This window comes from Streptomyces sp. NPDC097595, from assembly GCF_044761525.1.
Lineage (GTDB): Bacteria > Actinomycetota > Actinomycetes > Streptomycetales > Streptomycetaceae > Streptomyces > Streptomyces drozdowiczii_A.
The window spans coordinates 167991-225661 of record NZ_JBIWCN010000002.1; the positions used below are offsets into that span (position 1 = coordinate 167991).

Sequence of the window (57671 nt, forward strand, 5' to 3'; positions counted from 1 at the left end):
CAGGGCGGCCCCGCGGCCGTCCCCGCGTCCTCCCTCGTGATCGACGTCAACGAGGCGGGCTTCGAGAGCGACGTCCTCCAGCGCTCCGCCGAAGTGCCCGTCGTCATCGACTTCTGGGCCGAGTGGTGCGAGCCGTGCAAGCAGCTGGGCCCGCTCCTGGAGCGCCTGGCCCATGAGTACAACGGCCGCTTCCTGCTGGCCAAGGTCGACGTCGACGCCAACCAGATGCTGATGCAGCAGTTCGGCATCCAGGGCATTCCGGCGGTCTTCGCGGTCGTCGCCGGACAGGCGCTGCCGCTCTTCCAGGGCGCCGCCCCCGAGGCCCAGATCCGGCAGACCCTGGACCAGCTGATCCAGGTCGGCGAGGAGCGCTTCGGCCTCACCGGTATCGCGGTGGACCCGTCGGCGGCCGGTGAGCCGGCCCAGGCGGCGGCCCCGGTCCCGCCCGGCCCGTACGACTCCCTTCTCGAGGCGGCCGCCCGGGCGCTGGACGCCAACGACTTCGCGGGCGCCGTGCAGGCGTACCAGAACGTGCTGTCCGACGACCCGGTGAACACCGAGGCGAAGCTGGGCCTCGCCCAGGCCGAGCTGCTGTCCCGGGTCCAGGCGACGGACCCGCAGAAGGTGCGCACCGAGGCGGCGGAGAAGCCGGCCGACGCGGACGCGCAGATGGCGGCGGCCGACCTCGACCTCGTCGGCGGCCATGTCGAGGACGCCTTCGGGCGGCTGGTCGAGACCGTGCGCCGGACGTTCGGCGACGACCGCGACCGGGTCCGGCTGCGGCTGCTCGACCTCTTCGAGGTGATCGGCCCGGAGGACCCGCGGGTCGGTGCCGCGCGCACCGCGCTCGCGCGCGTCCTGTTCTGATCCGGTCTGTCCGATCCGATTGTTCTGAACTGACAACACGGCCGCGGCCGCCTTCGGGCGCCGCGGCCGTTTTCGCGATCAGGCGATAAGAGTGGGCCCTGCTTTACCAAATCTTGATAAAAGCGCGGCCTGTTACTCGCAGTAAATCGATCTTTGGGATCTGTCCCGTTTCGCTCGTGCTTCCTCCTTTTCGTCCGTTGGTCCGGGGCCACCCTGTGTGGCCGCTCGGTGTCAGCAGGTCGTCGCCCGGTTATGCGGGCGTTACCAGCGAGTAACGAACCCCCTTGTGTCCCGGCCGGGAATGGACCACGATCGGCCACGCTCGGTCCAATAACGCCAGTCCGGCTGCCAGTCGGGAGCGGCGGCTCCGTTGGGTCCCCACCGGGCGGGTCGGCGGCAGTGGGCGCCGGCTCCGGACAGGGGGGTTCCTGCCGGCCGGCAGGGCCTGTCCGATCAGGTCGCGCACACGCGTGACCAGTGGTTGTCGCTCGGGGGTGATCGCCGGTGATGCGGGCGCGGTACAGCCTCCGTATCCGGGCGCTCTCCTTTCCGAGGACGTAGCACTTCTCCCATCCCAGGTCGGGCAGGATGCCTGACCGGAGATGTACGTCCGAGAAGGAGGAAAAGTATGAGTTCCCAGGTTCGCGGTGGCACGAGATGGAAGCGTTTCGCTGTCGTCATGGTGCCGAGCGTCATAGCCACCGCCGCCGTCGGCGTCGGTCTGGCCCAGGGCGCGCTCGCCGCGTCCTTCAGCGTGTCGGGCCAGGAGTTCAAGGTCACGGCCGACGAGCTGAACGGTCAGGGCTTCGTCCAGTACGGCAGCATCGCGACCGAGGACGGCGCGGACCCCACGAAGTCGGGCAAGGCGCACGCCGTGGCCGTCTCCGGGTTCCGTCACGCCACCATCACCAAGATGTGCCAGTCGGTTGTCACGCCCAACCTGCCGTTCGGGCTGGGCAGCATCACGATGAAGCTCACCGCCGGTGACCCGGGCAATGCCACGGGCAAGGACCGAGAGAAGAAGCTGGTCGACGCCACCGGCCTCTACCTCGACATCTCGGACCTCAACGGTGACGCCGAGTTCGGCAACATCGACATCGGTGTGGGCGCGGGCCAGCTGCACGACCCGGGCATCCAGCCCAACGCCGACAAGTACGTCAACCCGAACGGCTTCGCGCAGCGCGCCGAGACCGCCAAGCTGACGGGCGTCAAGCAGAGGGCGTGGGCCACCACGGCAGGAACGTTCAAGCTGCCGGGTCTGCACCTTGGGCTGTCCAAGGGCGTCGACGAGTGCTACTAGGGCACTAGCCCGGGCGGCCGGGGGAGCACCACAGGTCCCCGGCCGCCCACCCTTCTCTTTCTCACAGCAGTACCGGTTCCCAGGGAGCTGTTTTCCATGAGCCCCGAATCCCAAGGGCAGAACGAGCACTACCTCTCCGTCGCCCGGCGAGGCTTCCGCACCTGGCGGGGTGACCGGCCGTTCTGGGCCGGACTGTTCACCATGCTGGGCGGCGTGCCCATCATGTACTTCCCGTACGCGAACATGCACCTCGGCAACGTGACGCTGGCGATGTCCACCACGGCCGGCGCCGGTTCGCTGATCATCGGGGTCCTGCTCGTCACGCTGGGCCTGACGATGTGGTTCCACAGCATCGTCCGCGTGTTCGCCGGTGTCGCGGCGATTCTGCTGGCCCTCATCTCCATACCCGTCGCCAACATCGGCGGCTTCCTGATCGGCTTCATCTTCGCCCTGCTCGGCGGCGCGCTCTCCGTGTCCTGGGCCCCGGGCGAACCGCCGGCGGCCGTGGAGCCCGTTCCCGCCGAGGAGGCCCCGGAGACCGTCTCGTTCGCGAAGGACGAGCCGTTCCCCGAGGGCGCGCTCCACGGCGCCGGTGTTCCCGAGCAGCCACAGGCCCCGTACGACACCACGGTCGAGGGCGGGAGGCACCGTGCGGGGTGACGACGAGCAGATGAACGGTGCGGACGAGAGCGGGACCCGGGAACGCAGGGGTCCCCGCCACGCCGCCCCCAGGAAGTCGCTGCTGACGAAGCTCCACATGCCCGCGGGCAAGAAGGCGTTCGCGCTCGCCGCGATGCCGACGGCGGTCTTCGTCGGGATGGGCCTCACGCCCCGGCTGGCGATGGCCGACGACTCCACGGACATCCCCTACGCGCCCGGCCCCTGCGTCACGCGCTCCGACGAGCCGAGCGAGTCGGCGGACCCGACGCCCTCCGCGTCGAAGACGCCGTCCCCCTCCACGAGCGAGAGTGCGAAGCCGACGCCGGGGACGACGGACAAGGCGACCCCGAAGCCCACGGCCACGGGCTCCGCGGACGACACCGCGAAGAGCACCGACACCGCGAAGAAGAGCACGGACGCCGCCCCGGCCGAGACCCCGGCCGCCACGCCGTCGCCCACCAAGACGACGAACCCGCTCGACCCGCTGGGCCTCGGCGACGCGCTCAAGGACCTCTTCGACGGCGACAAGGACAAGGAGACGGCGAGCCCGTCCCCGAGCCCCACCACGGCGTCCCCGAAGCCGTCCGCGACCGCGGACACCGAGGACTCCAAGGACGCGACCGCGGACAAGGCCACCGACGCGGCGAAGGACGCGGTGAAGGACACCGCCGACAAGACCACCGAGGCCATCCGCGACGCGGCCGGCAAGGCGGGCCGCACGGTCGAGGAGCTGGACGAGGACGTCAAGGGCACCGACGCCAAGAAGGACGAGGACATCCCGGACGGCGCCAAGGAGCCGTTCCCGTGTCCGACCGCGGACCCGGAGGCGCTCGCCAACGCCAAGCTGGAGCCGGGCATCCCGAACCTGCCCACCGACCCGTGGATCCTGGAGAGCTCGCTGCTCACCCTGAACGGGCTCGACTACAAGGGCATCGTGGAGGTACGGGCGGGCAACACCACCAAGAAGGTGCTGAAGTTCACCGCGTCCTCGATCGACATCAAGGACCTGCACCAGCTGACGACCGGCCCGCAGGCGGGCACCACGGGTCATGTGCAGGCGCGCAAGGGCTCCACCTCCACCATCCGCAACGGCACGGTGACGATGTACACGGAGGAGCTGAAGGGCAACCTCTTCGGCCTCATCCCGATCACCTTCAGCCCGGAGACCCCGCCCCCGCTGAACGTCCCCTTCGCCTTCTTCACCAAGGTGAAGGTCACCCAGGCCGGCCAGTTCGGCGGCACGCTGACGGTCCCGGGACTGCACAACTACTTCACCCGGGACGGCGCCTGACGCGTCTCGGTAGCATGACGACGGCCCGCCGCCCCACGGGGTGCGGGCCGTTGCCATGCTCATCGAAGACTGCGGGGGACACGTGAGTCCGATGTACGCCACACAGCCGGGGGAAGCCCGGATCGAGGCCGGGGGTGTCGGGGTGTACCTGCCTCGGTTCTTCGCGCCCGAGGACGGGTACTTCGGGCGGATTCGGGCCGAGCACGCCTTTCAGTCGCTGACGGAGTCCACCAAGGCCGGTGCGGCCCATCGCACCGGGATCTACCTCACGCCCGTCACGCGTGAAGCCGACGCGCTGCACTTCCGGCTGCTCCGGTGCTCCACGAACCTCTCCGGGCCGACCGAGAACTTCCGGGCGGTCGACACGGAGATCGTCGGCGCCCTGAACCGGGAGGCGGCCACCGTCTTCCGGGGCCACGCGCCGCTGAACCACGTGCTGGCGCAGACGTATCACAACACCCGGGCCACCGTGGAGCGCAAGCAGACCAAGGCACGGATCTCGTCGCACGCCGACAAGACGAAGGACATGCCCCGCAACGGCATCATGGCCTTCTGCACCTTCTACGACCGGCTCGACGGGCTGAGCCCCATGGCCGACGACCCCTACGACTACGGCGTGGGACGCGCCAGCGCGCTCACCCGGCTCCGCTTCCGGCTCAAGGACCCGGCCGCCGAACGCGACGACCGGCCCGAGCAGTTCACGCTGACGCTCCACCCCGGGTCCGTCTTCTTCATGCCGCTGTCCACCAACCGCCTGTACACGCACGAGGTCCGGCCCTCCACGCTGAACGCCGAGTACCTGCCGACCCGCCTGGGATACGTGGTGCGCTGTTCGAGCACCGAGGCCGTGCACCGGGACGGCCGTACGTACATCAAGGGCGCCGCCGGACCGGTGGAGCTGGAGCAGCCCACCGAGGCCGGCATGGCGGAGCTGCGCGGGCTGTACGCCGAGGAGAACCGGTCCACGTCGTTCATCGACTACGGCGACCGGTTCCGGTTCAGCATGAACGCGGGGGACTACCGTGCTCCCCGGATCTGAGGACATCGTCCGGTGCGCGCTGCCGGCGGAGGCGGACCGCTTCGCGGAGCTGTGTGCGGCGACGCCCATGGAGGACGTCGGCAAGGGCCGCAAGGGCGCCGTACTCACCAGACCGGACGCGGACGGCGGGGTGCCGCTCGTACGGACGACCACGCGGTACGCGCGTCCCGCGCTGCGCTTCCGGGACGTACACGAGCGGCTGGCCCGGGAGGTACGGGAGCGCGCGGGGCTCCCGGCCGCCTTCGACAACGCGCTGGCCGAGCGATACACGAGCGCGTACACGACGATGGGCCGCCACTGCGACCAGGCGCTCGACCTGGCCGATGGCTCGTACATCGCCGTCTTCACCTGCTACCGGGACCCGGAGGCGGACCCGCGCCGGAAGCTGGTCTTCGAGTCGAAGGAGGAGCCAGGCGCCGGGACGCTGGAGATCCCGCTCGAACACAACGGCGTCGTCGCCTTCTCCGTGGCGGCGAACCGCCGCCTGAGGCACCGGATCATCGCGGACCCGGCCGGCCGGTCCGGGGACAACGAGTGGCTGGGGATCACGTTCCGGACGTCGAAGACCGTCCTCCGCTTCCGTGCCGCCGTCCCGTACCTCCCGCAGGGCGTACCGCTCACGCTCGCGGACGAGGAGCGGGCGCGCGCGTTCTACGGGCTGCGGCGCCGCGAGAACGACGAGACGGACTTCGCGTACCCCGAACTGAACTGCACCGTCAGCGCGAGCGATCTGCTGCCGCCGGTCTGAAAAGGGCGGTGCCCCCGGTCCCGGAGAGTTCCGGAACCGGGGGCACCGCCCGCGCGAAGGGCGTCAGCCCTGGTCCTGGCCGCCCACGTGGTGGACGCGGACCATGTTGGTGGTGCCGGGGACACCGGGGGGCGAGCCGGCCGTGATGACCATCGTGTCGCCCTCGTTGTAGCGGCCGAGCTTCAGCAGCTCCGAGTCGACCAGGTCGACCATCTCGTCCGTGGTGTCCACGTGCGGGACCACGTGGGCCTCGACGCCCCAGCTGAGCGCCAGCTGGTTGCGGGTGGACTCGTCCGTGGTGAAGGCCAGGATCGGCTGCGCCGCGCGATAGCGGGACAGCCGGCGGGCGGTGTCACCGGACTTGGTGAAGGCGACCAGCGCCTCGCCGCCCAGGAAGTCCGCGATCTCGCAGGCCGCGCGGGCCACCGAACCGCCCTGGGTACGGGGCTTCTTGCCCGGCACCAGCGGCTGGAGGCCCTTGGAGAGCAGCTCCTGCTCGGCGGCGACGACGATCTTCGACATGGTCTTGACCGTCTCGATCGGGTACGCGCCGACCGAGGACTCCGCGGAGAGCATGACCGCGTCCGCGCCGTCCAGGATCGCGTTGGCGACGTCGGACGCCTCGGCGCGGGTCGGACGGGAGTTGGTGATCATCGACTCCATCATCTGGGTCGCCACGATCACCGGCTTGGCGTTGCGCCGGCACAGCTCCACCAGGCGCTTCTGCACCATCGGGACGCGCTCCAGCGGGTATTCGACGGCGAGGTCGCCACGGGCGACCATCACACCGTCGAACGCCATGACGACGCCCTCCATGTGCTCGACGGCCTGCGGCTTCTCCACCTTGGCGATGACGGGGACCCGGCGGCCCTCCTCGTCCATCACCTTGTGGACGTCCTTGACGTCGTCGGCGTCGCGGACGAAGGAGAGCGCGACCATGTCGGCGCCCATCCGGAGCGCGAAGCGCAGGTCCTCGACGTCCTTCTCGGACAGGGCCGGGACGTTGACGGCGGCACCCGGCAGGTTGATCCCCTTGTGGTCGGAGATCACCCCGCCCTCGATGACGATGGTGTGGACCCGGGGGCCCTCGACGGAGACGACCTTCAGCTCGACGTTGCCGTCGTTGATCAGGATCGGGTCGCCCTTGGCGACGTCACCGGGCAGACCCTTGTAGGTCGTGCCGCAGATCGACTTGTCCCCGGGGACGTCCTCGGCGGTGATGACGAACTCGTCCCCGCGGACCAGCTCGACCGGACCCTCGGCGAACTTCGCCAGGCGGATCTTCGGGCCCTGGAGGTCGGCGAGCACGCCGACCGCCCGCCCGGTCTCGGCGGCGGCCTTGCGGACCCGGTCGTAACGACCCTGGTGTTCCGCGTGGGAGCCGTGACTGAAGTTGAAACGGGCCACGCTCATGCCGGCCTCGATCAGAGCGACGAGCTGCTCGTGGGAGTCGACGGCGGGGCCGAGGGTGCAGACGATTTTGGAACGGCGCATGAGGCGGATCCTATCGGTTTGTTTCGCTGCGGAATATTCCGGCTGGTGGAAGATACAAAAGGGCGGAGGCCCGCTCAGTTGTCGACCAGTGCGAAGGTCTGGGTGGCGATCTCCAGCTCCTCGTCGGTCGGCACCACGGCGACCGCGACCCGTGCGTAATCCGGCGAGATCAGCCGCGGTACGCCGGACCGTACGGCGTTGAGATCCGCGTCCACCGCGAGGCCCATTTCCTCCAGACCGGCGATGGCGGCCTCGCGCACCGGGGCCGAGTTCTCGCCCACCCCCGCCGTGAAGACCACGGCGTCCACCCGGCCGAGGACCGCCGCATAGGCGCCGATGTACTTCTTCAGCCGGTGGACGTAGATGTCGAAGGCGAGCGCGGCCCGCTCGTCGCCCTCGTCCACCCGGCGCCGGATCTCCCGCATGTCGTTGTCACCGCACAGCCCCACCAGGCCGCTCTTCTTGTTGAGCAGGACGTCGATCTCGTCCGCCGACATCCCCGCCACCCGCTTCAGATGGAAGGTGACGGCCGGATCGATGTCCCCGGACCGGGTACCCATCACCAGCCCCTCCAAGGGGGTCAGGCCCATCGACGTCTCCACGCACCGCCCGCCCGCGACCGCCGAGGCGGACGCCCCGTTGCCCAGGTGCAGCACGATGACGTTGACGTCCGCCGGCTCCTTGCCCAGCAGCTCGGCCGCCTTGCGGGAGACGTACGCGTGCGAGGTGCCGTGGAAGCCGTAGCGGCGGATGCGGTGGGCGTCGGCCGTCTCCACGTCGATCGCGTACCGCGCCGCGTACTCCGGCATCGTCGTGTGGAACGCCGTGTCGAACACCGCCACCTGCGGCAGGTCCGGGCGGAGCGCCTGGGCGGTGCGGATGCCCGTGATGTTGGCCGGGTTGTGCAGCGGCGCCACCGGGACCAGCCGCTCGATCTCCTTGAGCACGTCGTCGGTGATCACGGTCGGCTCGGTGAACCGCAGCCCGCCGTGCACCACCCGGTGCCCGATCGCCGCGAGATCGGGGGAGTCCAGGCCGAGCCCGTCGGCCGCCAGCTCCTCGGCCGCCGCCTTCAGCGCCTCGTCGTGGTCGGCGATCCGGCCCCCGCGCTCCCGGGGCTCGCCGCCCCCGGCCAGCGGGGTGTGGACGAGCCGGGAGGTCTCCTCGCCGATCCGCTCGACCAGACCGGACGCCAGCCGGGAGCGGTCGGCCATGTCGAGCAGCTGGTACTTCACGGAGGACGAGCCGGAGTTGAGCACGAGCACCCGGCTCGGCTTCCCGGCCGCCGCCGCGTCTTCGGTGTTCGGGGTGGTCATGCGGGTCACTCCTCGCCCTGGGCCTGGATCGCGGTGATGGCCACGGTATTCACGATGTCCTGCACGAGCGCGCCCCGGGACAGGTCGTTGACCGGCTTGCGCAGCCCCTGGAGGACCGGCCCCACCGCCACCGCGCCCGCCGAGCGCTGCACGGCCTTGTACGTGTTGTTGCCGGTGTTGAGGTCCGGGAAGATCAGGACCGTCGCCTGCCCGGCCACCTCCGACTCCGGCAGCTTCGTCGCGGCCACGCTCGGCTCGACCGCCGCGTCGTACTGGATGGGCCCCTCGATCCTCAGGTCCGGGCGGCTCCCGCGCACCCGGTCCGTCGCCTCGCGCACCTTGTCCACGTCGGCGCCGGTGCCCGAGGTCCCCGTCGAGTACGACAGCATCGCGATCCGGGGGTCGACGCCGAACCGGGCGGCCGTGGCCGCGGCCTGCACCGCGATGTCCGCGAGCTGCTCGGCGTCCGGGTCCGGGTTGACCGCGCAGTCGCCGTACACCAGCACCTTGTCGGCGAGGCACATGAAGAAGACCGAGGAGACGATCGAGGCGTCGGGCTTGGTCTTGATGATCTCGAAGGCGGGCCGGATCGTCGCCGCCGTGGAGTGCACCGCCCCGGAGACCATCCCGTCGGCCAGGCCCTCCTGGACCATCAGGGTGCCGAAGTAGTTGACGTCCGAGACCACGTCGTACGCCAGCTCGACCGTCACCCCGCGGTGCGCCCGCAGCTGTGCGTACCGCTCGGCGAACGACTGGCGCAGCTCCGAGGTCTGCGGGTCGATGAGCTGGGTCTCGGCCAGGTCGATGCCGAGGTCGGCGGCCTTCTTGCGGATGGTGTCCGGGTCGCCGAGCAGCGTGAGGTCGCAGACGTCCCGGCGCATCAGCACGTCCGCCGCCCGCAGCACCCGCTCCTCGGTGCCCTCCGGCAGCACCACCCGGCGCCGGTCCGCGCGCGCCTGCTCCAGCAGCTCGTGCTCGAACATCATCGGCGTGACCCGGCCGCTGCGGGCGACCGAGACCCGGTCGAGGAGGGCGGCGGTGTCGACATGGCGCTCGAAGAGGCCGAGCGCGGTCTCCGCCTTGCGCGGGGTCGCCGCGTTGAGCCTGCCCTCCAGGGCGAAGAGCTCCGCGGCGGTCGGGAAGGAGCCGCCGGCCACCGAGACGACCGGGGTGCCCGGTGCGAGCCGCGCGGCCAGCGTGAGTATCTCCTCGCCGGGCCGCTCGTCCAGGGTGAGCAGCACCCCGGCGATCGGCGGCGTCCCGGCGCTGTGCGCGGCGAGCGAGCCGATCACCAGGTCGGCGCGGTCCCCGGGCGTGACCACCATGCACCCCGGGGTCAGCGCCTTCAGCAGGTTCGGCAGCATCGCGCCGCCGAAGACGAAGTCCAGCGCGTCCCGGGCGAGCCCGGAGTCGTCGCCGAGGAGCACCGTGCCGCCCAGGGCCGCGGTGATCTGGGCGACCGTCGGCGCCGAGAGGGCCGGCTCGTCCGGCAGCACCGAGCAGGGGACCGGCAGGGTCGCGGCGAGGCGTTCCGCGACGACGTCCCGGTCGGCGGGGGCCACCCGGTTCACGATCATCGCGAGCACATCGCAGCCCAGGCCGGAGTAGGCCCGGTACGCGTTGCGGGTCTCGGCGCGCACCGACTCCGCGTTCTGGTCCTGGCCGCCGACCACCGCGATCACCGAGGCGCCGAACTCGTTGGCCAGGCGGGCGTTGAGCGCCAGCTCGTCGGGGAGCTGGGTGCCGGCGTAATCGGTGCCGAGGACGAGCACCACCTCGTAGTCGACGGCCACCCGGTGGAAGCGCTCGACGAGCAGGGAGACGAGTTCGTCGGTGCCCTGCTCGGCCTGGATGGCGGACGCCTCGTGGTAATCCATCCCGTAGACCGTGCCCGGGTCCTGGGAGAGCCGGTAGCGGGCCCGCAGCAGCTCGAACAGCCGGTCGGGGTCGTCGTGCACCAGGGGGCGGAACACCCCGACCCGGTCCACCTGGCGGGTCAGCAGCTCCATGACGCCCAGGTCCACGACCTGGCGGCCGTCTCCCCGGTCGATCCCGGTCACGTACACGCTGCGCGTCACGCGTGCTCTCCCGTCGTCTCTGGTCCGGTATGGTGCCCGGTTCGAGTGGCAATCGCCCGTTTGACGATACCCGTGGGGGCCGAGGGGCCGCCCGCCGGACGACTGCCCCGCGCAGGCGCGCGCAGGCGGCACCGGAGCGGCCGGGAGCGCGAGCCGCGCGCCCGGCGTGGGACACTCGTCGTGACTCACGGTACGGGGCAAGCCGTAGAAGCCCCCGTTCCGGACGCCAAAACGGACGGGCCCAGCGAGCAGGAGACGGAACAGGATGCGCATCGGAGTTCTCACCGCAGGCGGCGACTGCCCCGGCCTGAACGCAGTGATCCGTTCGGTCGTCCACCGGGCCGTCGTCGGCCACGGCGACGAGGTCATCGGCTTCGAGGACGGCTTCAAGGGCCTCCTCGACGGGCACTTCAGGCCCCTCGACCTGAACGCGGTCAGCGGCATCCTCGCCCGCGGCGGCACCATCCTCGGCTCGGCCCGCCTGGAGCGCGCCCGGCTGCGTGAGGCCGCCGAGAACTGCGCCGAGCTGAGCCGCCGTTACGGCATGGACGCGCTGATCCCGATCGGCGGCGAGGGCACGCTGACCGCCGCCCGGATGCTCGCGGACGCCGGGATGCCCGTCGTCGGCGTCCCGAAGACCATCGACAACGACATCTCCTCCACCGACCGCACGTTCGGCTTCGACACCGCCGTGGGCGTCGCGACGGAGGCCATAGACCGTCTGAAGACGACCGCCGAGTCCCACCAGCGCGTGATGGTGGTCGAGGTGATGGGCCGCCACGCGGGCTGGATCGCCCTGGAGTCCGGCATGGCCGGCGGCGCCCACGGCATCTGCCTCCCCGAGCGCAAGTTCGAGGTGGCCGACCTGGTCAAGATGGTCGAGGAGCGCTTCGCGCGCGGCAAGAAGTTCGCCGTCATCTGCGTCGCCGAGGGCGCGCACCCGGCCGAGGGCTCGATGCCGTACGCCAAGGGCGAGATCGACCAGTTCGGACACGAGCGGTTCCAGGGCATCGGCAACCGCCTGGCCGTCGAGCTGGAGAAGCGGCTCGGCAAGGAGGCCCGCCCGGTCATCCTCGGCCACGTCCAGCGCGGCGGCACCCCGACCGCGTACGACCGCGTCCTCGCCACCCGCTTCGGCTGGCACGCGGTCGAGGCCGCGCACCGGGGCGACTTCGGCCGGATGACCGCGCTGCGCGGCAACGACATCGTGATGGTCCCGCTCGCCGAGGCGGTCACCCAGCTCAAGACGGTCCCGCTGGACCGGATGCACGAGGCCGAGTCGGTCTTCTGAGTCCGTTGCGCCGGAGGGCCGGCCGCCGTTACGCCGGAGGGCCGGCCGCCTCCCAGAAGCGGGGCACGATCCCGGCGAGGAAGGCCCGGCCCTCCTCGCCGGTGTTGCCCGGCCGGTCCGTGCCCGCGCTGCTCCAGCTCAGCGTGGAGACCATCAGCGCCTGGTAGTCGCCGTGCAGCCGCTCCAGCACCTCCTGGATCCGGCGCCGGTCCACCGGCACCAGCTTGGCCACCGGCCGGCTGTACGCCTGCCACCGCGTCGTCACCGCGCTGCGCAGCAGCTCCGCCAGCTCCTCCTCGCGCCCGGTCGCCGTCACGAAGTCCGCGGGCGTCAGGCCCAGCGCCTCGCTCAGCGCGGCGGACTGGCGCTCGTTGCCCCGCCACCGCCCCGACTCCTCCATCCGCAGATACGCGGAGGCGGCCATCCCCAGCCGGGCGGCCAGCTCGTCCGGCGACAGCTCCCGGGAGACCCGGTGCTCGCGCAGGCTGCGCGCGGCCGTCAGCAGCTCGCCCGGGGCGCACCACAGCACCCCGGCCAGTGCGGTGAGTTCGTATTCCGAGGGGAGCGCGAGCCCGCGCTCCCAGGCGGCCACCGTCTCGGCGGTGATCCGTAGTCCGTACTGAGCGCCGAGACCGTAGGCGACATGGCCGGGAGCCATACCCAGGGCCTCGCGGAGTCTTCGCGCGGCGGGGGCGTTGAAAGGCGGAGAGGGGTGCACGGGGACACCGTAAGGAGGTCGGCGCCCCTCTGACTACGGTGTGTTCACCCGAGAACACGGCTCATAGGAAGGTCCTAGGTACAAAAGCCGCACCACGGGACCGGTCGCCCCGGCTCAGTGCCCCTCCGGCCGCCACCGGTAGTGCAGCTCGGGGCGCCCCACCTGCCCGTACTGCGGACTGCGCACCGCCCGCCCCGCCGTCACCAGGTGCTCCAGATAGCGGCGCGCGGTGATCCGCGAGATCCCCAGCTCCAGACCCGCCGCCGAGGCCGTCAGACCGTCCGGGGCCGCCCGCAGCGCCCCGGTCACCGACTCCAGGGTCGGACCGCTCAGCCCCTTGGGCAGCCGGGCCGGCTCCGGGGCGCGCAGCGCGGCGAGCGCCCGGTCCACCTCGTCCTGCCCGCTCGCCTCACCGGCCGCCGCCCGGAACTCCGCGTACCGCACGAGCCGGTCCCGCAGCGTGGCGAAGGTGAACGGCTTCAGCACGTACTGCACGACGCCCAGCGAGACCCCTTCCCGGACCACGCCCAGGTCGCGGGCCGAGGTCACCGCGATCACGTCCGCCGAGTGCCCGGCCGCCCGCAGCGAGCGCAGCAGCTGGAGCCCGTGCCCGTCGGGCAGATAGAGGTCCAGGAGCAGCAGGTCCACCGGGGTGCGTTCCAGCGCCCGGACCGCCTCGGCGCGCGTGTGCGCCACGGCGGACACCGCGAAGCCCGGCACCCGGCCCACGTACAGCTGATGGGCGTCGGCCGCGACCGGGTCGTCCTCCACGACCAGCACCCGGATCACGCGCGCACCCCCGCTGCCAGCGGCAGCCGTACGGTGAACTCCGCGCCCCCGTCCGGACCCCGCTCCAGCGCCACCGCCCCGCCGCCCCGGTGCGCCGCCTGCCGGACCAGCGCCAGGCCGAGGCCGCGCCCCGCGCCGTGCGTCGACCAGCCGGCCCGGAACACCTCGGCCGCGTCCGCCGGATCGACCCCGGCCCCGTTGTCCGCGACGCGCAGCAGCAGTTCGCCCCCTTCGGCGAGCGCGGTGACCGTGACCCGGCCGCGCACGGGCGCCTCCTGGGTCACCGCGTCCACCGCGTTGTCGATCAGATTGCCGAGGATGGTCACCAGATCGCGGGCGGGGAGCGAGGCGGGCAGGGCGCCGTCGTCTATCAGGCTGTCCTCCGCGAGCACCAGCTCCACGCCCCGCTCGTTCGCCTGCGCCGCCTTGCCCAGGAGCAGGGCGGCGAGCACCGGTTCGGCGACCGCGCCCACCACCCGGTCGGTGAGCGCCTGGGCCAGCTCCAATTCGGCCGTGGCGAAGCCCACCGCCTCGTCCGCCCGGCCCAGCTCGATCAGCGAGACCACGGTGTGCAGCCGGTTCGCCGCCTCGTGCGCCTGGGAACGCAGCGCCCGCGTGAAACCGCGCTCCGAGTCCAGCTCCCCGGAGAGCGCCTGGAGCTCGGTGTGGTCGCGCAGGGTCACCACGGTCCCGCGCCGCTCGCCGCCGACCACCGGGCGGGTGTTGACGACGATCACCCGGTCCGCCGTCAGGTGCACCTCGTCCACCCGCTCCTCGGAGGCGAGCAGCGCCCCGGTCAGCGGGGCCGGCAGATCGAGGTCGGCGACCCGGCGGCCCACCGCGCCCGGGGCCAGGCCGAGCAGGTCCCGGCCCGCGTCGTTGACCAGGGCGATCCGGCGCTGCCCGTCCAGCATCAGCAGCCCCTCGCGCACCGCGTGCAGGGTCGCCTCGTGGTAGTCGTGCATCCGGCTCAGCTCCGCCGCGTTCATCCCGTGCGTGTGCCGCCGCAGCCGCGCGTTGATCACGTACGTGCCGAGCCCGCCGAGCACCAGGGCCGCGCCGGCCGCCAGCGCCAGGGCGCCCAGCTGCGCCCGCACCTGCGAGGAGACCCGGTCCACGGTGATGCCCGCGCTGACCAGCCCGGTGATCCGGCCGCCGTCGCGGACCGGGGTGACGACCCGGATGGAGGGCCCGAGCGTGCCGGTGTACGTCTCCGAGAAGGTCTCGCCGCGCAGCGCCCGGGCGGTGTGCCCGAGGAAGGTCTCGCCGATGCGGTCGGCGTCCGGGTGCGTCCAGCGGACCCGGTCCGGGCTCATGATCGTGATGAAGGCGATCCCGGTGTCCTTGCGCACCCGCTCCGCGTACGGCTGGAGCGCGGCGGACGGGTCGTCGCCGCGGATCGCCTCGCGGACGGACGGCGATCCGGCCACCGAGAGGGCCACCGCCCGCACCTGCCGCGCCGCCGTCTCCTCGGCCTGGCCGCGCCCGGAGACGTACGCGAAGAACGCGCACCCCGCCACGACGGCCGCCACCAGCACCACCTGCCACGCGAACAGCTGGCCGGCCAGGCTGCGCGGTCGGGTACGGGGGAAACGCATCCCATCAGTGTGCCTGGCCGAAAACGTATGAACGAAATGCACGCAACGGTGACCGGGGTCACAGCGGGCGGGATAGTCGCCGGGACCCCCGGCACGGGGGTGGGACGACGACGACCCGAGGAGACCCCCGTGGCAGTGAACGCCGCCGAAGCGGAACGCACCAAGCCGGACCGTACGAAGTATCTGTATCTCGCCGTGATCGTGGCCGTGGGCCTCGGCATCCTCGTGGGCTTCGTCGCCCCCGACGTCGCCGTCGAGCTCAAGCCCATCGGCACCGGGTTCGTGAACCTGATCAAGATGATGATCTCGCCGATCATCTTCTGCACTATCGTCCTGGGCGTCGGCTCGGTCCGCAAGGCCGCCAAGGTCGGGGCGGTCGGCGGCCTCGCCCTCGGCTACTTCCTCGTCATGTCGACGGTGGCGCTGGCCATCGGTCTGATCGTCGGCAACATCCTGGAGCCCGGCTCCGGCCTCCACATCACCGAGGCGGTCCGCGCCGCCGGGGAGAAGCAGGCCGAGGGGGCCGGCGAGTCCACCACGGACTTCCTGCTCGGCATCATCCCGACCACCCTGGTCTCCGCCTTCACCGAGGGCGAGGTCCTCCAGACCCTGCTGATCGCCCTGCTCGCGGGCTTCGCCCTCCAGGCCCTGGGCCGGACCGGCGAGCCGGTGCTGCGCGGCATCGCGCACATCCAGCGCCTCGTCTTCCGCATCCTCGCCATGATCATGTGGGCGGCGCCCATCGGTGCGTTCGGTGCGATGGCCGCGGTGGTCGGCGAGACCGGTGTGGACGCGCTGAAGGCCCTCGCGGTCATCATGATCGGCTTCTACGTCACCTGCGCGCTCTTCGTCTTCGTGGTGCTCGGCGCGATCCTGCGCCTGGTCGCGGGGGTCAACATCTTCGCGCTGCTGAAGTACCTCGGCCGGGAGTTCCTGCTGATCCTGTCCACCTCCTCCTCGGAGTCGGCGCTGCCCCGGCTGATCGCGAAGATGGAGCACATGGGCGTCAGCAAGCCCGTCGTCGGCATCACCGTGCCGACCGGCTACTCCTTCAACCTGGACGGCACCGCGATCTACCTCACGATGGCCTCGCTGTTCATCGCCAACGCCACGGGCGACCCGCTGAGCATCGGTGAGCAGATCTCCCTGCTGGTCTTCATGGTCATCGCCTCCAAGGGCGCGGCGGGCGTCACCGGCGCCGGTCTCGCCACGCTGGCCGGCGGCCTCCAGTCGCACCGCCCCGAGCTGGTCGACGGCGTCGGCCTGATCGTCGGCATCGACCGCTTCATGAGCGAGGCCCGCGCCCTCACCAACTTCGCGGGCAACGCGGTCGCCACGGTCCTCGTCGGCACCTGGACCAAGGAGATCGACCGCGAGCGGGTGGACCAAGTCCTCTCCGGCGCGGTTCCCTTCGACGAGAAGATGCTCAGCGACGAGGGCCCCGCCGAGCCGTACGTCCCCGAGGCCCGGGAGGGCGGCGAGGACCGGCCCTCGCTCACCAAGGTCTGACGCCCTTGCCTTGACGTCGGCGTCAAGGATTACGGTCGCGGTATGCGAATCGGGGAGCTGGCCGAACGGGCCGGGACGACGACGCGGACGCTGCGCTACTACGAGTCGCGCGGGCTGCTGCCCGCACGGCGCGCGGTGAACGGCTACCGCACGTACGACGAGAGCGACCTCAGGCTCATCCAGCAGATCCGGACCCTCCAGGACTTCGGGTTCGACCTGGAGGAGACCCGGCCCTTCGTGGAGTGCCTGCGCGCCGGGCACCCCGCAGGGGACTCCTGCCCCGCCTCGCTCGCCGTCTACCGGCGCAAACTCGGCGAGCTCGACAAGCTCATCGAGCAGCTGCAAGCCGTCCGCACGGAGGTGGGCGTCCAGCTGGCCCGCGCCGAGCTGGAGGCGTCCGCCGAGCTGCCCGGCGGCCCCGAACCACGCTGCGAACTGGGAGGATGACAGATGATCCACGTAACGGGTGTCGACGAGCTCACCGACGAGACCTTCGACACCGAGGTACGGGGGGAGACCCGGCCCGTCCTGGTGGAGTTCACCGCCGACTGGTGCGGCCCCTGCCGCCAGCTCGCCCCGGTCCTGGGCGCCATCGCCGACGAGGAGCGCGAACGGCTCCGCGTCGTCCAGATCGACGTCGACCGCAACCCGGGGATCAGCACCCGGTACGGCGTCCTCTCGATGCCGACCCTGATGGTGTTCCGGGACGGCGAACCGGTGAAGTCCATGGTCGGAGCCCGCCCGAAGCGCCGGCTCCTCCAGGAGCTGGAGGACGTGCTCTGACCGCCCGAGGGGGCGGGGCCACCAGGCCCCGCCCCCTCGTCGCGTCACCGCGTCACGCCGGCTTGAACCACACCGTCGCCAGCGGCGGCAGCGTCAGCGACACGCTCGACGGCCTGCCGTGGGACGGCACGTCCTCCGGCTTCAGCGGTTCCTCGTTGACCACCCCGCCGCCCCCGTACCGGGCCGCGTCCGTGTTCAGGACCTCCGCCCACAGCCGGGGCCCCTCCGGCACCCCGAGCCGGTAGTCGTGCCGGACCACCGGTGAGAAGTTGGAGACCGCCAGCAGCGGCGCGCCCTTCGCGTCGTGGCGCAGGAACGCGAACACGTTGTCCTCCGCCGCGCCCCCGTCCACCCAGGCGAAGCCCTCCGGACGGGTGTCGCGCTGCCAGAGCGCGGGCGTCGCCCCGTACACCTTGTTGAGGTCGCCGACCAGCTCCCGCACCCCGCGGTGGTCGCCGGACGCCTCGTACGCCGGGTCCAGCAGCCACCAGTCCGGGCCGTGGCCCTCCGACCACTCCGCGCCCTGTGCGAACTCCTGCCCCATGAACAGCAGTTGCTTGCCCGGATGGGCCCACATGAAGCCCAGGTACGCGCGGTGGTTGGCGCGCTGCTGCCACCAGTCGCCCGGCATCTTGGAGACCAGCGCCTGCTTGCCGTGCACCACCTCGTCGTGCGAGATCGGCAGCACGTAGTTCTCGCTGTACGCGTACACCATCGAGAACGTCATCTCGTTGTGGTGGTACTTGCGGTGCACCGGCTCCTTGGAGACGTACACCAGCGAGTCGTGCATCCAGCCCATGTTCCACTTCAGCCCGAACCCGAGCCCGCCGTGGTCGGTGGCCCGGGTCACGCCGTCCCAGGCGGTCGACTCCTCGGCGATGGTGACCACGCCCGGATTGCGCCGGTAGACCGTGGCGTTCATCTCCTGGAGGAAGGCGACCGCGTCCAGGTTCTCCCGCCCGCCGAACTCATTCGGCGACCACTGGCCGTCCTCGCGCGAGTAGTCCAGATAGAGCATCGAGGCCACCGCGTCCACCCGCAGCCCGTCGATGTGGAACTGCTCGCACCAGTACGTGGCGTTGGCGACCAGGAAGTTGCGCACCTCGGTCCGCCCGTAGTCGAACTCCAGCGTCCCCCAGTCCGGGTGCGCGGCCCGCCTCGGGTCCTCGTGCTCGTACAGCGGCCGCCCGTCGAACTCCGCGAGCGCCCAGTCGTCGCGCGGGAAGTGCGCCGGCACCCAGTCCATGATCACGCCGATCCCGGCCCGGTGCAGCGCGTCCACCAGGAAGCGGAAGTCGTCCGGCGAGCCCATCCGGGAGGTCGGCGCGTAGAACCCGGTGACCTGGTAGCCCCAGGAGCCGCCGAAGGGGTGCTCCGACACCGGCATCAGCTCGACATGCGTGAAGCCCAGCTCCTTCACGTACGCGGGCAGTTGCTCCGCCAGCTGCCGGTACGAGAGACCGGGCCGCCAGGACGCCAGGTGCACCTCGTACACCGAGAACGGCGCCTCGTGCACCGGCACGTTCCCGCGGTTCGCCATCCACTCCTGGTCCTGCCACTCGTGGTGCGCGGCCGTCACCACCGAGGCGGTGGCGGGCGGAACCTCGGTGTGCCGGGCCATCGGGTCCGAGCGCGTCGTGTGCGAACCGTCCGGGCGGCAGATGTCGAACTTGTACAGCGCGCCCTCCCCGGTCCCCGGCAGGAACAGCTCCCACACCCCGGACGAGCCCAGCGACCGCATCGGGAAGCCCGTGCCGTCCCAGTAGTTGAAGTCACCGCACACCCGCACGCCCCGGGCGTTCGGCGCCCACACCGTGAACCGCGTCCCGGCGACCCCCTGGTGCTCCATCGGCCGCGCCCCGAGCGCGGTCCACAGCTCCTCGTGCCGCCCCTCCCGGATCAGGTGCAGATCCAGCTCCCCGAGCGCGGGCAGGAAGCGGTACGGGTCGTGGACCTCGATCTCGTTGTCCTCGTACGTCACCAGCAGCCGGTACTCCGGCACCGAGGGCAGCGGCAGCACCCCGGAGAACAGTCCGTCCCCGTCGCTGTGCAGCGGCGCCCGCAGCCCCTTCGCGAGCACGGTGACCGCGCGGGCGAACGGGCGCAGCACCCGGATCTCCACCCCGTCGCCCACCTGGTGCGCGCCCAGCAGATCGTGCGGGGCGTGGTGCTCGCCGGCCAGCAGCCTGCCCCGGTCGGCGTCGTGCAGCGGGGCGGCCGGGCGCAGCTCCTGGCTGCCGGCGCTACGGGGCTTGGGCGGCGCGGCGGCCTTCTTCGCGCGCTTGGGCGGGGCGGCGGCGGCCCCCGTGGCGGGGGTCTTCCTCGGGGCGCGCTTCTTCGCGGGCGGCCCGGCCTGTGGCGAGGACAGGGTGGCGGCGATCGGTTCCTCGGCGAGCGGGAGCTCGGCGGCGGGTGCGGCGGGCTCGGACTTGCGGGACGGCTTGCGGGCGGTCACAGGGACAGCCTCCTCGGAGGTGTTGGCGGGGCGGTACGGGGGACGGGGCATCCTCAGCCGGAGGCCGAGGCCAGGCGGTGGATCGCGGCCATCGGGACCGGCAGCCAGTCGGGCCGGTGCCGGGCCTCGTACAGCACCTCGTACACCGCCTTGTCGGTCTCGTGGGCGCGCAGCAGCTCCGGCTCGGCGCGCGGGTCGGTGCCCGCCGCCTCGGCGTAGCCGTCGCAGTAGGCGTCCCGGCAGCGGGCGGCCCACTCGGGCTTCCAGGGTCGGTGCGAGCGGGCCGCGTAGTCGAAGGAGCGCAGCATCCCGGCGACATCGCGCACCGGGGGCTGCGGGCTGCGGCGCTCCGGGAGCGGCCGGGCCGGCTCGCCCTCGAAGTCGATCAGCGACCAGAAGCCGTCGGCGCCGCGCAGGGTCTGGCCGAGATGGAGGTCGCCGTGCACCCGCTGGGCGGCCCAGCTGCGCCCCCGGTGCCCGAGCGCGGCGACCGCGTCGAACGCGGTGCGCAGGCCGGGGACGTACGGGACCAGCTCCGGGACCGCGTGGGCGGCGGCCTCCAGGCGCTCCACCATGGCGGCCGCCAGCTCGTCGGTCTGGGAGCGGCGGAGCACCGGGGTGGGCAGGGCGGCGGCGAGCGCGGTGTGCACCTCGGCGGTGGCGCGGCCCAGCGCCCTCGCCTCGTCCAGGAAGTCGTGCCCGGTGGCGAGGGCGCGCAGGGCGAGCTGCCAGCCGTCCTGGGCGCCGCGCAGGAAGGGCTGGAGCACGCCGAGGGTCAGCCGTTCCGGGGTCGCCGCCTCGAACCAGGCGACCGGTGCCGGGACCCGCCCGCACCCCTCGCGGGAGAGCGCGAGCGGCAGTTCCAGGTCCGGGTTGGTGCCCGGGAAGACCCGGCGGAAGATTTTCAGGATGTACGCGTTGCCGTACACCAGCGAGGAGTTGGACTGCTCGGTGTCCAGCACCCGGGGCGGCAGGTCCTCCGGGATCGGCTCCGCGCCCCGGTCGAAGCGGACCGCGCCGAGCCGGCCGGGGGTGCGCAATCGTTCCAGCAGCAGCGAGGCGAGGCGGGCGTCGTGCAGCCCGTCGTAGACCGCGAGCCCGGCCAGCGGCCCGTCGGGCACCCGGCCGATGGCGGCGGGCGCGAGGTGCTGGGGCAGCGCGGAGCGGACGCCGAGGAGCAACTGGTAGCAGTCCACGGGGGGCTGGTCGGGCATCGTGGGCTGGTGGACCCGCACCAGGAGGTGCAGGAGCCCGGGGGCGGAGCCTTCGCCGCCGTCCACCGGCAGTATTTCGGTGGCCGAGACGAGCGAGAAGGCGGTGATGGACCGTCCCTTGCCCGCGAACCACCGCTGCCGGGGCAGCCATTCGTGGAGCAGCGGTCCGAGAGACGGAATCAGGGCTGTGCTGTTCGCCAGGGTGACCTGAGCGGATGCAGCCTCCGACATGGCATCGCGTCCTTTCCCCGGGCACACCACAGGATGCGAAGAGTGTCCCGGATTGCGGCATTGGCTGTCCGGCTGTGCGGGACGTGTCGGGTCAGGATGATCCGTACGGACTCGACATGCAGGGATCGAAACGCCAGGAGGATCCAGGAAGCTTCCTGAACCACCCGGTATGGGGGCGAGTGCCCCGTGCGGGGCGGTGGAAACCGCCCCGCCGGTGGCCTCGCGGGTCAGCTCGGCGGCGCGTCCTTGCGCAGCCGGAACCAGTAGAAGCCGTGTCCCGCGAGAGTCAGCAGGTAGGGCCACTGACCGATGGCGGGGAAGCGCACCCCGCCGATCAGCTCCACCGGATGACGCCCGTTGAAGGACCTGAGGTCGAGCTCCGTCGGCTGTGCGAACCGGGAGAAGTTGTGGACGCACAGCACGAGGTCGTCCCCGTGCTCACGGGTGAAGGCGAGCACGGCCGGGTTCGACGACGGCAGTTCGTTGTAGGTGCCGAGGCCGAACGCGGGGTTCTGCTTGCGGATCTCGATCATCCGCCGCGTCCAGTGCAGCAGCGAGGACGGGGAGGCCATCGACGCCTCGACGTTGGTGACCTGGTAGCCGTAGACCGGGTCCATGATCGTGGGGAGGTAGAGCCGCCCCGGATCGCTGGAGGAGAAGCCCGCGTTGCGGTCGGGCGTCCACTGCATCGGGGTGCGTACGGCGTCCCGGTCGCCCAGCCAGATGTTGTCGCCCATCCCGATCTCGTCCCCGTAGTAGAGGATCGGGGAGCCCGGCAGCGAGAGCAGCAGGGCGGTGAACAGCTCGATCTGGTTGCGGTCGTTGTCCAGCAGCGGTGCCAGCCGGCGGCGGATGCCGATGTTGGCCCGCATCCTCGGGTCCTTGGCGTACTCCGCGTACATGTAGTCGCGTTCTTCGTCCGTCACCATTTCGAGCGTCAGCTCGTCGTGGTTGCGCAGGAAGATGCCCCACTGGCAGTTGTCCGGGATCGCCGGGGTCTTCGCCAGGATTTCGGAGACCGGGTAGCGGCTCTCGCGCCGTACGGCCATGAAGATGCGCGGCATCACGGGGAAGTGGAACGCCATGTGGCACTCGTCCCCGCCCGAGCCGTAGTCCCCGAAGTAGTCCACCACGTCCTCGGGCCACTGGTTGGCCTCGGCGAGCAGGACGGTGTCCGGGTAGTTGGCGTCGATCTCCTTGCGGACCCGCTTGAGGAAGTTGTGGGTCTCCGGCAGGTTCTCGCAGTTGGTGCCCTCGCGCTGGTAGAGGTACGGCACCGCGTCGACCCGGAAGCCGTCGATGCCCAGGTCCAGCCAGAAGCGGAGGGCGGAGATGATCTCCTCCTGCACCGCCGGGTTCTCGTAGTTGAGATCGGGCTGGTGCGAGAAGAACCGGTGCCAGTAGTACTGCTTGCGCACCGGGTCGAAGGTCCAGTTGGACGACTCGGTGTCCACGAAGATGATCCGGGCGTCCGGGAACTGCTTGTCGTCATCGGCCCAGACGTAGTAGTCGCCGTAGGGCCCGTCGGGGTCGGTCCGGGACTGCTGGAACCACTCGTGCTGGTCGCTCGTGTGGTTCATGACGAAGTCGATGATCACGCGCATGCCGCGCTGGTGGGCGGCGTCGACGAACTCCACGAAGTCGGCGAGGTCGCCGAACTCCGGCAGCACGGCGGTGTAGTCGGATACGTCGTAACCGCCGTCGCGCAGCGGGGACTTGAAGAACGGCGGCAGCCAGAGGCAGTCGACCCCCAGCCACTGGAGGTAGTCGAGCTTGGCGGTGAGCCCCTTCAGGTCTCCGATGCCGTCGCCGTTGGAGTCCTGGAAGGACCGGACGAGCACCTCGTAGAAGACGGCACGCTTGAACCAGTCGGGATCGCGGTCCTTGGCCGGGGTGTCCTCGAACGTGTCGTGGACGGGCTCATTGACGATCATGGTGTGGGTGACCCTCCGGTCGGCGGGGACGGTCGCAGGACGGCGATGTGCGCGGGCGTGACGCCCGGCTCTAGGCGCACGTAGAACGTCCTGCCCCAGTGATAGGAAGTGCCGGTGAGCTCGTCGCGCACCGGCACGCTCTCGTGCCGGTCGAGGCCGAGTTGCGGCATGTCCAACGAGACGGTCGCCTCCTGGGTGTGGTGCGGGTCGAGGTTGACGACCACCAGAAGGATGTTCGAACCGGAACGCTTGCTGTACGCGATCACCGCGTCGTTGTCCGATGCGTGGAAGTGCACGTCACGCAGCTGCTGCAGGGCCGGGTGGCGGCGCCTGATCCGGTTGAGCGAGGTGATGAGCGGGGCGAGCGAACGGCCCTCGCGCTCTGCGGCTTCCCAGTCCCTGGGCCGGATCTCGTACTTCTCCGAGTCGAGGTACTCCTCACTGCCGTGGTGGATCGGGGAGTTCTCGCACAGCTCGAACCCCGCGTACACCCCCCAGGAGGGGGAAAGGGTCGCCGCGAGCACCGCCCTGGCCTCGAACGCGGGCCTGCCGCCTTCCTGAAGGTATCCCGGAAGGATGTCGGGCGTGTTCACGAAGAAATTCGGCCGCATGAACGCGGCGGTCTCACCGGACAGTTCGGTCACGTAATCCGTGAGTTCCTGACGCGTGTTCCGCCAGGTGAAATACGTGTACGACTGCTGGAACCCGATGGCGCCCAGGGTGCGCATCATCGCCGGCCGGGTGAATGCCTCGGCCAGGAAGATCACATCGGGATCGGTGCGGTTGATCTCCGCGATGACCTTCTCCCAGAAGATCACCGGTTTGGTGTGCGGATTGTCGACACGGAAGATCCGTACGCCCCGGTCCATCCAGAACCGCAGGATGCGCACGCTCTCCGCGACGATGCCCGGAAGATCCTTGTCGAAGGCGATCGGATAGATGTCCTGGTATTTCTTCGGCGGATTCTCCGCGTACGCGATCGAGCCGTCGGCCCGGTGCTGGAACCACTCGGGGTGCTTCTCCACCCACGGATGGTCCGGCGAGCACTGGAGGGCGAAATCCAGGGCCACCTCGAGGCGCAGGGTGCGGGCCGTCTCCACGAAATGGGCGAAGTCCTCCAGCGTGCCCAGATCCGGGTGGACCGCGTCGTGCCCGCCCTCCGCCGAACCGATCGCCCAGGGCACCCCCACGTCGTGCGGGGCGGGGGTCAGCGAGTTGTTCGGGCCCTTGCGGTGCGTCGTGCCGATGGGGTGGATCGGCGGCAGGTAGACCACGTCGAAGCCCATCGCGGCGACCGCCGGAAGCCGCTCGGCCGCCGTCCGGAAGGTACCGCTGACCAGCCGGGCCGGCTGCGCCTCGGCGGCCTTGGCGCCCCGCCCCTTGCGCGGCTTCGGGGTCTCGTACCTGGCCCCTTCGGAGCGCGGGAACAGCTCGTACCAGGAGCCGTACAGGGCGCGCCGGCGTTCGACCACCAGCGGGTGCGGGCGCGACGCGGTGACCAGTTCGCGCAGCGGGTGGCGGTCCAGCGCCTCCCGGGCCTCCGGCGCCAGGGCCGCCGCGAGGCGCGCCTCGGCCGGCCGGGACTCGTCGCGCAGCGCGTCCACCGCCGCCAGTACCGCCTCGCGGCCGTCGCGCTTCGGGACGCCCTCGGCGGCGCGCTCGTACAGCTCGGCGCCCTCGGCGAGGACCAGTGCGGTGTCGATGCCCGCCGGGATCTTGATCCCCGCCGCGTGGCGCCAGGTCGCGACCGGGTCGCTCCACGCCTCGACCGTATACGTCCAGCGGCCCTCCGAGTCCGGGGTGACCTCGGCGCCCCAGCGGTCGGTGCCCGGCGCCAGCTCGCGCATCGGGGTCCAGGGGCCCGGGCGCCCGCTCGGGCTGCGCAGCACCACATTGGCGGCCACCGCGTCATGGCCTTCCCGGAAGACGGTCGCGGTGACCTGGAAGGTCTCACCGGCAACGGCCTTGGCTGGCCTTCTGCCGCAGTCGACGAGCGGATGGACGTCGAGAACGGGAATGCGACCGATCATGGAATCACCTGGGGGCTGGAGCTCGGACTCGGCGGAGTGGGCAGCGTGCGCCGAAGGCTGAACGCGCGCGCCGCGAGGGTGGGGATGCGTCCTTTCTAGCCGCTCCGTGGATGACTGGTGGGGTGTGGGCATGGCCGCTCCTGTGCGCGTTCACTCGAATGGCAGTCCAAACAGGTCGTATACGAACCGGGGGACCGATCACCGTTGGCCGGGGAATGAAATGACACGCGTGCCGGAGAAGCCTTTCCCCGCAACGTGGTGGGCCAATCCGGTGATATGTCATCTGCTCGGGCGTACGGGGGACGTGGGAATGGGCGCCACCCGGCAGCTTTCCCTGTGCCGCGAAGGGCCACAAGACCGAGTGAGGAGAAGGAATCGGCCATAACGCCTGTGACGTACGGGTCCGGTGAAGCCTTCCGGGACGGTGGAGGCGTACGGGAAAGCCGTGCGCCGTGTCGGGCGCGCCGGGTACACGGCTACCGTCGAGGGTGACGGAGCGGCGCACATGGAGGTGCGTCCCGCTCGGATTCGTACGTCCCCTGTAAAGGTGGAATGCGTGAAGGCCATTCGTCGATTCACCGTGCGTCCCGTCCTTCCGGACTCCCTCCAACCCCTCAGCGACCTGGCGCGGAACCTGCGCTGGTCCTGGCACACCGAGACCCGCGAGCTCTTCCGGGCCGTCGACCCGGCGGCCGGCTCCGACGCGGAGTGCGACCCCGTACGCCTGCTCGGCTCCGTGTCCGCCGGGCGGCTCACCGAGCTGGCCCGGGACGAAGCGTTCCTGCGCCGGCTCGCCGAGGCGTCCGCCGACCTCCGCGCGTACCTCCAGGACCCCCGCTGGTACCAGGAGCAGCGGCGGCAGTACGACGCGCTCCCCGCAGCCATCGCCTACTTCTCACCCGAATTCGGGGTGACCGCCGCCCTGCCGCAGTACTCCGGCGGGCTCGGCATCCTCGCCGGGGACCACCTCAAGGCCGCCAGCGACCTGGGCGTGCCCCTCATCGGCGTCGGGCTGCTCTACCGCCACGGCTACTTCCGGCAGAGCCTGTCCCGGGACGGCTGGCAGCAGGAGCACTACCCCGTCCTCGACCCGAACGAGCTGCCGCTCACCCTGATCCGCGAGGCCGACGGCACCCCCGCCCAGGTCGTCCTGGACCTGCCCGGCGGCCGGTCCCTGCACGCCCAGATCTGGCAGGCCCACGTCGGCCGGATCCCGCTGCTCATGCTCGACTCCGACGTCGAGGAGAACGCCCCCGGCGAGCGCGAGGTCACCGACCGGCTGTACGGCGGCGGCAGCGAGCACCGGCTGCTCCAGGAGATGCTGCTGGGCATCGGCGGCGTCCGCGCCGTGCGCGCGTACTGCCGGCTCACCGGCCACGCCGCCCCCGAGGTCTTCCACACCAACGAGGGCCACGCCGGCTTCCTCGGCCTGGAGCGCATCCGCGAACTCGCCACGACCGGCCTGGACTTCGACGCCTCGGTGGAGTCCGTCCGGGCCGGTACCGTCTTCACCACCCACACCCCGGTCCCGGCCGGAATCGACCGTTTCGACCGCGAACTTGTCGCCCGCCACTTCGGCGAGGACGGCGAACTGCCCGGCGTCCCCGCCGAACGCGTCCTGGAACTCGGCACCGAGACCTACCCCGGCGGCGACCCGGGCGTCTTCAACATGGCGGTGATGGGCCTGCGGCTCGCCCAGCGCGCCAACGGCGTCTCCACGCTGCACGGCGCGGTCAGCCGGGAGATGTTCGCCGGGCTCTGGCCGGGCTTCGACGCCCCCGAGGTGCCGATCACCTCCGTCACCAACGGCGTCCACGCACCGACCTGGGTCGCCCCCGAGGTCCTGCGGCTGCGCGCCGAGTCGGGGGGCACCCCGGGCCGCTGGGACTCCGTCGCGGACATCCCGGCCCGCCGGCTCTGGGACCTGCGCCGCACCCTGCGCGAACAGCTGGTGGCCGAGGTCCGGCAGCGGCTGCACGCCTCCTGGCGCCACCGGGGCGCCCAGCCCGCCGAACTCGGCTGGATCGACGGGGTGCTCGACCCGGACGTCCTCACCATCGGCTTCGCCCGCCGCGTCCCCTCGTACAAGCGGCTGACGCTGATGCTGCGCGACCGGGACCGGCTGCGGGCGCTGCTGCTGCACCCGGAGCGGCCGGTCCAGATCGTCGTCGCGGGCAAGGCGCATCCGGCCGACGACGGCGGGAAGCGGCTGGTCCAGGAGCTGGTGAGGTTCGCCGACGACGCCCGGGTCCGGCACCGCATCGTCTTCCTGCCCGACTACGGGATGGCGATGGCCCAGAAGCTCTACCCGGGCTGCGACGTCTGGCTGAACAACCCGCTGCGCCCGCTGGAGGCGTGCGGTACGAGCGGGATGAAGGCGGCGCTCAACGGCTGTCTCAACCTGTCCGTCCTTGACGGCTGGTGGGACGAGTGGTTCGAGCCGGACTTCGGCTGGGCGATCCCGACGGCCGAGGGCAGCGCGCTGGACGAGGACCGGCGCGACGATCTGGAGGCCAATGCCCTGTACGAGCTGATCGAGGACCGGGTCGCCCCGCACTTCTACGAGCGCGGGGCCGAGGGGCTGCCCGGCCGCTGGATCGAGATGGTCCGGCGCACGATGGGCACCCTGGGGCCCAAGGTGCTGGCCGACCGGATGGTCGCGGAGTACGTGGAGCGGCTGTACGCCCCCGCCGCGCTCGCCCAGCGCTCGCTGGACGTGCCCCGGGCCCGGGAGCTGGCGGCCTGGAAGGGGAAGGTCCGGGCCGCCTGGCCGAGGGTGGCCGTCGACCATGTGGAGGCGGTGACCCCGACCGCGTCCGGTACGACGGCGGAGCTGGGGTCCACGCTGGCGCTGCGGGTCCGGGTCTCGCTGGGCGCGCTGGCGCCGGACGACGTGGAGGTGCAGGCGGTGGCCGGCCGGGTGGACTCGTCCGACGCGATCTCCGAGGCCCAGGTCTTCCCGCTGAAGCCGGCGGGCGGTCAGGACCTGGAGGGCCACTGGCTGTACGAGGGCCCGCTCGCCCTGGACCGCACGGGGCCGTACGGCTACACGGTGCGCGTGCTGCCCGCCCACCGGCTGCTGGCCAGCGGTGCCGAACTCGGCCTGGTCGCGCAGCCGAACGGGGCCACGGGTGACGGCGGCGGCGTGCTGCTGCGCTGAGGCGGTGAGGCCCCAGGGCCCGGCGTCCGGAAGCGTCCTTCCCGGGTGCCGGGCCCTTCGCTTTCTGAAGACAAACGCTTGACGTGTTCATGAAATGCCTTTACGTTCCTCACTCATCGCAGCGTTCACAACCCGGCCCGTCGTTCACATATGAGAACTTCTGGGCCTCCCCGAACCGGAAGGCACCCCCACATGCGCACCGGAACCATCGCGCGCGGCCGCGGCCTCGCCGCCGCTCTCGCGGCCCTCACCTCCGGCCTCTTCACGGCCCCCGCGTCGGCCGGCCCCACCTCCACCCCGGCCCCGGCCCGGGCCGCCGCCCCCGCCGCCTTCACCCACCCCGGCGTACTCGTCAGCCGCCCCCAGCTCGACTTCGTACGCTCCAAGGTCCAGGCGGGCGCCCAGCCCTGGAAGAGCGCCTACGACCAGATGATGGGCAGCGCGTACGCCTCGCTCGGCCGGACCGCCAAGCCCCGCGCGGTCGTCGAGTGCGGCTCGTACTCCAACCCCAACTACGGCTGCACCGACGAGCGCGAGGACGCCATCGCCGCGTACACCCTCTCGCTGGCCTGGTACATCACCCAGGACAGCCGTTACGCGCGGAAGGCGATCGAGATCATGGACGCCTGGTCGGCCGTGATCCGGGACCACACCAACAGCAACGCCCCGCTCCAGACCGGCTGGGCGGGCTCCTCCTGGCCGCGGGCCGCCGAGATCATCAAGTACACGTACAGCTCCTGGCCGAACTCCGGCCGCTTCGCCACCATGCTGCGCGACGTCTATCTGCCGAAGGTCATCAACGGCTCGAACAGCAACGGCAACTGGGAGCTGTCCATGACCGAGGCCGCGATCGGCATCGCGGTCTTCCTGGAGGACCGGACCTCGTACGACAAGGCGGTCGCGAAGTTCCGCGGCCGGGTGCCCGCGTACATCTATGTGAGCGCGGACGGCGCGCTGCCGAAGGCCGCGCCCGGCAGTGGGCTGGACACCAAGGACAAGATCGTCAAGTACTGGCAGGGGCAGTCCACGTTCATGGACGGGCTCTCCCAGGAGACCTGCCGCGACCTCACCCACACCGGATACGGCCTCTCGGCCATCTCGCACATCGCCGAGACCAGCCGGATCCAGGGCCAGGACCTCTACCCGGAGATCGCCGAGCGGCTGCGCCACGCGCTCGGGCTGCACGCCAAGTACCAGGTGGGCAACCCGGTCCCGGGCAATCTGTGCGGCGGAAGCCTGAAGGACAGCCTCGGGCCGGTCACCGAGGTCGGGTTCAACGCGCTGCACAACCGGATGGGCATCGCGATGACCAACACCCAGACCCTCACCGAGCGGCAGCGGCCCGCCGGGTCCAACAACCTGTTCGTCGCCTGGGAGACCCTGACCCACGCGAACAACCCGAACTGAGCGCACACGAAGGCCGCCCGGGAGAGGAGGTCCTCTTCCGGGCGGCCGCGTCGTGTCCGGTCAGAAGGTCAGCTTGAAGCTGTTGATCTTCCCGGTGTCCCCGCTGTAGACGTCCTGGACCTTCAGCTTCCAGGTGCCGTTGGCGGTCTCGGACGAGGCGTTGACCGTGTAGGTGGTGTTGACGTTGTCCGCCGAGTCGCTGGAGGACGAGTTCTTCAGGCGGTACGTGCTGCCGTCCGGCGCGACGAGGTCGACGACCAGGTCACCGCGGTAGGTGTGGGTGATGTTCACACCGACCTTGAGGGCGCTCGGAGCGTTGCCGGAGCGGCCGGTGACGGTGACCGAGCTGGTCACGGCGGAACCGGCGTCCGGGATGGACACGGCGGTGGTGTTCTCGAAGACGGTGCCGGTGCCGGGGTCGGTGCCGCCGGAGCGCGCACCGACGTTGATCCCGGCCCAGGCGTCCTGCACGGCCTTGTACTCGGCGCTGGTCGCGCCGTACAGCTCACTGGCCACCGCGAGCGTGCCGGTACGGGCGCCCGCGTAGTTGGTGGTCGAGGTGAACTTCGTGCTGAGCGCCTTGAACCAGATCTGCTCGGCCTTCGCGCGGCCGATGCCGGTCACCGGCAGGCCGTCGGAGGTCGGGGAGTTGTAGTTGACGCCGTTGATGGTCTTCGCGCCGCTGCCCTCGGACAGCAGGTAGAAGAAGTGGTTGGCCGGACCCGACGAGTAGTGCACGTCGAGGTTGCCGAGACCCGAGTACCAGGCGTCCTTGGACGCCCCGTCCTTGCTCGGCTTGTCCTGGTAGCGCAGCGGCGTGCCGTCGCCGTTGATGTCGATCTTCTCGCCGATCAGGTAGTCACCCTTGTCGGTGGCGTTGTTGGCGTAGAACTCGACGGCGGTGCCGAAGATGTCGCTGGTCGCCTCGTTGAGGCCGCCGGACTCCCCGCTGTAGTTGAGGCCGGCCGTGTTCGAGGTGACGCCGTGGCTCATCTCGTGGGCCGCCACGTCCAGCGCGGTCAGCGGGTGCGCGTTGCCGCTGCCGTCGCCGTACGTCATGCAGAAGCAGCTGTCGTCCCAGAACGCGTTCACGTAGTTGTTGCCGTAGTGGACGCGGGAGTAGGCACCGACGCCGTCGCCCTTGATGCCGTTGCGGCCGTGGACGTTCTTGTAGTAGTCCCAGGTCTCGGCCGCGCCGTAATGGGCGTCCGCCGCCGCGGTCTCCGTGCTGGTGCCGTTGCCGTCTCCCCAGACGTCGTCGGCGCCGGAGAAGAGGGTGCCCTTGCCGGACGTGCCGTGGTTCAGGTTGTACGTCTTGTGGCCGCCGCGCGCGGTGTCGGTCAGGTTGTACGAGCCGGAGGACCCGGAGGTCCCCAGGGTGACCTGGCCGCTGTACTCGGTGTTGCCGACGCCGTTCTCGATGGCCTGCCACTCGTAGAGCTTGGCCCCGCTGGAGGCGTCGGTGATCACGTGCAGCGCGTTCGGGGTGCCGTCCTCCTGGAGGCCGCCGACCACGGTCTCGTACGCCAGCTGCGGCGTCCCGGAGGCCATCCAGACGACCTTGCGGGGCGCCTTGTCGGCCTCGGCCTTGTCCGAACCGGCCGCCTTCGCCGCGCCGAGCGCCTGCTTGGACGCCGCCGCCGGGGTGATGTCCGCGACGGTGTCGACGGCCTTCAGCTGGGAGGTGGTGGCGCGGGACGCCTTGACGACGCTCTGGGTCGCGCCGGCCTTGGACTCCTGGACGACCAGGTCGCCGCCGAGGACCGGGAGGCCGTCGAAGGTGCGCTCGTAACGGGTGTGCGTGGTGCCGTCGTTGTCCTGGACGACGTCCTTGACGATGAGCTTCTCCTGGGCCCCGAGGCCGAGCTTCTTCGCCGTGGCCGCCCGGCTCGCGGTGGCCTCACGGATCAGCTCGGCGCGCTGCGAGGGCGAGAGCTGCTTGGTGAGGGCGCCGGGGTTCGCCTTGGAGGCGGAGGCGGTCCTGGTGGTGCCGTTGTCCGGGGCGGCGGAGGCCGATCCGGTCTGGGCGCTTACGGCGAGGAGGGCTGCTGCGGCTATGAGAGCGCCGGTCGCGGTGGCACGACGGCTGTGCGTGGATCTCACGCGGACTCCTTCTGCGAGGGGGGTACCGGCGGCTGGGTGAGCCGTCCGGGCAGAGCAAGCAGAGCGCGGAACGGGGTGAAGAGTGTCAGGAGTCGGCCATCTCTGTCAGGACCGCGTCAACAACTTGGCCGGAATTCGTTCGTTGCCGGAAGATGCGTGTTCGTTAAGCGGACGTTTCGCGGATCGTCACGCGGGGGTGCCGAGGGGGGCCCGGAGGGCTCGTGCGGCCTGAAAGCGCAGGGCGCGTCGGGGTTGCGGGCGTACGAGCGGAGTGCGACGCGAATGTGAACAAGCGGAAAGTTCCCACCTGTCGAGACGGTGTGAAGGCGTGGCCGGATCCGGCTGGCCGCCTCCGTGACAAAAGGGGCGGCCGGCCGGGGCGGCGCGCGGTCGTCAGGCCAGGCTCTCCCGCCAGGCGCGGTGCAGGCCGGCGAAGCGGCCGGTGCCCGCGATGAGTTCGGCCGGGGTGCCGTCCTCCACGACGCGGCCCCGCTCCATCACGAGCACCCGGTCCGCGACCTCCACGGTCGAGAGCCGGTGCGCGATGACCACCGCGGTGCGGCCGTGCAGCACCGTGTCCATCGCCTGCTGCACCGCGCGCTCACCGGGGATGTCCAGCGAACTGGTCGCCTCGTCGAGGATCAGCACCGCCGGGTCCGCCAGCAGCGCCCGGGCGAACGCCACCAACTGGCGCTGGCCCGCCGAGATCCGGCCGCCCCGCTTGCGTACATCGGTGTCGTAGCCGTCGGGCAGCCCGGTGATGAAGTCATGGGCGCCGATCGCCTTCGCGGCCCGCTCGATCTCCTCCCGGCCCGCCTCCGGGCGGCCGATCGCGATGTTCTCCGCGACCGTCCCGGAGAACAGGAACGCCTCCTGGGTCACCATCACGACCCCGCGCCGCAGCTCGGGCGTGGCCAGGTCGCGCAGGTCGGTGCCGTCCAGCAGGACCCGGCCCGCGCTCGGGTCGTAGAACCGGGCCAGCAGCTTGGCGAGGGTCGACTTGCCGGCCCCCGTGGAGCCGACCACGGCCACCGTCTGCCCCGCCGGGATCGTCAGGTCGAACGGGGGCAGCACCTCGCCGCCCGTCCGGTATCCGAAGCTCACCCCGTCGAAGACCACCTCGCGGCCCGGCTGGTCCCCGGTCCTGGCCGGCAGCTCCACGGGTTCCAGCGCCTCCGGGACGGTCGGCGCCTGGGCCAGCAGCCCGGCGATCTTCGCCAGCGAGGCCGCCGCGGACTCGAAGGAGTTGAGGAACATGCTGAGCCGGTCGATCGGGTCGTAGAGCCGCCGCAGATAGAGCACCACCGCGGCCAGCACCCCCAGCGCGAGACCGCCGTCCGCGACCCGGTAGGCGCCCCACAGCACGATTCCGGCCACCGCCGTGTTGGCGACGAGCCGCGAGCCGACCACGTAACGCGCGTTCTCCAGCATCGCGTCGCCGTTGGCGGCCCGGTGACGCGTGTTCAGCTCCAGGAACGCCGCGTCGTTCACCGGCTCGCGGCGGAAAGCCTGGACGGGCCGGATGCCGTTCATGGTCTCCGCGAACTTCACGATGACCGAGGCGATCGCCGTGGAACGGCCCGCGAAGATCACCGAGGAGCGCTTCCGGTAGAGCCGCACCAGCAGATAGAGCGGCAGGAAGGACGCCACCGCCGCCGCGCCCGTGGCCAGGTCCAGCCAGAGCAGCACCACGGCGATGGACGCGAACGACAGGACGATGTGGATCAGCTCCTGGAGCCCCTCGTCCAGCAGCTCCCGCAGCGACTCCAGGTCGGTCGTGGACCGCGAGATCAGCCGGCCCGAGGTGTACCGCTCGTGGAAGTCCACGCTCAGCGCCTGCGCATGGCGGAAGATCCGGCCGCGCAGATCGAGCAGGACGTCCTGGCTGACCCGTGCGGACAGCTGGATGAACGCGTACTGGAGGGCGCCCGCGACCACCGAGCAGAGCGCGTAGCCCAGCGCCACGGCGATCAGCGGCCCGTAGTCGTCCTCGCGGAAGGCGGGCACCCCGCTGTCGATGGCGTACGCCACCAGCAGCGGCCCGGCCTGCACCGCCGCCTGCTGCAACAGGATGGCCAGCGCGGACGCCGCCACCCGGCCCCGCATCGGCCGCAGCAGCGAGGCGAGCAGCTGCCCGGTGGCGCCGCGCGGGGTCGGCAGGTCGTCGCGGTCGAAGGGGTCCCCGGGTGCCGCCTGCTGCTCCTCCGGGCTGCCGGGGCCTGCGGGCTCGGCGGGCTCTGCGGGCCGTCCGGTCGTCGTGCTGGTCATCGAGTGCTCTCCTCGGCAGGGGCCTTCGCGCCCAGGGGTTCGGTGTCGGGTAGTGCCTCCGTGCCGGCCTCCGGTACGGGCTCGGCCTGCGCGCCGCCCGACGGCCCCGCCTCGCCCGACGGCCCCGGGCCGTCCCCCGCGCCCGACATCAGCCAGGCGTACTCCGCGTTGGTGCGCAGGAGTTCCTGATGGGTGCCGACCGCGGTGATCCGGCCCCCGGACAGCAGCGCCACCCGGTCCGCGAGCATCACGGTCGACGGCCGGTGCGCGACCACCACCGCCGTGGTCTCCGCCAGGACCTGCCGGAGCGCCGCCTCGACCAGGGCCTCCGTGTGCACGTCGAGCGCGGAGAGCGGGTCGTCGAGGACCAGGAAGCGCGGCCGGCCCACCACCGCGCGGGCCAGGGCGAGGCGCTGGCGCTGGCCGCCGGACAGGCTCAGGCCCTGCTCGCCGACCTCCGTGCCGATGCCGTGCGGCAGCTCGTGGACGAAACCGGCCTGGGCGACCGAGAGCGCCCGCAGCAACTCCTCCTCGCCGGCCCCTTCGGCGCCCATCAGCACGTTCTCGCCGACGCTCGCCGAGAAGAGGGTCGGCTCCTCGAACGCCACCGACACCAGCTCCCGCAGCCGGGCGCGCGGCATGTCGGTGATGTCCTCGCCGTCCAGGGTGATCCGCCCGGCCGTCGCCTCGTACAGCCGGGGCACCAGCGAGGTGAGCGTGGTCTTGCCGGACCCGGTCGCGCCGACCAGGGCCATGGTCTCGCCCGGCCGGATGTGCAGGTCGACGCGGTCCAGCACGGGCGCCGAGCCCTCCTCCGCGTCGGGATAGCGGAATGCGACGCCCTCGAAGACCATCCCGCCCGCCCCGGGGTCCACGGGCGCGGCCGCCCGGCCGGTGTCCTCCTCCTCGGCGGCGTCCATCACCTCGAAGTACCGCTCGGTCGCCGTCGACGCCTCCTGGCTCATCGCCAGCAGGAAGCCGATCGACTCGACGGGCCAGCGCAGCGCGAGGGCCGTGGACAGGAAGGCGACCAGGGTGCCCGCCGACAGACCGCCGTCGGCGACCTCGATCGTGCCGAACACCAGGGCGGCCCCGATGGCGACCTCGGGCAGCGTGGTGATGAGGGCCCAGATCCACGCGAGCAGCCGGGCCTTGCCCAGCTCCGTGGTGCGCAGCTTCCCGGCGAGCGCCCGGAAGGCGTCGGACTGGCTGCGGTGGCGGCCGAAGCCCTTGATGATGCGGATGCCGAGGACGCTCTCCTCGACCACCGTGGTCAGGTCGCCGACCTGGTCCTGGGCGCGGCGCGCGACCTTGGCGTACTTCGTCTCGAAGGCCGAGCAGATGATGACGAGCGGGATGACGGGCGCGAGCAGCACCAGGCCGAGCGTCCACTCCTGGAACAGCAGGACCACGAAGCCGACGAGGATCGTGGTCGCGTTGACCAGCAGGAAGGTCAGCGGGAAGGCCAGGAACATCCGGACCATCATCAGGTCGGTCGTCCCGCGCGACAGCAACTGCCCCGAGGGCCACCGGTCGTGGAAGGCCACGGGCAGCCGCTGGAGGTGCCGGTAGAGGTCCGCCCGCATCGACGCCTCGACGCCGGCCAGCGGACGCGCCACCATCCACCGCCGCACCCCGAACAGCACCGCCTCGGCGATGCCCAGGAGCAGCAGGAACAGCGCGCCGAGCCAGACCCCGCCCGGGTCCGAGTCCGCGACCGGGCCGTCCACGATCCACTTCAGGACGAGCGGGATCACCAGGCCCAGACAGGAGGCGACGACCGCCACCAGGGCGGCCCCGAAGAGCCGTGCCCGTACCGGCTTCACGTACGGCCAGAGCCGCAGCAGCGCACGTACGGCCGACCGGTCCTTGGGTTCTACATGTTCCTGGTGCATCAGGGAGGAGCCTACGGTCCGTCCGGATATCGGTCCTGCGGTTTTATCCCGCCACCGGGCGCACCGGGACCCCATCCCTAGGGGTCGTACGGGCCATCAACCGATCGGCCGATGCCGGTTCGAGCGCGATGGCCGATACCGGGGCGGGCCCGTCGCGCCGATGCTCGGTGCCATGGCAATCATCGAAGCGAACGGGGTGCGCAAGTCCTACGCCGGCCGCCCCGTGGTCGACGGCGTCACCTTCGCCGTCGACGAGGGGGAGATCTTCGGGATTCTCGGCCCCAACGGCGCGGGCAAGACCACCACCGTCGAGTGCGTCGCGGGCCTGCGGGTCCCCGACGCGGGCACCGTCCGGGTCGCCGGGCTCGACCCGGTCGCCGACCGCGACCGGGTGACCGGGCTGCTCGGCACCCAGCTCCAGGAGAGCGAACTCCAGACCAAGATCACCGTACGCGAGGCGCTCGACCTGTACAGCGCCTTCTACCCCCGGCCCGCCGACTGGCGCCCGCTCGCCGAACGGCTCGGCCTGGACGCCAAGCTGGACACCCGTTTCCACAAGCTCTCCGGCGGCCAGAAGCAACGGCTGTCCATCGCGCTCGCCCTCGTCGGCCGGCCCCGCGTGGTCATCCTGGACGAGCTGACCACCGGCCTGGACCCGAGGGCCCGGCGCGACACCTGGCAGCTGATCGAGGACATCCGCGACGGCGGGGTCACCGTCGTGCTCGTCACCCACTTCATGGAGGAGGCCCAGCGCCTCTGCGACCGCATCGCCGTCATCGACCGGGGCCGCGTCGTCGCGCTCGACACCTCCGCCGGCCTCGTCGCCGGCGCCGACGGCTCGACCGTCATCTCCTTCACGCCCTCCGAGCCGCTGCCCGAAGCCGAACTCGCGGGCCTGCCCGGCGCGGTGTCGTACGAGACCGAGGGCGGCCGGGTCGTCATCAACGGCACCGACGAGACCGTCAACGCCGTGATCTCGCTGCTCGCCCGGCTCCGCGTCACCGCCCACCGCCTGCGCGTCTCCGAGGCCACCCTGGACGACGCCTTCCTCGACCTCACCGGCCCCGCCGACGGGCCCGGCCGCACAGAACGGGCAGCCTGAGATGGCCACAGCGCACACCGCACCCACCGCCCCCGCCGCCGCGCCCCGCACCGCCGTGCCCGGCGCGACGCTCGCCGTCCTCAAGGCGGAGACCCGGCTCTTCCTGCGCGAACCGGGCAGCCTGTTCTGGATCGTGGTCTTCCCGACCGTGCTCCTGACGATCCTCGGCCTCGTCCCCTCCTTCCGGGCGCACGACGACGGACTCGGCGGCCGCCGAGTCATCGACCTGTACGTGCCCGTCGCGGTGCTTCTCGCCCTGATCATGTCCGGGCTCCAGGCGATGCCGCCCGTCCTCACCGGCTACCGCGAACGCGGCATCCTGCGCCGGATGTCCACCACACCGGTGAGGCCTTCCGCGCTGCTCGGCGCGCAGATCGCCCTGCACGGCGCGGCCGCGCTCCTCTCCGCCCTGCTGGTCGTCGCCGTGGGCCGGATCGCCTACGGAGTGCGGCTGCCGGACCAGCCGTTCGGCTATCTGCTGGCGCTGCTGCTCGCGGTCGCCTGCGTCCTCGCCATCGGCTCGCTGATCTGCGCGCTCTCGCGTACGACGAAGATCGCCGCCGCCGCGGGCTCGCTGGTCTACTTCTCCATGATGTTCACGGCGGGCGTCTGGGTCCCCGTCCAGACCATGCCCGACGCACTCCGCCGCATCGTCCAGGCCACCCCCTTCGGCGCCGCCTCCCAGGCCCTGGCCCAGGCCGCCCGGGGCGACTGGCCGTCCTGGGCCTACCTCGGCGCGGTCGCCGCCTGGGCCCTCGCCGCCGGGTGGACCGCGATCCGCACGTTCAGGTGGCAGTAGCGGGGGCCGGGGGAGACTGCTCCGTATGAGCGCACACGTCACGACGGCCGAGCAGTGGTGGGGCCGGTTCTTCCGGTACGGCCCGTACGGGCTGCTCGGCCTGGCCGCCGTCGTCTCGGCGGTCACCCGGAACCTCGTCATGTCCCCGGCCGACGAACGCGCCGTCGCCGTACTCCTGCCGGCGGCGCTCGGCCTCCAGCTGTGGTGGTCCCGGAGCGCGCCCACCGCCGGACCTGCGGCGGGCGTCTGCTACTTCACCGCCCGCACCCTGCTGACCCTCGCGCTCACCTGGTGCAACCCGTTCTTCTCCATCTACGCGGTGCTCGGCTACTTCGACGCCGGACGGGTCCTCCCGCCACGCGGCGTCCGGCCCGGGCTGCTCGCGGTCGCCGTCATCATGGCGGGCGCCCAGAGCGGCAGCACCCTGCCGCCCGCCACCCTGATGAACTGGATCGTCTTCGGCATCGTCCTCGCCGTGCACGTCACCCTCACCATGGTCTTCGCCCAGATCGGGGAGCGGGAGGCCGAGCAGGACCGGGCCCGCACCGAGACCATCACCGCCCTGGAGACCGCCAACGCCCGCCTGGAACAGGCCCTCGCGGAGAACGCCGGGCTGCACGCGCAACTCCTCGTGCAGGCCCGCGAGGCCGGGGTGGCCGACGAGCGGAGCCGGCTGGCCGCCGAGATCCACGACACCATCGCGCAGGGCCTCACCGGCATCATCGCCCAGCTCCAGGCCGCCACCTCCACCGCCGACACCGCCCCGGACCTCGCCCGCGACCACCTCGTACGGGCCGCAGCGCTCGCCCGGCACAGCCTCGGCGAGGCCCGCCGCTCGGTGCACAACCTGCTGCCGGCCGCCCTCGAACACGACGACCTGCCCGGCGCGCTCAGGAAGACCGTCGCCACCTGGTCCCAGCGCACCGGGGTGCGCGCCGAGTTCACCGTCACCGGGAGCGTCGTGCCCCTGCACGACGAGGTCGGCGCCACCCTGCTCCGCATAGCCGAGGAGGCCCTCGCGAACGCAGGCCGGCACGCCGAGGCGTCCCGGGCCGGGGTCACCCTGTCGTACATGGGCGACGAGATCACGCTCGACGTCCGCGACGACGGCCGCGGCTTCGACCCGGCCGCGCTGCCCCCGTACCGGGGCGCGGGAGGGTTCGGCCTCGGCGGCATGCGCTCGCGCGCCGAACGCATCGCGGGCACCGTCGAGGTGGAGACCGGACCGGGCCTGGGCACGGCCGTCAGCGCCCGCGTCCCACTGGTGCCGCTCTCCTGAACCCGTCCCGTACGGTGTCCGTCATGGACCGGGAACCCGCGCGCGTCATCACCCTGATCGTCGTCGACGACCACCCCGTCGTACGGGACGGGCTGCGCGGGATGTTCGCCTCCGCACCGGAGTTCCGGGTGCTCGGCGAGGCGGCCGACGGGGTCGAGGGCGTCGAGATGGCCTTCCGGCTCGACCCCGACGTGGTGCTCATGGACCTGCGCATGCCGGGCGGCGGCGGGGTCGCCGCGATCACCGAGCTGACCCGGCGCGGCGCCCGCTCCAAGGTCCTCGTCCTCACCACGTACGACACCGACTCCGACACCCTCCCCGCGATCGAGGCGGGCGCGACCGGCTACCTCCTCAAGGACGCGCCCCGCGAGGAGCTGTTCACCGCCGTCCGGGCCGCCGCCGAGGGCCGGACCGTGCTCTCCCCGGCCGTCGCGTCCCGGCTCGTCTCGGCGGTCCGCGCCCCGGCCGCCCCCGGCAACGAGACGCTGTCCGCCCGCGAGCGCGAGGTGCTGAGGCTCGTCGCCCGGGGCACCTCCAACCGGGAGATCGCCGCCGAGCTGTTCATCAGCGAGGCCACCGTGAAGACCCACCTCACCCACCTCTTCGCCAAGCTGGGCGCCAAGGACCGCGCCGCCGCCGTGGCGACGGGCTACGACCGCGGCATCCTCGGCTGAGGGCCCGGCCCCTCACTCCCGCACGCGCAGCAGCAGCACCGACCGCTCCGGCACCGTCAGCCGCTCGCCGCCCCGGTGCACCGTGCCCGGGGGGTCGGCCTGGCCCTCGCGCGAGGTGTCCAGGACCAGTTCGTACGCCTGGGCCCACGGCGGACCCGGCAGCAGGAAGTCCGCCGGTTCGTGGCCCGCGTGCAGCACGGCCAGGAAGCTGTCGTCGGTCACCTGCTCCCCGCGCGCGTCCCGCCCCGGGATGTCCCGGCCGGAGAGGTAGAGCCCGACCGTCGCGGCCGGCGCGTACCAGTCGGACTCGGTCATCTCCGCGCCCGCGCTGGTGAACCACGCCAGGTCCCGCAGCCCGTCCGGGGCCTGCGGCCGCCCGGAGAAGAACGCCCGGCGGCGCAGCACCGGATGGCGGTGGCGCAGCGCGAGCACCCGCGCGGTCAGCGCGGCCAGCTCCCGCCACTCCGGCTGGTCGAGCAGCGACCAGTCCACCCAGCCGATCTCGTTGTCCTGGCAGTACGCGTTGTTGTTGCCGCCCTGCGTACGCCCCATCTCGTCGCCCGCGACCAGCATCGGCACCCCGGTCGACAGGAGCAGCGTGGTCAGCAGGTTGCGCAGCTGGCGGCGGCGCAGCGCGTTGACGTCCGCGTCCTCCGTCTCGCCCTCGGCCCCGCAGTTCCACGCCCGGTTGTCCGAGGTGCCGTCCCGGTTCTCCTCGCCGTTGGCCTCGTTGTGCTTCTCCTGGTAGCTCACCAGGTCGCGCAGGGTGAACCCGTCGTGCGCGGTGACGAAGTTGACCGAGGCGTACGGGCGGCGCCCGCCCCACGCGTACAGATCGCTCGACCCGGTCAGCCGGTAGCCGAGGTCCCGTACGTCCGGCAGCGCGCCGCGCCAGAAGTCCCGTACGGCGTCCCGGTAGTGGTCGTTCCACTCCGTCCACAGCGGCGGGAACGCACCCACCTGGTAGCCCCCGTTGCCCACGTCCCACGGCTCGGCGATGAGCTTGACCCGGCGCAGCACCGGGTCCTGGGCGATCACCGCGAGGAACGGCGAGAGCATGTCCACGTCGTGCATGGAGCGGGCGAGCGCCGCCGCCAGGTCGAAGCGGAAGCCGTCCACGCCCATCTCGGTCACCCAGTACCGCAGCGAGTCCGTGATGAGCCGCAGCACGTTCGGCTGGACGACGTGCAGGGTGTTGCCGCAGCCGGTGTAGTCCGCGTACCGGCGGGCGTCGGCCTGGAGGCGGTAGTAGCCCCGGTTGTCGATGCCGCGCAGCGACAGCATCGGGCCCAGCTCGCCCGCCTCCGCGGTGTGGTTGTAGACGACGTCGAGGATGACCTCGATGCCCGCGTCGTGCAGCGCGCGCACCATCCGCTTGAACTCGCCGACCTGGCCGCCCGTCGTGCCGCTCGCCGAATAGCCGGCGTGCGGGGCGAAGTAGCCGATGGAGTTGTAGCCCCAGTAGTTGCGCAGGCCGCGCCGCAGCAGATGGTCCTCGTGCGCGAACTGGTGCACCGGCAGCAGCTCCACCGCCGTCACCCCGAGGTCCTTCAGATGCCCGATCGCCGCCGGGTGGGCGAGCCCGGCGTAGGTGCCGCGCAGCTCCTCCGGGATGCCGGGGTGCCGCCTGGTGAACCCCTTCACGTGCAGCTCGTAGATGACGGAGTCCGCCCACGGCGTCTTGGGCCTGCGGTCGTCGGCCCAGTCGTCGTCGTCGTGGACGACGACCCCCTTCGGTACGTACGGGGCGGAGTCCCGTTCGTCCCGCACGGTGTCCGCGGACCGCTGGTCGGGCCAGTCCCTCACATGGCCGTACACCTCGGCCGGAAGGGTGAATTCGCCGTCCACGGCCCGGGCGTACGGATCGAGCAGTAGCTTCGCCGGGTTCCACCGGGCGCCCGTCCACGGGTCCCACCGGCCGTGCACCCGGTATCCGTACCGCCGGCCCGGCCGCACCCCGGGCACGAAGCCGTGCCAGACCTCGTGGGTGAGCTCGGTCAGGGGGAGGCGGGTCTCCGTGCCGTCCTCGTCGAAGAGGCACAGCTCGACGGCCTCCGCGCCGCCCGCCCAGAGCGCGAAATTGGTGCCCGCGACCCCGTCGGGGCCGGTCCTGAAGCGGGCACCGAGCGGCATCGGCGCCCCCGGCCACACCGCGGGCGGGCGCGGTCCGGGCGCGACGGCGGCGACCGCCTCCACCACGGCCCCGGCGGTCCCGGCCGCCGTCCCCGCGTCCGTCTTCCGTACTGCTTCCTGCTCGGCTGCGCTCGACACCTGCTCGCCTCCCGCGGCTCGTGGGACCGGCACCGGAAGGGGGTGTGCGGCGTCCCGGCCGCGGCTCCCCGAGTGCGGCCGTCCCCTCTGTTCTGCCCACCGGGCGGCCCGCACTCACGTTTCCCCCGAGCGGCCCCCGTCGTTGGGGGGACATGACTCACGTAGCGAAGAAGGCAGGGACGCGCCCGTTCGCCGCACCGCCCGGCCGGTGCCTGCTCGCCGTACTGGCGCTGCTGGCCGTGCTGACGGGCTGTTCGGGCGCCGGTTCGTTCATCGGCGGGAAGGGGAAGCCGCAGGAGGCCATCCGGGTCACGCCCGCCGACCGGGCCGAGGACGTCCGGGCGGACGGCCGGGTCGGGGTGGAGGTCCCGGACGGCCGGCTGGAGAGCGTCCGGGTGCGGCGGATCGAGGACGCGCAGGAGCAGGAGGTGCCGGGCCGGATCGCCGAGGACGGCCACTCCTGGGCGCCGGCGAAGGGGGCGCGACTGGGTCTTGCCGCCAAGTACAGCGTCGACGCGGTCGCGGTGGACGGCGGCGGCCACCGCGCGGCCCGGCACACCACCTTCACCACCGCCGTCCCCAAGGACCGCTTCATCGGGTACTTCAAGCCGGAGAACCGCTCGACCGTGGGCACCGGGATGATCGTCTCCTTCGAGTTCAACCGGCCCGTCACCCGGCGGGGGGCGGTGGAGCGGGCGATCCGGGTGACCGCCGATCCGCCGGTCGCCGTGGCCGGGCACTGGTTCGGGAAGAGCCGCCTGGACTTCCGCCCCGAGGAGTACTGGCGGCCCGGCACCGAGGTCACGGTGGACATCGGGCTGGCGGACGTGGAGGGTGCGCCGGGGGTGTACGGCAGCCAGCGCAAGACCGTGCGCTTCACGGTGGGCCGGGAGCAGATCTCCCGGGTGGACTCCGCCTCGCACACGATGGAGGTGCGCAGGGACGGGCAGCTGGTCTCCACGGTCCCGGTAACCGCGGGTTCCCCGACGACCACCACGTACAACGGCAAGATGGTGGTGAGCGAGATGCACGAGGTGACGCGGATGGACGGCCGGACCGTCGGCTACGGCGGCGAGTACGACATCAAGGACGTGCCGCACGCCATCCGGCTGACCAAGTCCGGCACCTTCCTCCACGGCAACTACTGGTCCGACGACGATGTCTTCGGCTCCACCAACGTCAGCCACGGCTGCATCGGGCTGCGCGACGTCCAGGGCGGCAGCGGCTCGACCCCGGCCGGCTGGTTCTTCGACCGCACCCTCATCGGGGACGTGGTCGAGGTCGTCAACTCCCCGGACAAGACGGTCGCACCGGACAACGGACTCGGCGGCTGGAACCTGGACTGGGCCAAGTGGCGGGCGGGTTCCGCGCTCCGGTAGCGGAGCGGCCCGGACCTGGGGCCACTTGGGACGGAACGGTGACAATTCCGAGAGGATCTGCCCGCAGTCGGTGTGATTATCTCTCTGCTGAGCGCGCGTGTGCAGTGCGCGGGGGCGGGAACCCACGGGTTCCCCGGGCCTTGGCGGGGCCAGGCCGTGTGAGGGGAGACGACCACATTGAACGGGCAGCCGATATCGGGGACATCGGCCGGGACGGGCGGCAGGCGGCGGCTTCGGGGAGCCACCGGTCTGCCGGCCCTGGCGGTGGGTGCGCTGTTGCTTCTGGTGACGGCGTGCGGCGGGGGAGACGCCGACGCGGGGAGCGCGGACGGCAAGGCGGGCGGGGTCAAGGACCAGGACACCAGCGCCTCGCAGGCCGTGGTGACCGTCGCGCCCAAGGACGGGACCGACGACGTCGCGACGAGCGGCGCGCTGAAGATCAGCGCCGCGCAGGGGAAGCTGACGGTCGTCAAGGTCTCGGACCCCAAGGGCGGCGAGGTCGAGGGGAAGATCGCGGCGGACGGCGCGAGCTGGGTGCCCGACCAGCACCTGGCATCGGCGACCAAGTACAAGGTCCACGCGGTGGCCAAGGACGCCAAGGGCCTTGAGTCCGCGAAGGACACCTCCTTCACCACGCTCGTCCCGAAGAACACCTTCATCGGGCAGTACACCCCGGAGGACGGCTCGACGGTCGGCGTCGGCATGCCGGTCTCCATCCACTTCACGCGCGGCATCACCGACCCGGCGGCCGTCGAGAAGGCCATCGAGGTGACCGCCGAGCCGGCCGTCCCCGTCGAGGGCCACTGGTTCGGCAACGACCGCCTGGACTTCCGGCCCGAGCACTACTGGGCCGCCGGCACCAAGGTCACCGTGAAGCTCAACCTCGACGGCGTCGAGGGCCGGCCCGGGGTCTACGGCAAGCAGGCCAAGACGGTCTCCTTCACCATCGGGCGCAGCCAGGTCAGCACCGTCGACGCGAAGACGCACCGGATGAAGGTCGTCCGGGACGACAAGCAGATCAAGGACATCCCGATCTCGGCGGGCGCCCCGGCCACCACCACGTACAACGGCGAGATGGTCATCAGCGAGAAGCTGCGGGTGACCCGGATGAACGGCGACACCGTCGGCTTCGGCGGCGAGTACGACATCAAGGACGTGCCGCACGCGATGCGCCTGTCGACCTCGGGCACCTTCATCCACGGCAACTACTGGGGCGGCCCGGGGGTCTTCGGCAACGCCAACACCAGCCACGGCTGCGTCGGCCTCCAGGACGTGCGCGGCGGCGGCAGCTCCTCCACCCCGGCGGCCTGGTTCTTCAACAACTCGCTCATCGGCGACGTCGTCGTCGTGAAGAACTCGCACGACAAGACCATCAGCCCGGACAACGGCCTCAACGGCTGGAACATGAGCTGGTCGGAGTGGACCAAGTAGGTCCCCGCTCCGCACACCCCGGCGGGCCCGGCACCGAGATCCACGGTGCCGGGCCCGCCCGCGTCCGCCGTGACGCACGGCACCGCCCCCGGCCCGTGCCGCCGGCGGTTAGCGTTGGTTAACCTGCACCCCATGACCGTAACCCTCGAAGTAAGCGACGGCGTCGGCACCATCCGCCTGGACCGCCCGCCGATGAACGCCCTGGACGTCGCGACCCAGGACCGGCTGCGCGAGCTCGCCGAAGAGGCGTCCCGGCGCGACGACGTGCGCGCCGTGGTGCTCTACGGCGGCGAGAAGGTGTTCGCGGCGGGCGCGGACATCAAGGAGATGCAGGCGATGGACCACGCGGCCATGGTGCTGCGCTCCAAGGCCCTCCAGGACTCCTTCACCGCCGTCGCCCGCATCCCCAAGCCCGTCGTCGCGGCCGTCACCGGCTACGCGCTCGGCGGCGGCTGCGAGTTGGCCCTCTGCGCCGACTTCCGCATCGCCGGGGACAACGCCAGGCTCGGCCAGCCGGAGATCCTGCTCGGCCTCATCCCGGGCGCCGGCGGCACCCAGCGGCTCGCCCGGCTGGTCGGCCCCGCCAAGGCCAAGGACCTCATCTTCACCGGCCGCCACGTGAAGGCGGACGAGGCCCTGACGATGGGGCTCGTGGACCGCGTGGTGCCCGCCGCCGAGGTGTACGAGCAGGCGCACGCCTGGGCGGCCAGGCTGGCGAAGGGACCGGCGCTGGCGCTGCGCGCGGCCAAGGAGGCCGTCGACGCCGGCCTGGAGACGGACATCGACACGGGCCTCACGATCGAACGGACCTGGTTCGCCGGTCTGTTCGCCACGGAGGACCGGGAACGCGGAATGCGCAGCTTCGTGGAGGAGGGCCCGGGCAAGGCGAAGTTCCTCTGACCGACAGTTGGTTGAAGCCCCGACCGAACGCCGGTGGAGAACGCGAACCGGCGCGTTCATCCGTGCGGGCGGATTAGCGGAACCTTAAGGGAACCTTAAGAGATGCCGCGCCGGGGGCGTCGACGAACCCGACCGGAGGGATTGTTTTCCCAGGTCAGATGGGCTGTTTTTGGTGGCGCAGTGCCGCTGGCATATGCCGAATGGCCCTCGGGGAGCACCTGATTACGGGTCGCGTATTCCCTCGGAACGGCCCCGGAAGGCCCGCTGTGCGGCCATGATGGTGTGCATGGCGGGCCTGGAGGGTGTGGAGCAGCCGCGACCGCGCAGCAGCGCGACAGCGGCACGGAGATTGCCGGCCGTCGAGGACGAACAGGCGTTCAAAGCGCTGGAGTTGTTCGGAAACCCGACGGAGGAAGAAGTAAGGCTGCCCTCCCGCCCGGAGTCCGCGGCCACCGCCCGCCGACTCACCTCGTGCGTGGTCCTGCATCAGTGGGCGCTCTCCCCGCAGGCCGCCGAGCACGCCGTCCTGCTCGTCTCCGAGCTCGTCGGCAACGCCGTCCGGCACACCGGGGCCCGCGTCTTCGGACTGCGCATGCTGCGCCGCCGCGGCTGGATCAGGATCGAGGTGCGCGACCCCTCGCGCGGACTGCCGTGCCTCATGCCGGTCCGCGAGATGGACATCAGCGGCCGGGGCCTCATGCTCGTGGACAAGCTCTCCGACCGCTGGGGCGTGGACCTCTTACCCCGGGGCAAGACCACCTGGTTCGAGATGCGCATCTCCGACCGCTGACCCCGTTGTGCGCGGATTTCGAGGACGTCGCGGGCCGCCCGGGCAGACAGAAGCCCCCGTGTCGGCCGTGGTGCGGCGCCTCGGGGGCTTCTGTGGGGGACCGTGAAATGGGGGGTGTGTTCACGGCCGCTCATGACGACCTGGCCCGGGTCAATGGGGGTCGTGCCACCGACTATGACAGACGGAAGACTCCCCAGCCAAAGCCGTATTCGCGGCATATCGCTACACATCCGGACATTTCATCGAAGAAACGCAGGTGTGGTCGGTCACGTGCCTGGAAATCGATGAGTATTCATGAGTTCACACGCATGATCCATTGATCGTCCACGATGTGGACGGTGTGTGCCGGTTCGCTGCCCCTCCCACGCATCGGCCCGCCCGGGGCGCCGGATAATCTGAGCCCCGTCAGACAGTCATACGAAGGGGCGGAACAGTGGCGGACATCGAGTCGGCGCGCAAGGCGTTCGAGCGGTACGACCTGAACGGCGACGGGCTGATCTCGGCCGCCGAGTACAAGAGCGTCATGGCCCAGCTGGGTGACCCGTACGTCAGCGAGCCGGTCGCGCAGGCCGTGATCAACTCCCACGACGCGAACGGCGACGGGCTCCTCACGTTCGACGAGTTCTGGGCCGCGCAGAACAAGGGCTGAGCGGAGCAAGGCCGGATCCGGGACAGGCTCCTGGGCCGCTGGTTCCGGCCACCGGCGCCTTCCCCGGCCTCCGCTCGGCGGCGCGGGGGTCGGTGCGGCGAGAAATGTCCGGAAATCGCTGACGCGGCCCCGCGCGCCCGTCCCGGTCGCCCCCCGCCCACCCCCGCTCCGGCCCGTCAGGCCGCGAAGTTGCGGGACATCGCGCCGTCCTCCTCGATCTCCGTCAGCTCCGGGCGGGTGTAGCGCTCGGCCCGGGCGTGGTAGTCGAAGTCCCCCCGTACGAGCCCCCGGTAGTCCAGGACGCAGCGCTCCAGCGCGATACGCGTCGGGCCCTCGATTCCCGCCGCCTCGATCTCCTGCACGAGTTCCTTCTCGGCGCGCTGCACCCGGTCGGCGATACGGCCGAGCAGAATTCCGGCTTCCTCCACCGCCTCCTGGAGTGAGCAGCCCCGGTCGCGCTGGAGCAGCCGGACGGTGTTGTGCTCGTATCCGAGCACGGCCTCCTTCTCGAACGAGCAGATGTCGTTGCAGAGCCCGGAATGGTCGGCCACCGCATTGCGCAGCGCGATATAGGCGGGCAGGCTCCGGGCGGATTCCGGGAGGTCGATTCCGGCGGTGATCTCGTGCAGATCCAGGAACGGCTGCATCGCCACGGAATCGCGGCGGTGCTTCACGAAGTCGGCGGTGCTCGGCACATGTCCCGCCGCCCGGTCCACGGCTTCCGCGTAGTACGTCCACAGCCAGGCGGCCGTGTCCCGCCGGAACTGCCGCACCCAGTGCGCCGGGCGGTCCACGCAGGTCCGGGCGAGCAGTTCGTCCAGCGCGTGCTCCATGCGGCCCACGGGCGCCCGCACCCCGTCCAGGACGTCCACCAGACGCCCGATCGCGCTCTCGCAGAGCCGGGGGTCGCGCCCGGCCGGGCCGTCGTCGAACTCGTCGTCCACCAGGAAGGCCCAGAAGAGCCACTGGCAGAAAAGGTCCAGATGTTTCTGCGAGGCCCGGGGGAATATCAGCGAGATCCAGAGCTCCGGGCGGGTTCTGATCATTTTCTTCACGGCCACGGGTGACAGGACGAGTTCACTGGCCTCCGCCCATTCCCAGGCGGCCTTCTTCGTCTTCTCCACTCCCGGATGACACCCCGCACTTTCGAACGGCATGTGGAATTCGGGAAGCGCGATCTTGCTCATGGTGCACCTCGTCGTGACGATAAGAACAGGGCAGGGGGATGCGCGAGACGGATACGCGCACGCGGAACGCGCGGCGACGAATGGCGGACGTGCCCACGGCCGTGCGGCAGCGGCCCGCACCGGCACGGCGGGAGCGCGGCGGGATCGCGGGCCGGCCGCGACGACGACCGCCGCACCGGCGGACCGGCGTGGGTGCGACGGGCGGTCACCGGGGGAAACCCGCCCGCCCGCTCCGGACGGCCGTATGCGGCCCGCACGGCCGGATCACGCCGTGGGCGTGCCGGGGGAGTGGAGGCTGGCATGGCTGTCCTCTCTCCTCCGCGCGGGCCGGGCAGCGCGCCGCCTGACGTGCTCGGCTGTCGCGTCACCACTCGTCACGTCCAGTGAACTCCCCATGAGCGAGGGAGGGAAGGAGCAGGTGACCGAAAATGTGTGATCGACAAGAACTCCTGCGCGGTTATGAGCAGTTGGCGCACTCCTGGGCCGCGCAGGAGTCGGACGGCCGGTCAGTTGTAGCCGAAGCCCGCCGGGAGCGGCGACGGCTCGAACAGCCGGGCCGGGACCGCCTCGGCGAGGGCCCGGTAGCCGGCCGGGTTCAGGTGCAGATGGTCACCGACGTCCAGGGAGGCGCGGAGCGCGGTGGGCCGGTGCGGGTCGCGGGCCGCCCGGTCGAAGTCCAGCACCGCGTCGAACCGGCCGCTGGTGCGTATCCAGGTGTTGACCGTACGGCGGGCCTCCTCGCGGTACCCGTCCGGATCGTCGTAGTCCGTATTGCCGCCGAAGGGCGTCAGCGTCGCCCCGTACACCCGGATGCCCTGCGCGTGGGCGCGGGTGATGATCTGGTCGTACGCGGTGATGACAGCCTCGGCCGTGCGCTTCTGGGCCGCCGGGGTGGCCTCCGCGGTACCGATGTCGTTGACGCCCTCGAAGACGATCAGCCGGTCCGTCCCGCTCTGCGCCAGGACGTCGCGGTCGAGCCGGGCCAGTCCGTTGGGGCCCAGGCCGTCGGCGAGCAGCCGGTTGCCGCCGGCCGCCTGGTTGACCACGGAGGTGCGGTCCGTCAGCCGCCGCTGGAGCACGTCCGGCCAGCGGTCGTTTCCGTTGGTCGTGGAGCCCCGGCCGTCCGTCAGCGAGTCCCCGAGCACGGCCGTCGTCGACGTGGTGCCCCGGGCCCACACCTCGACCCCGCTGAGCAGGTACCAGTGGTCGGTGGTCGTCGCGCCGGGCAGGTCCCCGTCCCGTACGTGGTCGCCGCGCAGCAGGTACGAGGTGGTGCGGGACCCCGGGTGCGAGGTGAGGGCGGTCGACGCCTGCCCGGTCGCCAGGTAGACCGTCGCCGTGAGGTTGGACCCCGGGGCGACCCGGAAGTCCAGCGGGTCGGAGACCGCCTGCGCCCCGGCCGGTACGTCGATGGACGCCGAGCCCCGGAAGGTCACCTTGCGCGAGGTCCCCGGCCGGATCGCCCCGGTCCCCGCCTTCCCGTCCAGCGGGAGGGCCACGGAGACCTCGGTGATGGGCAGCACCGCGCCGCCGAACGCGTTGGAGAACCGCAGCCGGATGTGGTCGCCGCCCGCCGAGACGTGCACGGTCTGCCGCAGCGTCGTGTCCGTCAGCACGGAGTCGTCGCCGGTGAAGGGCGCCGGGGGCATGTTCGACGGCTCCGTCAGCTGCGGCATGGACGTCCAGGTGCCGACCCAGTGCGCGCCGCGTTCCCGGGGGCCGGGCGCGCCGCCGGAGTGCCCGTCACCGGCGCCGAGGGCCGGGGAGACGGCGGCGAGGGTCGCGCAGAGCGCCCCCGCGGTGATCAGGCTGAGGAGCGACGTTCTTCGGTTCATGGCGGTGTTCCCTCTGCGTGTCGGGTTTCTCCATGCACACGTGCGTGCCCCGGCCGGGCATGCGGCAGGCTAGCGCCACCGGAACTTTCGGTCAACGGTTCGAAATGTTTCGAGAATACGGGGATGAGGGCCCCGGAACGCGAAGTCGCCCGGCCGGAAGGACCCGGCCGGGCGACGACGTACGACTGTGCGGGACTACTGGGCGCCGAAGCGCGAGCGCCACGCCTCCAGGTCCTCGTCGGTGATCTTGGCGAAGAGCACCGGCGGCACCGTGAAGGCGGTCCCGGCCGGCACGGACGCCAGGGCGCGGGCCTCGTCGGCGCCCACCCAGGTCGCCGTGTCGTCCGCCAGGGCGAACGCCTCGCGCATGGCCCGCGCGGAGGACGGGATGAACGGCTCCGAGACGACCGCGTACAGGTGGATCAGGTTCATCGCGGTGCGCAGGGTGAGCGCGGCACCCTCCTGATCGGTCTTGATCTCCAGCCAGGGGGCCTTCTCCTCCAGGTAGGAGTTGCCCGCGCTCCACAGCGCGCGCAGCGCCTGGGCCGCCTTGCGGAACTGGAGCGCCTCCATGTGGCCCTCGTACTCCGCGAGCAGCCGCGCGATCTCCTCGCCCAGTTTCCGCTCGGCCTCCCCGGCCTCCTTGCCCGCCGGGACCTCGTCGCCGAACCGCTTGCGCGAGAAGGACAGCACCCGGTTCACGAAGTTGCCGAGGGTGTCGGCCAGGTCCTTGTTGACCGAGGTGGCGAACAGCTCCCAGGTGAACGACGTGTCGTCCGACTCCGGGGCCTGCGCCATCAGGAAGTAGCGCCAGTAGTCGGCGGGCAGCAGCTCAAGAGCCGTGTCCGAGAAGATGCCGCGCTGCTGCGACGTCGAGAACTTGCCGCCGTAGTAGTTCAGCCAGTTGAACGCCTTGACGTGGTCGACCCGCTTGACCGGCTCCCGGGTGCCGATCTGCATCGCCGGGAACATCACCGTGTGGAACGGGACGTTGTCCTTGGCCATGAACTGCGTGTACCGGACGTCGGACGCCTCGTACCACCAGGACTTCCAGTCCCGGGTCTCCGGGTCCAGGTCCGCCCACTCCTTCGTCGCCCCGGCGTACTCGATGGGGGCGTCGAACCAGACGTAGAAGACCTTGCCCTCGGCCGCCAGCTCCGGCCAGGTGTCGGCCGGGACGGGCACGCCCCACTCCAGGTCACGGGTGATCGACCGGTCGTGCAGGCCCTCGGTGAGCCACTTGCGGGCGATCGAGGACGCCAGGTGCGGCCACTCGTCGCTGGTCTCGTCGATCCACGCCTCGACCTCGCCGGACAGCTTCGACTGGAGGAGGAAGAGGTGCTTGGTCTCGCGGACCTCCAGCTCGCTGCTGCCGCTGATCGCGGAGCGCGGCTCGATCAGGTCCGTCGGGTCGAGCACGCGGGTGCAGTTCTCGCACTGGTCGCCGCGCGCCTTGTCGTACCCGCAGTGCGGGCACGTACCGACGATGTAGCGGTCCGGCAGGAAGCGGTCGTCGGCGATCGAGAAGACCTGGCGGATCGCCCGCTCCTCGATGAAGCCGTTCTCGTGCAGCTTGCGGGCGAAGTGCTGGGTGATGTCGCGGTTCTGGGCGGACGAGCTGCGCCCGAAGTAGTCGAACGCGAGCCCGAACCCGTCGTAGACCGCCTTCTGCGCGTCGTGCTGCTGCGCGCAGAACTCGGCCACCGGCAGCCCGGCCGCCTTCGCGGCCAGCTCCGCCGGGGTGCCGTGCTCGTCGGTGGCGCAGATGTACAGCGCCTCCTCGCCCCGCTGGCGCAGATACCGCGTATAGACGTCCGCCGGGAGCATCGACCCGACCAGGTTCCCCAGGTGCTTGATCCCGTTGATGTAGGGAAGCGCGCTGGTGATCAGGTGTCGAGTCATCGTCGGATGCTCCCAGTTTCTAAGGTGCCGGTGCCTCTGTCGCAGGCCGTTTTGCATCCTATCGAACCGGGGACACCCCCCTTTACCGGATTTCCGGCGCCCTCAGCACTCGATGATGTTCACCGCGAGACCGCCCCGGGCCGTCTCCTTGTACTTGACGCTCATGTCGGCGCCGGTCTCCTTCATCGTCTTGATGACCTTGTCGAGGGAGACCTTGTGGCTGCCGTCGCCGCGCAGGGCCATCTTCGCCGCCGTGACCGCCTTCACCGCGGCCATGCCGTTGCGCTCGATGCACGGGATCTGGACGAGGCCGCCGACCGGGTCGCAGGTGAGCCCCAGGTTGTGCTCCATGCCGATCTCGGCGGCGTTCTCCACCTGCTCCGGGGTGCCGCCCAGGACCTCGGCGAGGGCGCCGGCGGCCATGGAGCAGGCGGAGCCGACCTCGCCCTGGCAGCCGACCTCGGCGCCGGAGATGGAGGCGTTCTCCTTGAACAGCATGCCGATCGCACCGGCCGCGAGCAGGAAGCGGACGATGCCGTCCTCCTTCTCGGCCTCCGTGCAGCCGCCCGCGGCGAAGTTCATCCAGTAGTGCAGGACGGCCGGGATGATGCCGGCCGCGCCGTTCGTCGGGGCGGTGACCACGCGGCCGCCCGCCGCGTTCTCCTCGTTGACCGCCATGGCGTACAGGGTGATCCACTCCATGGCGTGCGTCTGGGGGTCGCCCTCCGCGCGCAGCTGGCGGGCGGTCTTCGCGGCGCGGCGGTGCACCCGGAGGCCGCCGGGCAGCACGCCCTCGCGGGACATCCCGCGCGTGACGCACGCCTGCATGGCCCGCCAGATCCCGAGGAGCCCGGAGCGGATCTCCTCCTCGGTGCGCCAGGCGCGCTCGTTCTCCAGCATCAGCGAGGAGATCGACAGACCGGTCTCGCGGGCCAGCCGCAGCAGCTCGTCGCCGGTGCGGAAGGGGTGCTTCAGGACCGTGTCGTCGAGCACGATCCGGTCCTCGCCCACGGCGTCCTCGTCCACGACGAACCCGCCGCCGACCGAGTAGTACGTCTTCTCCAGGAGCGGGGCGCCCTCGGCGTCGTACGCGAAGACGGTCATGCCGTTGGCGTGGTACGGGAGCGCCTTGCGGCGGTGCAGGACCAGCTGCTCGTCCGCGTCGAAGGGGATCTCGTGCATTCCGAGGAGGTTGATCCGGCCGGTGGAGCGGATCGCCTCGACCCGCTCGTCGGCGGTCTCGACGTCCACGGTGCGCGGGGACTCGCCCTCCAGGCCGAGCAGGACCGCCTTGGGGGTGCCGTGGCCGTGGCCGGTGGCGCCGAGGGAGCCGTACAGCTCGGCCCGGATCGAGGCGGTGTGGGCGAGCAGGCCCTCGTTCTTCAGCCGGCGCGCGAACATACGGGCCGCGCGCATGGGGCCGACCGTATGGGAGCTGGACGGGCCGATGCCGATCGAGAACAGGTCGAAGACCGAGATGGCCACGGGGTGACTCCTAAGGGTTGGTAGACGCCGTTGTCTGCCGGGTAGTGCGGTACGGGCCGGGTCGGCCCGAAGTGCGGGTGACAAGGGATGGGGCACCACGCCCACTGTTCAGTGTGCGGGGTGCCCCATCCGAAAGCGCAAACGCGCCTGGTCGGCTACTTCAGGCCGGGGTACAGCGGGAACTTCTCGGCGAGCTTCGTGACCCGGGCCTTCAGGTCGTCCGCGTCGTAGGACGGCTTGAGGGCCGAGGCGATGATCTCGGCGACCTCGGTGAAGTCCTCGGTGCCGAAGCCGCGGGTGGCCAGGGCCGGGGTGCCGATCCGGAGGCCGGAGGTGACCATCGGCGGGCGCGGGTCGTTGGGGATGGCGTTCCGGTTGACCGTGATGCCGAGCTCGTGGAGCCGGTCCTCGGCCTGCTGGCCGTCCAGCTCCGAGTTGCGCAGGTCCACCAGGACCAGGTGCACGTCGGTGCCGCCGGACAGGACGGAGACGCCGACCTCGGTGACGTCGGGCTGGACCAGGCGCTCGGCCAGGATGCGGGCGCCCTCCAGGGTGCGCCGCTGGCGCTCCTTGAACTCCTCGCCCGCCGCGACCTTGAACGAGACCGCCTTGGCCGCGATCACGTGCTCCAGCGGACCGCCCTGCTGACCCGGGAAGACCGCCGAGTTGATCTTCTTGGCGAGCTCCTGGGTGGAGAGGATCACACCGCCGCGCGGACCGCCGAGGGTCTTGTGCGTGGTGGTGGTGACGACGTGGGCGTGCGGCACCGGGCTGGGGTGCAGGCCCGCGGCGACCAGACCGGCGAAGTGCGCCATGTCGACCATCAGGTACGCGCCGACCTCGTCCGCGATGCGGCGGAAGGCTGCGAAGTCCAGCTGGCGCGGGTACGCGGACCAGCCGGCGACGATCAGCTGCGGCTTGGCCTCCTTGGCCAGGCGCTCCACCTCGGCCATGTCCACGACACCGGTGTCGTCCACGTGGTACGGGACCACGTTGTAGAGCTTGCCGGAGAAGTTGATCTTCATGCCGTGGGTCAGGTGGCCGCCGTGCGCCAGGTTCAGGCCCATGATCGTGTCGCCCGGCTTCAGCAGCGCGAACATCGCGGCGGCGTTCGCCTGCGCACCGGAGTGCGGCTGGACGTTCGCGGCCTCGGCGCCGAAGAGCGCCTTGATCCGGTCGATCGCGATCTGCTCGACCACGTCGACGTGCTCACAGCCGCCGTAGTAGCGGCGGCCGGGGTAGCCCTCGGCGTACTTGTTGGTCAGGACGGAGCCCTGTGCCTCCATGACGGCGACCGGAGCGAAGTTCTCCGAGGCGATCATTTCGAGCGTGGACTGCTGGCGCAGGAGCTCGGCGTCGACGGCGGCGGCGACGTCCGGGTCCAGCTCGTGGAGGGAGGAGTTGAGAAGCGACATCAGGTGGTCCCTTGGGGTCTCAGTTGCCGGAGAACTCGGAGTACTCGTCGGCGGAGAGCAGGTCCTTCGGCTCCTCCGCGACGCGTACCTTGAACAGCCAGCCGCCTTCGAACGGAGCGGAGTTGACCAGCGACGGGTCGTCCACGACGTCCTGGTTGGACGCGGTGATCTCACCGGTCACGGGCGAGTACAGGTCGCTGACCGACTTGGTCGACTCCAGCTCGCCGCAGGTCTCGCCCGCGGTCACGGTGTCGCCGACCTCGGGAAGCTGCGCGTAGACGACGTCACCGAGCGCGTTGGCCGCGTGCTCGGTGATGCCGACCGTGGCCACACCGTCCTCGACGGGCGACAGCCACTCGTGCTCCTTGCTGTACCGCAGCTGCTGGGGGTTGCTCATGGTCTGAATTCTCCTGTACGCGGGGAGTGCGGATGAACGGTGGTCTTACGGTGTGAGACGGGACCGCGTCACGTACGCGGCACCGGCCGGGTCCTACGGTTCTACTTCTTGCGCTTGTAGAAGGGGAGCGCCACGACCTCGTACGGCTCGTGGCTGCCTCGGATCTCCACCGCGACTCCGGCGGTGCCCGGCTCGGCGTGCGCCGCGTCGACGTACGCCATGGCGATCGGCTTCCCCAGCGTGGGGGAGGGGGCGCCCGAGGTGACCTCGCCGATGACCTGACCGTCCGCGACGACCGGGAACCCGGCGCGCGGCACCCGGCGGCCCTCGGCGACCAGGCCGACGAGCTTGCGCGGCGGAGCGGTCTCGGCGCGCTCCGCGGCGGCCTCCAGCGCCTTGCGGCCGACGAAGTCGCCGTCCTTCTCGAACTTCACGACCCGGCCGAGCCCGGCGTCGAACGGGGTCAGCGAGGTCGTCAGCTCGTGCCCGTACAGCGGCATGCCCGCCTCCAGGCGCAGCGTGTCACGGCAGGAGAGGCCGCACGGGATCAGGCCGTGCGCGGCGCCCGCGTCGGTGAGCGCCTTCCACAGCTGCTCCGCGTGGCCGGGCGCGACGAACAGCTCGAAGCCGTCCTCGCCGGTGTAGCCGGTACGGGCGATCAGCGCGGGCACCCCGGCGACCACCCCGGGCAGCCCGGCGTAGTACTTCAGGCCGTCCAGGTCGGCGTCGGTCACCGCCGCGAGGATCGCCGGGGACTCCGGGCCCTGCACGGCGAGCAGCGCGTACGCGTCGCGGTCGTCGCGGACCTCGGCGTCGAAGCCGGCGGCGCGCTCGGTGAGCGTGTCCAGGACCAGCTGGGCGTTTCCGGCGTTGGCGACGACCATGTACTCCGTGTCCTGGAGGCGGTAGACGATCAGGTCGTCCAGGATGCCGCCGTCCTCGGCGCAGATCATCGTGTAGCGGGCCCGGCCGGTCGAGACCGTGCCGATGTTGCCGACCAGCGCGTGGTTCAGCAGGTCCACGGCCTGCGGACCGGTGACCGTGATCTCGCCCATGTGGGACAGGTCGAAGAGACCGGCCTTCGTGCGGACGGCGTTGTGCTCGTCGCGCTCACTGGCGTACCGCAGCGGCATGTCCCAGCCCGCGAAGTCGGTCATGGTGGCGCCCAGCGAGCGGTGCAGCGCGTCGAGGGCGGTGAGGCGGGGGGTGCTGCTCATGAAAGGGGCTCCCAGGGCATGACGACGACGAGGACGATCCCTCCCCATCTGTCATCGGAACCTGAGAGGTTCGCCGAGAGACCCCGCAGGGGTTCGGCTTGCACCTTGGGTGGAGCCGCCGGGGCGGCTCGCTTTTCAGATCTGCCTCATCCACGCGGTACGGGGCCTGAGAGATTCAAGGGAGGATCTTGCTCCTTCGGCGCCCGGCACGGTGACCGGGACTCTCCCGCGCGGATTCAAGCGGCCTGTATGCAGTTGGCGGGGTCATCATCGCACGCGATCCGGGGGAGCGGGGCCCCGGGACCGGTGGGGCCCGTCACGCTTTCCCGGCGGGTCGGACGGTTGCCTCGCATTACCTTTTCTTTACACTTCGGGGGTAGGTATCGGTCCTGCACGCGTCGGCCGTACGGCCAGGGGGAGGCGATGACGTTGCGCTACGCGACGACCGCGGGAACCACGGGCACCGCGCTGCCCGCGCAGCCCGGCTCACCGCCCCGGCAGGCGGTGGGCACCCATCCACCCGTCGTCCGGGACCTGCGCGGCCGGTCCGGGCACGGCCCGCGCGCCCTCCGCTTCGCCGCCGGGGACATCGTGGTGGTCTCCGGGCTCCCCGGCAGCGGCAAGTCGACCCTGATCTCCCGCACCGCCCCGGCGCACGCCGTCGACTCCCAGGACACCCGGGACCGCTGGGCCCGCCGGCTGCCCCGCTTACTCCCCTACGTCCTCTACCGCCCGCTCGTCCGCCTCGCCCACTACCGGGGGCTGCGGCGGGCGCTGCGCT

43 protein-coding genes and 1 riboswitch (2 of these 44 cut by a window edge) are annotated in these 57671 nt (G+C 71.4%); of the genes, 22 read left to right on the forward strand and 21 right to left on the reverse strand.

Annotation, left to right across the window (positions count from 1 at the left end):
• From ACIQZN_RS03430 to ACIQZN_RS03455, 6 genes are all read left to right on the forward strand, one after another.
• A protein-coding gene (locus tag ACIQZN_RS03430; protein ID WP_403987818.1) for a tetratricopeptide repeat protein crosses the window boundary here: on the forward strand, positions 1–867 show its 3' portion. 108 nt of this gene lie to the left of the window's left edge; the window shows 867 of its 975 coding nt (coding positions 109–975); its start codon lies beyond the left edge, outside the window; the stop codon is at positions 865–867.
• A gap of 679 nt (positions 868–1546) precedes the next feature.
• Positions 1547–2167 carry a DUF6230 family protein gene (locus ACIQZN_RS03435; protein WP_403987821.1) on the forward strand — a complete coding sequence of 207 codons (621 nt, stop codon included), beginning with the start codon at positions 1547–1549 and terminating at the stop codon, positions 2165–2167.
• Between the two features lie 96 nt (positions 2168–2263).
• Positions 2264–2827, forward strand: coding sequence for a DUF6114 domain-containing protein (locus ACIQZN_RS03440; protein WP_403987824.1), 564 nt, complete (start codon positions 2264–2266; stop codon positions 2825–2827).
• Complete coding sequence (locus tag ACIQZN_RS03445; RefSeq protein ID WP_403987826.1) at positions 2817–4118, forward strand: hypothetical protein; 1302 nt, start codon at positions 2817–2819, stop codon at positions 4116–4118. The genes ACIQZN_RS03440 and ACIQZN_RS03445 overlap by 11 nt, the downstream gene beginning before the upstream one ends.
• Before the next feature lie 91 nt (positions 4119–4209).
• On the forward strand, positions 4210–5157 hold the full coding sequence (locus tag ACIQZN_RS03450) for a hypothetical protein (RefSeq protein WP_403987829.1): 948 nt from the start codon (positions 4210–4212) through the stop codon (positions 5155–5157).
• Positions 5141–5905, forward strand: a complete 765-nt coding sequence (locus ACIQZN_RS03455) for a hypothetical protein (protein ID WP_403987832.1) — start codon at positions 5141–5143, stop codon at positions 5903–5905. The genes ACIQZN_RS03450 and ACIQZN_RS03455 overlap by 17 nt, the downstream gene beginning before the upstream one ends.
• A gap of 63 nt (positions 5906–5968) precedes the next feature.
• Here ACIQZN_RS03455 and pyk read toward each other — a convergent pair whose 3' ends face one another.
• The 3 genes from pyk to pta all read right to left on the reverse strand — a co-directional run bounded on the left by pyk (position 5969) and on the right by pta (position 10793).
• Entirely contained in the window at positions 5969–7399 is a 1431-nt protein-coding gene (pyk, locus tag ACIQZN_RS03460) for a pyruvate kinase (protein WP_403987835.1), read from the reverse strand.
• Between the two features lie 74 nt (positions 7400–7473).
• Complete coding sequence (locus ACIQZN_RS03465; RefSeq protein WP_403987838.1) at positions 7474–8715, reverse strand: acetate kinase; 1242 nt, start codon at positions 8713–8715, stop codon at positions 7474–7476.
• 5 nt (positions 8716–8720) lie between these two features.
• Entirely contained in the window at positions 8721–10793 is a 2073-nt protein-coding gene (pta, locus tag ACIQZN_RS03470; RefSeq protein ID WP_403987841.1) for a phosphate acetyltransferase, read from the reverse strand.
• Between the two features lie 265 nt (positions 10794–11058).
• On the opposite strand from pta, the gene ACIQZN_RS03475 reads away from it, so the two are divergent.
• The gene (locus tag ACIQZN_RS03475) at positions 11059–12084 is read left to right on the forward strand and encodes an ATP-dependent 6-phosphofructokinase (protein ID WP_073963875.1); all 1026 of its coding nucleotides are present in this window, start codon (positions 11059–11061) and stop codon (positions 12082–12084) included.
• A 28-nt stretch (positions 12085–12112) separates the two neighbouring features.
• Here ACIQZN_RS03475 and ACIQZN_RS03480 read toward each other — a convergent pair whose 3' ends face one another.
• From ACIQZN_RS03480 to ACIQZN_RS03490, 3 genes are all read right to left on the reverse strand, one after another.
• Complete coding sequence (locus ACIQZN_RS03480; protein ID WP_403988439.1) at positions 12113–12742, reverse strand: helix-turn-helix domain-containing protein; 630 nt, start codon at positions 12740–12742, stop codon at positions 12113–12115.
• A 174-nt stretch (positions 12743–12916) separates the two neighbouring features.
• Positions 12917–13591 carry a response regulator gene (locus tag ACIQZN_RS03485; RefSeq protein WP_403987845.1) on the reverse strand — a complete coding sequence of 225 codons (675 nt, stop codon included), beginning with the start codon at positions 13589–13591 and terminating at the stop codon, positions 12917–12919.
• Positions 13588–15189, reverse strand: a complete 1602-nt coding sequence (locus ACIQZN_RS03490) for an ATP-binding protein (RefSeq protein ID WP_403987848.1) — start codon at positions 15187–15189, stop codon at positions 13588–13590. Before ACIQZN_RS03490 ends, ACIQZN_RS03485 begins: the two co-directional genes overlap by 4 nt.
• A gap of 135 nt (positions 15190–15324) precedes the next feature.
• Here ACIQZN_RS03490 and ACIQZN_RS03495 point away from each other — a divergent pair, with 135 nt between their 5' ends.
• The 3 genes from ACIQZN_RS03495 to trxA are packed head-to-tail and all read left to right on the forward strand — an operon-like array spanning position 15325 to position 17481.
• Positions 15325–16698, forward strand: a complete 1374-nt coding sequence (locus tag ACIQZN_RS03495; RefSeq protein WP_403988441.1) for a cation:dicarboxylate symporter family transporter — start codon at positions 15325–15327, stop codon at positions 16696–16698.
• A 42-nt stretch (positions 16699–16740) separates the two neighbouring features.
• Complete coding sequence (locus ACIQZN_RS03500) at positions 16741–17145, forward strand: MerR family transcriptional regulator (protein WP_403987851.1); 405 nt, start codon at positions 16741–16743, stop codon at positions 17143–17145.
• A gap of 3 nt (positions 17146–17148) precedes the next feature.
• Positions 17149–17481, forward strand: a complete 333-nt coding sequence (gene trxA / locus ACIQZN_RS03505; protein WP_265540997.1) for a thioredoxin — start codon at positions 17149–17151, stop codon at positions 17479–17481.
• A 52-nt stretch (positions 17482–17533) separates the two neighbouring features.
• On the opposite strand, the gene glgB is transcribed toward trxA, so the two are convergent.
• The 4 genes from glgB to ACIQZN_RS03525 all read right to left on the reverse strand — a co-directional run bounded on the left by glgB (position 17534) and on the right by ACIQZN_RS03525 (position 25345).
• Positions 17534–19936 (reverse strand): 1,4-alpha-glucan branching enzyme, encoded by a 2403-nt coding sequence (gene glgB / locus ACIQZN_RS03510; RefSeq protein ID WP_403987855.1) that lies wholly within the window; start codon positions 19934–19936, stop codon positions 17534–17536.
• A 53-nt stretch (positions 19937–19989) separates the two neighbouring features.
• Positions 19990–21381 (reverse strand): maltokinase, encoded by a 1392-nt coding sequence (locus ACIQZN_RS03515; protein WP_403987858.1) that lies wholly within the window; start codon positions 21379–21381, stop codon positions 19990–19992.
• Between the two features lie 227 nt (positions 21382–21608).
• Positions 21609–23315 (reverse strand): maltose alpha-D-glucosyltransferase, encoded by a 1707-nt coding sequence (gene treS, locus ACIQZN_RS03520; protein WP_018102566.1) that lies wholly within the window; start codon positions 23313–23315, stop codon positions 21609–21611.
• The gene (locus tag ACIQZN_RS03525; RefSeq protein ID WP_403987862.1) at positions 23312–25345 is read right to left on the reverse strand and encodes a maltotransferase domain-containing protein; all 2034 of its coding nucleotides are present in this window, start codon (positions 25343–25345) and stop codon (positions 23312–23314) included. The genes treS and ACIQZN_RS03525 overlap by 4 nt, the downstream gene beginning before the upstream one ends.
• A gap of 556 nt (positions 25346–25901) precedes the next feature.
• On the opposite strand from ACIQZN_RS03525, the gene glgP reads away from it, so the two are divergent.
• Both glgP and ACIQZN_RS03535 read left to right on the forward strand, forming a co-directional pair.
• Positions 25902–28505 (forward strand): alpha-glucan family phosphorylase, encoded by a 2604-nt coding sequence (glgP, locus tag ACIQZN_RS03530; protein ID WP_403987865.1) that lies wholly within the window; start codon positions 25902–25904, stop codon positions 28503–28505.
• A 192-nt stretch (positions 28506–28697) separates the two neighbouring features.
• Positions 28698–29912 carry an alginate lyase family protein gene (locus ACIQZN_RS03535; RefSeq protein WP_403987867.1) on the forward strand — a complete coding sequence of 405 codons (1215 nt, stop codon included), beginning with the start codon at positions 28698–28700 and terminating at the stop codon, positions 29910–29912.
• A gap of 60 nt (positions 29913–29972) precedes the next feature.
• On the opposite strand, the gene ACIQZN_RS03540 is transcribed toward ACIQZN_RS03535, so the two are convergent.
• From ACIQZN_RS03540 to ACIQZN_RS03550, 3 genes are all read right to left on the reverse strand, one after another.
• On the reverse strand, positions 29973–32015 hold the full coding sequence (locus tag ACIQZN_RS03540; RefSeq protein WP_403987870.1) for a M4 family metallopeptidase: 2043 nt from the start codon (positions 32013–32015) through the stop codon (positions 29973–29975).
• 393 nt (positions 32016–32408) lie between these two features.
• Positions 32409–34283, reverse strand: a complete 1875-nt coding sequence (locus tag ACIQZN_RS03545) for an ABC transporter ATP-binding protein (RefSeq protein ID WP_403987873.1) — start codon at positions 34281–34283, stop codon at positions 32409–32411.
• Entirely contained in the window at positions 34280–36178 is a 1899-nt protein-coding gene (locus ACIQZN_RS03550; protein WP_403987876.1) for an ABC transporter ATP-binding protein, read from the reverse strand. The genes ACIQZN_RS03545 and ACIQZN_RS03550 overlap by 4 nt, the downstream gene beginning before the upstream one ends.
• Before the next feature lie 172 nt (positions 36179–36350).
• Between ACIQZN_RS03550 and ACIQZN_RS03555 the strand changes: the two genes are divergently transcribed.
• From ACIQZN_RS03555 to ACIQZN_RS03570, 4 genes are read left to right on the forward strand one after another with little or no spacing between them, the layout of a single operon-like run.
• Entirely contained in the window at positions 36351–37280 is a 930-nt protein-coding gene (locus ACIQZN_RS03555) for an ATP-binding cassette domain-containing protein (RefSeq protein ID WP_403987880.1), read from the forward strand.
• Position 37281: 1 nt separating this feature from the next.
• Entirely contained in the window at positions 37282–38079 is a 798-nt protein-coding gene (locus tag ACIQZN_RS03560) for an ABC transporter permease (protein WP_403987883.1), read from the forward strand.
• A gap of 25 nt (positions 38080–38104) precedes the next feature.
• Positions 38105–39358 (forward strand): sensor histidine kinase, encoded by a 1254-nt coding sequence (locus ACIQZN_RS03565; protein WP_403987886.1) that lies wholly within the window; start codon positions 38105–38107, stop codon positions 39356–39358.
• A 23-nt stretch (positions 39359–39381) separates the two neighbouring features.
• Positions 39382–40032 carry a response regulator gene (locus ACIQZN_RS03570; RefSeq protein WP_403987889.1) on the forward strand — a complete coding sequence of 217 codons (651 nt, stop codon included), beginning with the start codon at positions 39382–39384 and terminating at the stop codon, positions 40030–40032.
• Between the two features lie 12 nt (positions 40033–40044).
• Here the strand turns inward: ACIQZN_RS03570 and glgX are convergent, their stop codons facing one another.
• A complete protein-coding gene (gene glgX / locus ACIQZN_RS03575; protein ID WP_403987892.1) occupies positions 40045–42303 on the reverse strand; it encodes a glycogen debranching protein GlgX in 2259 nt (752 codons plus the stop codon).
• A gap of 152 nt (positions 42304–42455) precedes the next feature.
• Between glgX and ACIQZN_RS03580 the strand changes: the two genes are divergently transcribed.
• The 5 genes from ACIQZN_RS03580 to ACIQZN_RS03600 all read left to right on the forward strand — a co-directional run bounded on the left by ACIQZN_RS03580 (position 42456) and on the right by ACIQZN_RS03600 (position 47452).
• Positions 42456–43682 carry an Ig-like domain-containing protein gene (locus ACIQZN_RS03580; RefSeq protein ID WP_403987895.1) on the forward strand — a complete coding sequence of 409 codons (1227 nt, stop codon included), beginning with the start codon at positions 42456–42458 and terminating at the stop codon, positions 43680–43682.
• A 177-nt stretch (positions 43683–43859) separates the two neighbouring features.
• Positions 43860–45113 (forward strand): Ig-like domain-containing protein, encoded by a 1254-nt coding sequence (locus ACIQZN_RS03585; RefSeq protein ID WP_403987898.1) that lies wholly within the window; start codon positions 43860–43862, stop codon positions 45111–45113.
• Between the two features lie 132 nt (positions 45114–45245).
• On the forward strand, positions 45246–46013 hold the full coding sequence (locus ACIQZN_RS03590) for an enoyl-CoA hydratase/isomerase family protein (protein ID WP_403987901.1): 768 nt from the start codon (positions 45246–45248) through the stop codon (positions 46011–46013).
• A 274-nt stretch (positions 46014–46287) separates the two neighbouring features.
• A complete protein-coding gene (locus tag ACIQZN_RS03595; protein WP_330313800.1) occupies positions 46288–46803 on the forward strand; it encodes an ATP-binding protein in 516 nt (171 codons plus the stop codon).
• A gap of 433 nt (positions 46804–47236) precedes the next feature.
• A complete protein-coding gene (locus tag ACIQZN_RS03600; protein ID WP_328902496.1) occupies positions 47237–47452 on the forward strand; it encodes an EF-hand domain-containing protein in 216 nt (71 codons plus the stop codon).
• Positions 47453–47628: 176 nt separating this feature from the next.
• Here the strand turns inward: ACIQZN_RS03600 and ACIQZN_RS03605 are convergent, their stop codons facing one another.
• From ACIQZN_RS03605 to gcvT, 7 genes are all read right to left on the reverse strand, one after another.
• Complete coding sequence (locus tag ACIQZN_RS03605) at positions 47629–48609, reverse strand: terpene synthase family protein (protein ID WP_403988443.1); 981 nt, start codon at positions 48607–48609, stop codon at positions 47629–47631.
• Between the two features lie 536 nt (positions 48610–49145).
• Complete coding sequence (locus ACIQZN_RS03610; RefSeq protein ID WP_403987906.1) at positions 49146–50474, reverse strand: SGNH/GDSL hydrolase family protein; 1329 nt, start codon at positions 50472–50474, stop codon at positions 49146–49148.
• Positions 50475–50669: 195 nt separating this feature from the next.
• Entirely contained in the window at positions 50670–52376 is a 1707-nt protein-coding gene (gene metG, locus ACIQZN_RS03615) for a methionine--tRNA ligase (RefSeq protein ID WP_403987909.1), read from the reverse strand.
• A 102-nt stretch (positions 52377–52478) separates the two neighbouring features.
• On the reverse strand, positions 52479–53861 hold the full coding sequence (locus tag ACIQZN_RS03620; RefSeq protein WP_403987912.1) for an L-serine ammonia-lyase: 1383 nt from the start codon (positions 53859–53861) through the stop codon (positions 52479–52481).
• A gap of 155 nt (positions 53862–54016) precedes the next feature.
• Positions 54017–55276, reverse strand: a complete 1260-nt coding sequence (glyA, locus tag ACIQZN_RS03625; protein WP_073863070.1) for a serine hydroxymethyltransferase — start codon at positions 55274–55276, stop codon at positions 54017–54019.
• Between the two features lie 19 nt (positions 55277–55295).
• The gene (gcvH, locus tag ACIQZN_RS03630) at positions 55296–55673 is read right to left on the reverse strand and encodes a glycine cleavage system protein GcvH (protein WP_403987915.1); all 378 of its coding nucleotides are present in this window, start codon (positions 55671–55673) and stop codon (positions 55296–55298) included.
• A 101-nt stretch (positions 55674–55774) separates the two neighbouring features.
• Positions 55775–56890 (reverse strand): glycine cleavage system aminomethyltransferase GcvT, encoded by a 1116-nt coding sequence (gene gcvT / locus ACIQZN_RS03635; protein WP_403987918.1) that lies wholly within the window; start codon positions 56888–56890, stop codon positions 55775–55777.
• A 145-nt stretch (positions 56891–57035) separates the two neighbouring features.
• Positions 57036–57129: riboswitch (glycine riboswitch) on the reverse strand.
• A 184-nt stretch (positions 57130–57313) separates the two neighbouring features.
• On the opposite strand from gcvT, the gene ACIQZN_RS03640 reads away from it, so the two are divergent.
• A protein-coding gene (locus ACIQZN_RS03640; RefSeq protein WP_403987921.1) for an AAA family ATPase crosses the window boundary here: on the forward strand, positions 57314–57671 show its 5' portion. 326 nt of this gene lie beyond the right edge of the window; the window shows 358 of its 684 coding nt (coding positions 1–358); its start codon is at positions 57314–57316; its stop codon lies off the right edge, out of view.

Coding starts and splice junctions, on each gene's coding strand:
- ACIQZN_RS03435 (WP_403987821.1), top strand. CDS start 1,547: ATGGTGCCGAGCGTCATAGCCACCGCCGCCGTCGGCGTCGGTCTGGCC.
- ACIQZN_RS03440 (WP_403987824.1), top strand. CDS start 2,264: ATGAGCCCCGAATCCCAAGGGCAGAACGAGCACTACCTCTCCGTCGCC.
- ACIQZN_RS03450 (WP_403987829.1), top strand. CDS start 4,210: ATGTACGCCACACAGCCGGGGGAAGCCCGGATCGAGGCCGGGGGTGTC.
- pyk (WP_403987835.1), bottom strand. CDS start 7,399: ATGCGCCGTTCCAAAATCGTCTGCACCCTCGGCCCCGCCGTCGACTCC.
- ACIQZN_RS03465 (WP_403987838.1), bottom strand. CDS start 8,715: ATGACCACCCCGAACACCGAAGACGCGGCGGCGGCCGGGAAGCCGAGC.
- ACIQZN_RS03475 (WP_073963875.1), top strand. CDS start 11,059: ATGCGCATCGGAGTTCTCACCGCAGGCGGCGACTGCCCCGGCCTGAAC.
- ACIQZN_RS03480 (WP_403988439.1), bottom strand. CDS start 12,742: ATGGCTCCCGGCCATGTCGCCTACGGTCTCGGCGCTCAGTACGGACTA.
- ACIQZN_RS03490 (WP_403987848.1), bottom strand. CDS start 15,189: ATGCGTTTCCCCCGTACCCGACCGCGCAGCCTGGCCGGCCAGCTGTTC.
- ACIQZN_RS03500 (WP_403987851.1), top strand. CDS start 16,741: ATGCGAATCGGGGAGCTGGCCGAACGGGCCGGGACGACGACGCGGACG.
- trxA (WP_265540997.1), top strand. CDS start 17,149: ATGATCCACGTAACGGGTGTCGACGAGCTCACCGACGAGACCTTCGAC.
- ACIQZN_RS03515 (WP_403987858.1), bottom strand. CDS start 21,381: ATGTCGGAGGCTGCATCCGCTCAGGTCACCCTGGCGAACAGCACAGCC.
- treS (WP_018102566.1), bottom strand. CDS start 23,315: ATGATCGTCAATGAGCCCGTCCACGACACGTTCGAGGACACCCCGGCC.
- ACIQZN_RS03525 (WP_403987862.1), bottom strand. CDS start 25,345: ATGATCGGTCGCATTCCCGTTCTCGACGTCCATCCGCTCGTCGACTGC.
- ACIQZN_RS03535 (WP_403987867.1), top strand. CDS start 28,698: ATGCGCACCGGAACCATCGCGCGCGGCCGCGGCCTCGCCGCCGCTCTC.
- ACIQZN_RS03545 (WP_403987873.1), bottom strand. CDS start 34,283: ATGACCAGCACGACGACCGGACGGCCCGCAGAGCCCGCCGAGCCCGCA.
- ACIQZN_RS03550 (WP_403987876.1), bottom strand. CDS start 36,178: ATGCACCAGGAACATGTAGAACCCAAGGACCGGTCGGCCGTACGTGCG.
- ACIQZN_RS03555 (WP_403987880.1), top strand. CDS start 36,351: ATGGCAATCATCGAAGCGAACGGGGTGCGCAAGTCCTACGCCGGCCGC.
- ACIQZN_RS03560 (WP_403987883.1), top strand. CDS start 37,282: ATGGCCACAGCGCACACCGCACCCACCGCCCCCGCCGCCGCGCCCCGC.
- ACIQZN_RS03565 (WP_403987886.1), top strand. CDS start 38,105: ATGAGCGCACACGTCACGACGGCCGAGCAGTGGTGGGGCCGGTTCTTC.
- ACIQZN_RS03570 (WP_403987889.1), top strand. CDS start 39,382: ATGGACCGGGAACCCGCGCGCGTCATCACCCTGATCGTCGTCGACGAC.
- ACIQZN_RS03580 (WP_403987895.1), top strand. CDS start 42,456: ATGACTCACGTAGCGAAGAAGGCAGGGACGCGCCCGTTCGCCGCACCG.
- ACIQZN_RS03590 (WP_403987901.1), top strand. CDS start 45,246: ATGACCGTAACCCTCGAAGTAAGCGACGGCGTCGGCACCATCCGCCTG.
- ACIQZN_RS03595 (WP_330313800.1), top strand. CDS start 46,288: ATGATGGTGTGCATGGCGGGCCTGGAGGGTGTGGAGCAGCCGCGACCG.
- ACIQZN_RS03605 (WP_403988443.1), bottom strand. CDS start 48,609: ATGCCGTTCGAAAGTGCGGGGTGTCATCCGGGAGTGGAGAAGACGAAG.
- ACIQZN_RS03610 (WP_403987906.1), bottom strand. CDS start 50,474: ATGAACCGAAGAACGTCGCTCCTCAGCCTGATCACCGCGGGGGCGCTC.
- metG (WP_403987909.1), bottom strand. CDS start 52,376: ATGACTCGACACCTGATCACCAGCGCGCTTCCCTACATCAACGGGATC.
- glyA (WP_073863070.1), bottom strand. CDS start 55,276: ATGTCGCTTCTCAACTCCTCCCTCCACGAGCTGGACCCGGACGTCGCC.
- gcvH (WP_403987915.1), bottom strand. CDS start 55,673: ATGAGCAACCCCCAGCAGCTGCGGTACAGCAAGGAGCACGAGTGGCTG.
- gcvT (WP_403987918.1), bottom strand. CDS start 56,890: ATGAGCAGCACCCCCCGCCTCACCGCCCTCGACGCGCTGCACCGCTCG.